Genomic DNA, 57,064 nt, shown 5'->3' with positions numbered 1-57,064 from the left:
TCCCATGGTACTCGTCGACACTGGCAGGTCCCCAGCAAGCCCTGGCGCCGTTGTCCTCACGAAAACCTTGTGAGGTGAGCGCTATTTCCAACAATGGTGGTTGGGTGGTAGGCAATTGTGCCAATGCCAATAATCTGTTTTTCGCCGTGTTGTGGAATGCAGCGACACCAGGTATCACGCCGATCACCCTGGCTCCGCTACCGCCCAGATGGTTGTTGCTGATTCAAGTGCGCCCTGCCGATACGCAAACAGCACCCATTGCACAGAACCGCAATGGAGCCGTCCTAGCGGTGAGCCTGAGTGCGGATTTTGACGCAACTGTGGTGGTTTATAGCGCAGGCAGCACAACTCCCCAACGCGTATCAGACTGGGGCGACAACTGTTATGGCGTCGACTTGACGGAAACCTTGACCAATGGTTGGCCGCGCATTCTCTTGAATTGCCCAGGACCAAGTGGCAAGCCTGTTGTCACCCTGGCCACTTGGAGTACAGGCAGCAATCAGTACGTGTTAACACCTGCGTCGCTACCAGCGGGTGCACTTGACTGCGAGGGGGTCGACATGAATGACCAGGGTCAATTCGTCGGCACCTGCACGTTTCCAGGAACCGCCGCCGACACCCAACAAACCGCATTCTGGAGTACCGCAAGCAGCACGCCTTTACTGTTGACGATGCCCTTGAACGCGCAAAACCACGCGGTGGCAATCAACAACCTTGGGCATGTATTGGCCTATGGCAATGACCCTACGGGATTTCAGAGACCTCTTTACTGGAACGACCCCACGAACTCCTTCAGCGTGCAGTCCATTCCCCCGCTACCTGGCAGCGATGTGGTTCAAGTGGCTGCCTTTGCCGATAACGACACCGTCGCCCTGAATTGCGTGAACAGCAGCGAATACCCAACCGGCTGCTATTGGACTCCATTGCTGGGAACAGTCCCCATATCGCCCATTTCAGGCGGGCTGGCGAGCTACTTGAACGCTATTTCACCCGCAGGCACCTATGTAGTCGGGTCGGCGACCGGCGCCACCTTCAACTTCACTGCGGTGGGGGCCAAGTTGCCATGAAGCCAAGAAAAAGCGTTATTCAGGTCCTATGGACAACATTCAGGCTCAATACCCGTGAGCTGTGCCTTGCGGCATCGATCTGCTTTGGAGTCAGCGTGGTTACGGGTGTGACTGCAGCACCACTCTATAGCCCGGAAAAAAATAGATTTTTTTTGAATAATAGGTACGTCCATAAGGGCGCTATCAGAGACAGTGATGTAATAGCTGAAAATCTGACGGCACTGCCGCGATTTCTGGGTTCTTTTACTAAATTGCCAGGGAACTCGCTATACACTAACAAACAACATCCATAAGTCCGGCGAATCCAATGAAAAATGCCCCCTCAATTCCAGGAGAACTGCTCCCGCAACCGAAACCACATCATCCCCAACGCCAACAACGGTGACCGCAATGCCTTCCCCCCCGGAAAGGTCATATGCGGCACCTGGCTGAAAATATCCAGGCCCGAACTCACGCCTGCGTGAATCCCCTCAGCCAGCAACCTTGCGCACCAGTGCGTCACGTTCAACCCATGCCCGGAATAGCCCTGGGCATAAAACACATTAGGGTACTGCTTCAACCGCCCCACCTGCGGAAAGCGGTTGGCGGTAATACCGATCTTGCCGCCCCACTGAAACTCAATGGTGGTCTGGGCCAGTTGCGGGAACACCTTGAGCATTTTCGGCTGCATATAAGCGGCGATGTCCACCGGATCGCGGCCGGAGTAATGACAGGCGCCGCCGAATAACAGGCGGCGGTCAGCGGACAATCGGTAGTAATCCAGGCCGACTTTCTGGTCGCACAGCGCCAGGTTCTGCGGGATCAACTGGTTGGCCACATCTTCCGACAACGGCTCGGTGGCGATGATGTAGCTGCCCGCCGGGAGCACCTTGCCGCTCAGGCGCGGTTCCAGTTCCTCCAGATGGGCATTGCAGGCCAGCACCAGGTGGTCGGCGCGTACCGTGCCGCCTGAGCAGCGCACTTGCACCGTGTCGCCGTGGATCAGTTCAAGCACCTCAGTGTGCTCGAAGATCCGCACTCCAAGAGACTCGGCCAACTGCGCTTCACCCAGCACCAGATTCAACGGGTGAAGGTGCCCGGAACCCATATCCACCAGGCCGCCGGCATACACCGAAGAGCCCACCACTTGCTGCATATCTTGCACGCCGACCAGGCGGGTTTCATGGGCATACCCCAGCTCCGCCAGGTGCGCCTGCTCGCCCTTGAACGCGGCGAATTGCGCGGGCGTGTTCGCCAATTCACAAAAGCCCCAGCGCAGGTCGCAGTCAATCCCATGCTCGCGAATGCGCTCGCCCACCAAGGCCACCGACTCGATACCGGCGCGCTCCAGGTAACGCACGCCCTCCTCGCCCACGTATTTGGCAAATCCCGACACGTCATGGCCGATACCGCGAATCAACTGCCCGCCGTTGCGCCCGCTGGCGCCCCAGCCGATGCGCCGGGCTTCCAGCAGGATCACCGAGAGCCCGCGCTGGGCCAGTTCGATGGCGGTATTTACGCCAGTGAACCCGCCGCCGATCACGCACACATCGGCGCTCAAGTCGGTGCCCAATGCGGGGCGCTCCGTCAGGGCGTTGGCCGTGGCCCGGTAGTAGGACCGGGCGTGGTCAGTCGACTGCATCATTTGTTGGTCTTCACTTTGCTCCAGGCGCGGGTCATCAGGCGCATGGTCGCCGGGGTCGGCGTGGTGGAAATATAGAGTTTGTCGAGCACCGCCTGCGGCGGGTATACCTCGGGGTTGTTCACCAACTCAGGGTCCATGAACGCCTTGGCCGCCGGATTGGCGTTGGCATAACCCACCGAGGCGCTGACCTTGGCGATCACTTGCGGGTCGAGCAGGTAGTTGATGAAGGCGTGGGCTTCTTTCGGGTTGCTCGCGTCGGCGGGAATCGCCAGCAGGTCGAACCACAGGTTGGAGCCTTCCTTGGGAATCGAATAGGCGATGTGAACGCCGTTCTTGGCTTCCTTGGCGCGGTTGGCGGCCTGGAACACGTCGCCGGAATACCCGAAAGCCACGCAGATATCACCGTTGGCCAGGTCCGAGATGTACTTGGAGGAATGGAAGTAGGTGATGTACGGCCGCAGCGTCAACAGCTTGGCTTCGGCCTGCTTGTAGTCTTCAGGGTTCTCGCTGCGCGGATCCTTGCCCAGGTAATTCAGGATCGCCGGGAACAGCTCGTCCGCCGAATCGAGGAAGGCCACGCCGCACTGGTTGAGCTTCTTGATGTTCTCCGGTTCGAACAGCACCGCCCATGAGTCGATATGGTCGATGCCCAGCACCTGCTTGACCTTGTCGACGTTGTAGCCGATGCCATTGGTGCCCCACAGGTACGGCACCGAATGCGCGTTACCCGGGTCGTTTTTCTCCAGCAGCGCGAGCAGCTTGGGGTCGAGGTTCTTGAAGTTGGGCAACTGCGCGCGGTCGAGCTTGAGGAACGCACCGGCCTTCACTTGCCGCGCCAGGAAGTGGTTGGACGGCACCACCACGTCATAGCCGGTGCGGCCGGCGAGCAACTTGCCTTCCAGGGTCTCGTTGGAGTCGAACACGTCGTAGATCGGCTTGATCCCAGTCTTGGCCTGGAAGTCGGCCAGGGTGGTCTCGCCGATATAGTCGGTCCAGTTGTAGATACTGACTGTCGGCGCCGCTTGGCTGGCGCTGCTGAACGCGGCCACCAGGGCCAGCGGGAAAAGCTGTTTCACAAGACGCATATCGACACCCCTTTATTGGTTTTTTAGACGCTCAACAGCAGGAACTCACGCTCCCAGGAACTGATCACCCGCTTGAAATTCTCGTGCTCGGCGCGCTTGACCGCGACGTAGCCGCGCACGAACTTGTCGCCCAGGTACTGCTTGACCGTGTCGCAGTCCTCCATGCGTGCCAGCGCATCTTCGAGGGTGAACGGCAGGCGCAGGTTACGACGCTCGTAGGCACGGCCTTCCACTGGTGCGCTGGGTTCGATCTGCTCGACCATGCCCAGGTAGCCACACAGCAGACTAGCCGCAATCGCCAGGTACGGATTGGCATCGGCGCCGGGCAGGCGGTTTTCCACGCGCATGGCGTCGGGGCTGGAGGTGGGCACGCGCAGGCCGACGGTGCGGTTTTCTTCGCCCCACTCGACGTTGACCGGCGCTGAGGTGTCCGGCAGGAAGCGGCGGAACGAGTTCACATTGGGCGCGAACATCGGCAGCAGCTTGGGGATGTACTTCTGCAGGCCGCCGATATGGTGCAGGAACAACTGGCTCTTGTTGCCGTCGGCATCGACGAACACCGGTTTGCCGGTGGCGATCTCCACCACGCTCTGGTGCAGGTGCATGGCGCTGCCTGGCTCGTCGGCCACCGGCTTGGCCATGAAGGTCGCGGCCACGTTGTGCTTGAGCGCGGCCTCGCGCAGGGTGCGTTTGAACACGGTGATCTGGTCGGCCAGGTCGAGGGCATCGCCATGGCGGAAGTTGATTTCCATCTGCGCCGGGCCGTCCTCGTGGATCAGCGTGTCGAGGTCCAGGCCCTGGGCTTCGCACCAGTCGTAGACGTCTTCGAACAGCGGGTCGAACTCGTTGGCGGCGTCGATGGAGAACGACTGCCGCCCGGTCTCGGCGCGGCCGGAGCGGCCCACCGGGGTTTTCAGCGGCAGGTCCGGGTCTTCGCAACGCTGGGTCAGGTAGAACTCCATTTCCGGCGCGACAATCGGCTGCCAGCCCTTGTCGGTGTAGAGCTGCAGGACTTTTTTCAGCACATTGCGCGGTGACAGCTCGATGGGGTTGCCCTGTTTGTCGAAGGTGTCGTGGATCACGATTGCGGTGGGCTCGATGGCCCACGGCACCACATAAGTGGCGTGGGACACCGGGCGACAGACCATGTCGATATCGGCCGGGTCGAGCAGGTCGTAGTAGATCTCGTCGTCGACAAAGTCCCCGGTTACCGTTTGCAGCAACACACTTTCCGGCAGGCGCATGCCTCGCTCATGCAAGAACTTGTTGGTGGGCGCAATCTTGCCGCGGGCGATGCCAGTCAAATCACTGATCACGCATTCGACTTCGGTAATCTTGTGTTCTTTCAGCCAGGCGGACAGCTGATCGAAGGGGGCGTTCATAAGGACCTCGGCATGGGTTGGGTGCATGCGCCGGCTTGTACTCCTGGCGCATTGAGGTCTATCTTGAGGCCGCCGCCCGCCGGCATCTATCCACTTTGCACGCACCACAACGCACCAATAGAGTGCGCCCAGGCTCCCCATGACACAGGCAACCGCTTTGCGCGTACAGGCCTTCACCACCGGTGATGTGGCCGCTCAATGCAGTGCGACACCCGGCTGGGTGCAGCAGTACCAGCAGATGTCCCCGGGGCATTTCGCCGGGCGCATCCGCTACCTCGACCTGCAAGGCGTGGAGGTGTACGAAGAGTGCATGAACACCCGCGTCGAACAGCACTTCAATGCGCCTGCCGGCTCCCTGGCGTTCTGTTTCGACGGCAGCGACAACGCGCTGTACCTGCTCAATGGCGAGAGCCGTAACACCTGGATCACCCCGGAAAACTACCGTGAAGTGGCGGTGGTGTTCGGCCCGCAGTTCGTGCAGCGCCATGGGTTGGAGGTGGCGAAGCTGGAAGGTTTGTTCATGGCGCCACTGACCGGCCAGCAGAACGCGTTGTTCGCCCGTTGGCTGAGTGGCACGCTGACACGCTTGTCCACGATCAGCGACCCCGCCGCGCTTATCCAGCAATTGCTCGACGATTGCCTGTTCATCCTCGACAACGCCTGCGTGTGCCTGGACCGCAGTTCCTTGCAGCGCCGCAGCGAGGAACGCCGGCTGATGGCGCGCATCGGCGAATGGGCGGCGGACGCGCCGGACGAGACCGTCAACCTGCTGGAACTGGCGCAGATTGCCGGCGTGCCATTGCGCCAGTTGCAGCAAGGGTTCAAGACCTACACCGGGATGAGCCCGGCGCAGTGGCTGCGCTTGCGCAGATTGAATGGGGCACGGCGGGAACTGCTGAGTTCAGCCGGGACCACCGTGGCCGAGGTGGCGATGAACTGGTCGTTCTGGCATCTGGGGCGGTTTTCCAATAGCTATCGGGCGTTGTTCAAGGAGTTGCCGAGCGAGACCCTGAAGCGTTCCGTTTGAAATCCAATCCAAATGGTGGGAGGGGGCTTGCCCCCTCCCACATTGGGCTGCATTTCAAGGTTGGGATTTGAGGAAGGCGGCCATCAGTTGGTTGACCCGTTCCGCCGCCTCCAACTGCACCATATGCCCCTGCCCCGGCAGAATCTGCACTTGGGCGTCCAACCCCTCGGCATGACTGACGGGGATGATTGCGTCGTCGCTACCCCAGATCACCAGACTCGGTTGCTGCCCCACCACCTTGCGCAGATCCAGACGTTGGCGCCCTCCCTCGAACAACTGGGCATTGAGTTGCCTCAAAGCCTGCGCCACCCCTTCCAACCGCTTGAACTTGAGCATGTCCTCCAGCATCTGCCGCGTCACCAGCGCCGGGTCGCTGAACAGTTGGGTCAATTGCGGCTTGAGCGCATTGCGGTTGTTGGCTTCGGTAAACCCTTGCAAGTAATCACCGTTGATATCCGGGCCGAGACCGGCGCTGGCGATCAGGGTCAATGAGGCAACACGCGCGGGCGCCTGGTCGGCCACGGTCAGTGCGACCAGCCCGCCCATGGAATGCCCGGCCAGGTGCACGCGGTCGAACTTGAGGTGATCAATCAAAGCCAGCACCGCCTGGCTCAGTTCCTCGACATCGCCGCTGCGCAGTTGCTTGCCCGACTCGCCATGCCCCGGCAGGTCCAGGGCGATCACCCGGCGCTCGACGGCCAATGCCGGTTGGTTGAACAGCCAGTTGTTCAGGTCGCCACCGAATCCATGAATCAGCACCAACGGCGTCCCCGCCTCGCCCAGCTCGAGATAGCGCAACAGGCGCCCGTCTATCTCGACCTTCTGCGCACTCGGTCCCGACGCTTCGGTTTCGGCACTGCTGGAAACAAAACCGGCATTGAAGCGTTCGATCACCGCATCGATCTCTGCTTCGCTGGCCTCGCCTTCCACCACGATTCCCAGCAACGCGCCCACCGGCCGGGTCTCGTCACTCAGTGCAAGCACGCGGCGCAGCACGCCACTGAACGGTGCCTCCACACTGCTGGAGAGTTTGTCAGTCTCCACGTCCAGCACTTCCTCGCCCTTCTCCACCCGGTCGCCGGGTTGCTTGAACCAGATATCGATGCGCCCCTCGGTCATCGACAGTCCCCACTTGGGCATGGTCAAGGTATGGATCATGCGGCGCTCCTCTTGTTGGCGATTCGCAGCACCGCGGCTTCGATCTTTGCGGCGTTGGGGATATACAGGTCTTCCAGCGCATCGGAGAACGGCACCGGCGTGTGCGGCGCGGTGACCATTTCGATTGGCGCGCGCAGGAAAGAAAAGCCCTGCTGGGCGACCAGCGCACTGATATCGGTGGCAATGGAGCAGCGTGGGTTTGACTCGTCGATCACCACCAGGCGCCCGGTCTTTTCCACGCTTTCAAGGATGCTGTCGACGTCCAACGGACTGGTGGTGCGCAGATCCAGCACTTCGCAATCGATGCCTTGGCGCGCCAGGCTGGTGGCGGCTTCCAGGGCGATGTGCAGCATGCGTCCGTACGTCACCAGGGTCACGTCCTTACCCTCGCGGACAAAATTGGCTTCACCAAAGGGCACGGTGTACAGCTCTTCGGGCACCTCGCCTTGCAGGCTGTAGAGCATCTTGTGTTCGAGGAAGATCACCGGGTCGTTGTCGCGGATCGCCTGGATCAACATGCCCTTGGCGTCATAGGGCGTGGCCGGGCACACCACTTTGAGGCCGGGTATGTGGGTCCACATCGACGTGAGCATCTGCGAATGCTGGGCGGCGGCCCGCAGCCCGGCGCCGTACATGGCGCGTACCACCAGCGGCGTGGTGGTCTTGCCGCCGAACATGTAGCGGAACTTGGCGGCCTGGTTGAGCAACTGGTCGAGGCAGCAGCCGATGAAGTCGACGAACATCAATTCGCACACCGGGCGCATGCCACGGGTGGCGGCGCCGACGGCCATGCCCACGTAGCCGACTTCGGACAGCGGCGCATCGAGCACGCGGTCGGGAAACTCCGGATACAGGCCCTTGGTCACGCCGAGCACCCCGCCCCAGGCGTCCTGTTCGCCAGGGGAACCCGTGCCGCCGGACACGTCCTGGCCGATGATGAACACACTCTGGTCGCGGCGCATTTCCTGGGCCAGGGCTTCGTTGATTGCCTGCTGGTAGCTGATTTTGCGAGCCATAAAGTTCTCTCCACGAATGTTGTTGTTATGAGTGGTAGGCGACGTAGACATCGCTGAGCAGGTCGGCGGCCTGGGGCTTGGGGTCGGATTTGGCGCGGCGCACGGCGTCGTCAATAAGCTGTGCGACCTCGCCATCGATGCGCTCGAATTGCGCCGCGTCCAGCCAGCCTTCGGCGCTGCAACGCTGGCGGAACAGCGCCAGGCAGTCGGCGTTTTCCCGCAGGTTTTTCACTTCATCGGGGCCACGATAGGTTTGTGCATCGCCTTCGAAATGGCCGTAGAAGCGGCTCAATTTCACTTCGACCAAGGTTGGCCCGTCGCCCTTGCGCGCACGCTCCACGGCAACACCAAGCGCCGCGTACACGGCGAAGAAATCATTGCCATCGACGATCATCCCCGGCATGCCAAACCCCACGGCACGCTCGGCGATGTCCTTGCACGCCACCGACCAACCAGACCCGGTGGCCTCGGCATAGCCGTTGTTTTCCGCGACGAACAGGCACGGCAGTTTCATGATCGAGGCCAGGTTCATCGCCTCGAACACCGCGCCCTCGTTGGAGCCGCCATCGCCAAAGAACGCCACGGCCACGCCCTGGCTACCCTTGAGTCTGGCCGCCAGCGCCGCACCGGCGGCCAACGGCGCACCCGCGCCGACAATACCGTTGGCGCCGAGCATGCCCTTCTCCTGGTCGGCGATGTGCATGGAGCCGCCTTTACCGCCACACACACCGGTTTTCTTGCCGTAGATCTCGGCCATCATGCCGAACACATCCACGCCCTTGGCGATGCAATGGCCGTGGCCACGGTGGTTGGAGGCGATGCAGTCTTCATCGTTGAGGTGGGCCATGACTCCGGCGGCACTGGCTTCCTGACCGGCGTAGAGGTGCACGAAACCGGGGATCTCGCCGGTGGCGAATTCCACGTGCAGGCGTTCTTCGAAATCACGGATGGTGCGCATCACGGTATAGGCATGCAGCAGTTGATCGGTGGACAGGTGAGTGGACATCTTGTTGTTCTCCAGGTTGTCTCGGCACACAAAAGGCTGATCGTGGTCAGCTACAAGGCCTTCAGCACAGCCTGTGCCAAGGCCGTAAAAAACCTGGCATAACCTTGATCCAGAGCGGTTGTCGCAAGCAGGCCGGCGTCGCAGAATGAGACGCGGCATTGCAACTCGAAGGCGGCGTCTCAGCCGGTTTGAGACGCTGCGTCTCATGCCGGGCAGTTGGTCAGGCCGCGCTTGTCCCACCCGACGCATGCGCGCTTAATGGCGGGCATAACAACAAAGATCGAGAACCGGAGGCCTTATGCTCGCCGCGAACTCCAGGGAGCACGTCGACTGCGTCAGTCGCGTGGTCCGCAATGCTGATCGTCTGCCCCAGGCGCCGGTGCCGTCGCTGATCTTCGATTCATGGCGGCGCTCCATGGAGCAACACCACCTGGACCCCGGCTCCCTGCAGGGGCCACGCATCCTCAGCGAACCCTTGCTCAAGGAGTGCCGCGAACGCGCCGAACTGTTCATGCGCATTGCCGGCGAAGCCGTCGGGCAACTGCATCACCGTGTGCGCCAGGCCGACTACTGCGTGATGCTCACCGATGCCCAGGGCCAGACCATCGACCACCGCGTGGACACCTCGATCCGCAGCGACTGCCGCAAGGCCGGCCTGTACCTCGGCACCTGCTGGTCGGAAGCCGAAGAAGGCACCTGCGGCGTGGCCACCGTGCTCACCAGTCAATCGGCGGTGACGGTGCACAAGCGCGACCACTTCCGTGCAGCCTTCATCGGCCTGACCTGCTCCGCCGCGCCGATCTTCGACCCCCAGGGCAACCTGCTGGGAGTGATGGATGCCTCGGCGCTCAAATCGCCAGATGACCGCCGCAGCCAGCACCTGATACGCCAGTTGGTGGCGCAAAGTGCCGAGGCCATCGAGAACGCCTTCTTCATGCACAGCGCCCGCCAGCACTGGGTGTTGCAAGCGCACAGCACGCCGGGTTATGTGGACAGCCAGCCCGACCTGCTGCTGGCCTGGGACCAGGACGGCCGTCTGCGGGCCTTGAACAGCAAGGCGCGCCAGGCCTTGCGCCGGCGCTTTGGCCAGGTGCCGGCACATATCGGTGAGGTGTTCGACCTGAACGCCTTGCGCGCCGTCACCGACCAGTCCACCCAGCAACTGCAGTGGCTGGGAGAACCGGGTGCGCTGCACGTGCGGGTCAACGCGCCGCGACGCAAACCGGCGCGGGCGCCCATGGTGCCCTTGGTGGATGCCCGTGTGGAGGAACACCTGCGCCTGGCCGTGCGGGTCAAGGACCGTAACCTGCCGGTACTGGTGCAAGGCGAAACCGGCGCCGGCAAGGAAGTCTTCGCCCGCCAGTTGCACGAACGCAGCGCCCGACGCAGTGGGCCGTTCGTGGCGGTGAACTGCGCGGCGATTCCGGAAAACCTGATTGAGAGCGAGCTGTTCGGCTATGTGGCTGGCGCCTTCACCGGCGCCGCCAGCAAAGGCATGCCGGGGTTGCTGGTGCAGGCCGATGGCGGCACCGTGTTCCTCGATGAAATCGGCGACATGCCCCTGGCCTTGCAGACGCGCCTGCTGCGGGTGATGGCCGAAGGTGAAGTGGCGCCGCTGGGCGCGGCGAAAACCCGCACCGTCGATATCCAGGTGATCTGCGCCAGCCACCGCGATTTGTCGGTGTTGGTCAGTGAGGGCAGCTTTCGCGAGGACCTGTACTTTCGCCTCGGCTGCGCGCGCTTCTGCCTGCCGCCGTTGCGCGAACGCACTGACAAACTGGCGCTGATCAACCGCTTGCTGGAACAGGAAGCGCGCAACAGCGGCATCACGGTGGGAATCGGCCAGGCTGCGCTGGAGTTGCTGTTGGGGTACGCGTGGCCGGGCAATGTGCGGCAACTGCGGCATGTGCTGGCGTACGCCTGTGCGGTGTGTGAGGGCGGTACGGTGCAGGTGGCGGATTTGCCGGTGGAGGTGCGTGGGGAACAGGTTGAAGCATTGACGGAAGATCGTGCGAGCCCGGAGCGCCAGGTGGTGCTGGATGCGCTGATTCGGCATCGCTGGAAGCCGATACCGACCGCGCAGGCGCTGGGGATCTCAAGGGCGACCCTGTACCGCCGCGTCAACCAACTGGGCATCGACATGCCGAACAAAACCCGCTGATACAACGGGGTCAACACTGTGGGAGGGGGCTTGCCCCCGATGGCGGTGGACCAGCTAATACTTCCAGTGGCTGACACACTGCTATCGGGGGCAAGCCCCCTCCCACATTGGACTGGGTACATCTGAGATGTCAGCGGTAGACAAGGCCCCCGTCGATCAGCGGCGATTGCCCGGTCATGTAGTCCGCATCCGGCCCGGCCAGGTACGCGACCAGCCCCGCCACATCCTCCGGCGTCTGCGCCCGGCCCAAGGCGATGCCATCCACGTATTTCTTGTAGGTCGCACCGACTTCGGCACCGGTGATCTCGGCCATGCGCTTGTCGATCTCGACCCACATATCGGTGCCCACCACACCCGGACAGTAGGCATTGACGGTAATCCCGGCGCTCGCCAGTTCCTTGGCCGCCGCCTGCGTCAAGGCACGCACGGCAAACTTGGTGGCCGAGTACACTCCCAGAAGCGCAAAACCTTCATGGCCGGCGATGGAGCAGGCGTTGATGATCTTGCCCTTCTGCTTGAGCGCCTTGAATTTCTTGCCGGCGGCCTGGATGCCCCACAACACGCCCTGCACGTTGATGCCCAGGGTGCGCTCGACCTGTTCCGGGCTGACGTCCAACAGCGAATCGATCTGCGCCACCCCGGCGTTGTTGACGATGATGTCGAAACTACCCAGGGTCTGGTGCGCATGCTCCACCGCCGCCGCCACCTGTTCGCGCTTGGACACGTCAGCGACGAACACCGAGGCCTTGCGGCCCAGCGCGACGACTTCGGCGGCCACGGCTTCAAGCTTGGCGCCATTGATGTCCACCAGCGCGATATCGGCACCGTCCTGTGCCAGGCGCAGGGCAATGGCCCGGCCAATGCCCTGCCCGGCGCCGGTCACCAGCGCGACTTTTCCAGCAATACTCATGGCGTTCTCCTGCAATTGATGAGGGAAGCCTTGTCTATCGCAGGTGCCCGGCGGGCTGTCGAGGCGCGGATGGATTGGCGTGTGGTGTGAGACGGGATGTCTCAAGCCGCGAATCATTCTCGCGAACTTGTAAAACTGCGCACTTATGCCTAGCTTATGCGCCCCCCGCCCGCGCTTTAAGGCCCTGCCCCCATGGTTTTGCGTTTTCGTCCCGTCGTCACCTCACGTTTCGCCCTCGGTTTGCTGCTCAGCGGCGGCATCGGTCACAGCCTGGCGGCTGACCTTGAACTGCCGGCAGTGAAGGTCCAGGGCCAGGGCCAGGATGAATCCGGCTACCGCAGCGAAACCGCTTCGGTGGGCGGCTTCGATGAGGCACCGCTGCTCGACACCCCGGCCTCGATCACGGTGATCAACGCCGCACTGATCAAGGACCAGCAAGCGCGCCTGCTCAGTGAAGTGCTGCGCAACGACGCCTCGGTGGGCGACAGCTATGCGCCCATCGGCTACTACGAGAACTTCGTGGTGCGCGGCTTTTCGCTGAATGCGGCGAGCAGCTACAAGATCAACGGGCGCACCATCACCGGCGAGCAGAACGTCGCGCTGGAGAACAAGCAGCAGGTCGAAGTGCTCAAGGGCCTGGCCGGCCTGCAAAGTGGCATCTCCGAGCCCAGCGGCGTGATCAACTACGTGACCAAGCGCCCGGAAGACGTGCGCTCGGTGACCATCTCCACCGACGATCGTGGCAGCGGTTATATCGCCACCGACGTCGGCGGCTGGTTCGGCAGCGAGCAACAATTCGGCCTGCGCGCCAACGTGGCCCACGAAAACCTTGATTCCTACGTGGAGCACGCCAACGGCCAGCGCGATTTTGTATCCCTGGCCTTCGACTGGAACATCAGCCCCGACGCCGTGTTGCAACTGGATGCCGAATACCAGAACAAGCAGCAACGCTCGGTGCCGGGCTACCAGTTGCTGGGCGGCACCGAGGTGCCACACGGTGCCTCGCCGAAGAAACTGCTGGGGCATCAGAGTGGGTCCAGGCAGGTGGGCATTGATTCGCTGAACCTCAACGGCAAGTTTGAATACCGTTTCAACGACCAGTGGAAAGGCAGCGTGAGTGCGGCGCGCAGCAAGGTGGTGATCGACGATTACAGCTCGTTTGCCTGGGGCTGCTATGGCTCGACCAGTTGCACCTCGAGCGTGCCAAACTACTTCAGCCCCGAAGGCAACTACGATGTCTACGACTACCGCAGCCCTGACGACACCCGCCGTGACGACGAAGTGCAGGCGGCCATGACCGGGCTGTTCGACACCGCCGGCCTGGGCCATGAACTGACCTTTGGCACCAGTGCGTTCCGCCGGGTGATCGACAAGCGCAAATCCGTCAATGAATACATCGGCACCACCAACATCGACGTGGACGCCCCTACGTTTACCCCGACTGACAAGCCGTTGAACGACAGCCACCGCAACCTCGACAGCCGTCAGTACGGCCTGTTCGTTACAGACCGCATCCGTCTCAACGAGCAATGGCAAACCATCCTCGGCGGTCGTGAAGTGCGCCTGGATGAAAAGGCCTTCGACAGCGTCACCGGCAACCAGGCCCGTCATACCCAGCAGTACGTGTTCCTGCCCCAGGCCTCGTTGATCTACAAACCTGTCGAGAACATCTCGCTCTATACCAGCTACAGCAAAGGCCTGTCCCTGGGCGGCACCGCGCCGTGGTTCGCCAACAACGCCGACGAAACGCTCGCCCCGACCACCTCACGCCAAATCGAAGCTGGGGTGAAATACGATTGGCGCCGCATCAGCTTCGCCGCCGCTGTATTCCAGACCCGCCAGGCCTACCAGTACGCCAAGCCGGATGGCACCGGTAAATTCGACTACGTGCAACAGGGCGAGCAAAAGAACACCGGGCTGGAATTGTCGGCCAACGGCTGGGCCACCGAACGCCTGCAGATCGCAACCAGCGTGGCGGCGATTCGCGCACGGGTGACCGGCAGCGGCACGCCGGACTACGAAGGCCACCAGGCGATCAACGTGCCCAAGTTGCGCGCCAGTGTGTATGCCGATTATGCGTTGCCGTGGGTGAACGGCCTGGCGGTATTGGGCGGAGTGCAATACAGCGCCAAGAAGTACGCCAACCGCAGCGGCAATGTGGAAGTGGGGGACTACGCGGTGGTGAATGTGGGCAGCCGCTATACCACCCAAGTGGACGGCTATGAGACGGTGTTCCGCCTGAGCGTCGACAACCTGTTCGACAAGCGCTACTGGCGCGACGCGGGCGAGTACATGGGCGATGACTACCTGTTCCAGGGCGCGCCATTGACGGCGCGCCTGAGTGCCTCGGTCAACTTCTGAGGCTTACTTAGGCATCTTGCGAAAACCCACGGCCAGGCGGTTCCAGCTGTTGATGGTGGCGATGGCCACACTCAGGTCGACCTGTTCCTGGGGGCTGAACTCGGCGGCCAGTGCGTTGAAGTCTTCATCCGGTGCGTGGGTATGGCTGATCAGGGTCAGGCTTTCGGCCCAGGCCAGCGCGGCGCGTTCACGCGGGGTGAAGAACGGCGTTTCACGCCAGGCCGACACGGTGTACAGGCGGCGTTCGGTCTCGCCGCCTTTGCGGGCGTCGGCGGTGTGCATGTCGAGGCAGAAGGCACAGCCGTTGATCTGCGAGACGCGCAGGCGTATCAGTTCCAGCAACGGTAGTTCGATGGACAGTTTGCCGACGGCGGCTTCCAGGGCGAGCATGGCTTTCATGGCGTCTGGGGAGGCGGTGTAGAAATCGGTACGGGTTTGCATGGTGATGCTCCAAGGCGGTGGGGATTGATGGCTAGGTTAGTCATCGGGCCTTGGGGGAGGAATAGCCAATTTGGGGTAAGAATGGGTGACCAATTTTTGTGAGTACATATCCGTTATTTAGGTAACGGCCGCTTATGGTTACGCCCTTACGGCGGCTCACTTTTGAAGAGCCGGAATGCCGGCCCAGTCAAAAGTAAGCAAAACGCTCTTGCCCCAACACTCGGCACCTCGCCCAGGCTCGGTGTGCCCGTAATCCGACAGTGATTTGGGGGGCCGCCGCCACGCGCCATCCATGGCGCGGGGCGGCTAAACCGGCATCCCTGCCGGTTTACCCCCCAAATCCCTGCCGAATTCCGGCCAGCGTGTTTGACGGGGCGCCTAAGATCAAAATCAAAAGCAGATCAAAAGCCAGAGCCAGAGCCAGAGCCAGAGCCCGGCGTTTTTCAAGGTAGCGGCGTTTTTCAAGGTAGTTGTCGTGTCTCCCGTCTTGCTAGGCGACCTTCACCACAACTGTCAGCTCCCTTTCAGGATTGAGGTACACCGTCCCGATAGGGTCCCAGTTGCGTGTCTCGCCTGACCACCTTTCAGGCCTTTTTTCTCTCGCTTGCCCATAAATTGCCGCCCTCCGGGCCAAGATTTCCCGGTCTTTTCCCTCGTGGCGCTGGGCGGGTGTCACGAAGCGGATTCGGCTATGACGATGCTCGGTGTTGTACCAGGCCATAAAATTCCTGACCCAGATACGCGCGTCATCCAGGCTGCCAAATCCATCCTGCGGCCACTGCGGGCAGTACTTCAGCGTTCTAAACAGCGACTCCGAGTAAGGATTATCGTTGCTTACCCGGGGTCTTCCTCTCGATGGCGTGATACCCAGGTCGTACATCTTGGTCAGTAACGTCACCGATTTCATCGGTGCGCCATTGTCCGAGTGAAGCACCAGCGGCTGACGCCAGCACTTCTCTCTAGTGACACTTCGTTGCAGTAGGACAGCGGCTTTTTCACCGTTTTCTGCTTCGTAAACTTCCCAGCCCACAGCCTTTCGGCTGTAGATATCTTCGATCAAATAGAGGTAGTAAAACTTCCCACGAACTGGCGACGGCAGGTACGTGATATCCCAAGACCACACCTGATTGGCGGCTGTCGCCGCGTAGGTGGTGGGTGCTTCATGGCGATGCGGGCGTTTGGCGCGGGAACGATGATGCTGCTGATCTGCCGCACGCAGCACTCGGTAAAAGGTTGCCTCCGATGCCATGTAACGTCCCTCGTCAGCGAGCCGTGGCACGATCTGGCTCGGTGGCAGATGTGCGTAGGCCTTGCTGTTGCACAAGGCCAGGATGGCTTGGCGCTCAACATCAGTCAGAGCATTATTCGGCACTGGCCTCACCGTCGTGGTGCGCCCATCTGCCAACAACGCTTCGGGCAGGATCCAGCGTTGTAGCGTGCGTAGCGAAATACCGACTTCTAGACACGCAGGCGCCCTGCGGGCGCCCGCAGTGATGGCTTCGGTGAGCCAGTCGACGAGAAGATGCCGTTCTGGCAACAAGGTCAATTGTCCTCGTCGTCGCTCCCCCAGTAGGCATTGAGCTTTTTTCGCAGCACCAGCAATGCGACTGTTTCAGCCAGCGCTGCATCCTTTCGGCGCAGCTCACGCTCCAGCTCCCGAATCCGGTTCTTATCCTCCTTGGTCTCACCAGCGATTCCTTTTTTCAGCGCTGAGTGATTAGTGCTGTTGGCAATGAAAGCTTTGCGCCAGCCGTCAATTTGCTCAGGGAAAATACCGTTGCGACGGCAATACTCACTCAGCTCCAGCTCCGACAAAGCTGATGATTCGATGACTGCCATGAGCTTGGATTCGGCAGACCAACTTTCAGGCGACTGCTTGTTTTCGGACAACTGAGAACCTCTGGCAGCAGCTTGCTTACGCCAATAATGAAGAGACATGTCGCTACAACCTTCACGGCGCGCGACCTCCGACGCTGACAGGCTCAGGGGCGGAAGCATCATTTTCAACAGCGCAGCTTTGCGTTCTTCTGAATAGAAAGGCATGACCTTACTCTTGCCGCCCCCGGAATACTTTTAAAAAGCGGAGGACACGACAACTACCCTGACACCGGGGGCCACCCTTCAACTGATACATGAAGATCAAACTGTGGGAGGGGGCTTGCCACCGATGGCGGTGTGTCAGCCAACTCATCAGTGACTGACCCACTGCCATCGGGGGCAAGCCCCCTCCCACACTTTGACCGAGTACCGGCCATACAATCCGGTCGGCTCTAAGGCCGCCGCGCTCTTGCTTTTGATCTGGGATCGCCCCGTCAAACACGCTGGCCGAACGCAGGCTTGAATCCGTGGGTAACCCGGCAGGACGCCGGGTTAGCCGAACTGGGCCATGGATGGCCCATTGCGGCGGCCCACGGATTCAAGCCGGAGTGAGGGCACACCGAGCCTAGGCGAGGTGCCGAGTGTTGGGGCAAGAGCGTTTTGCTTACTTTTGACTGGGCCGGCATTCCGGCTCTTCAAAAGTGAGCCGCTGTAAGAGCGGAACCATAAGTAGCCGTTACCGAAGCAACGGATATGTACTCAGTCAAACCACCCGAGCCATATGCTCCCCAATCCTCCCCCTCAACCACCGCTCCGCCGGATCATTGTCATGCACCCCACTCCACACCATCGACAACTCCGCCGCATCAATCGCAAACGGCGGGTCCTGCGCCCGTAGCGACGTCCCCTCCGTCAACGCACACGCCGCATAATCCGGCACCGTCGCAATAATCTGCGTACCGGCGAGCAACGCCCGCAACCCACTGAACTGCGGCACCGCCAACACCACCCGGCGCGTACGACCAATGCGTGCCAGGTCCAGGTCGATGTTGCCGCTCAAGTCCCCCGAAAACGACACCATCGCATGGGGCCGTTCGCAGTAGTCGTCGAGGGTCAGCGGTTCAACACCGTCATCCCCACGCAAGACCTTGCACGGAATATCCCGCAGCTTCTTGCGCTTGGCATTCGCCGGCAATTCCGTGGTGTAGCTCACCCCCACCGAAATCTCGCCGCTGGCCAGCAATGACGACATCAACAGATAGTTGGCCCGACGCACCACCACGACAATGCCCGGCGCCTCTTCGCGCAGTTGACTGAGCAACGGCGGAAACAGACCGAATTCGGCATCGTCTGAAAGGCCAATGCGAAACACCGCACAACTGCTGGAAGGGTCGAAATCCTTCGCGCGGCTGACCGCGCCGGAAATGGTGTCCATGGCCGGTTGCAACTCCTTGAGTATCGCCACGGCGCGTGGCGTGGGCTCCATGCCCCGGCCGTTGCGCAGCAGCAACGGGTCGTCGAACAGATCGCGCAAACGTCCCAATGCCGCACTCACCGCCGGTTGGCCCATGAAGAGTTTTTCGGCGACCCGGGTCAGGTTCTTCTCGAACATCAACGCCTCGAAAATCACCAGCAGGTTCATGTCGACGCGGCGCAGGTCGTTGCGATTCATGGTGATATCCACACGGTTGGCAAGCTCACAGATAAACACGCAAGGCGCCGGCCACATTGCACGCCTGTGCTGTCTTTTCCTGGTCGGCACCTGGCGAAATTAACAACGATTAACTCGTCAGCCGGACGGTCCGGCAACAAGATTGGCCACGTCTACACTGCATCCATCCACCGGGAACGCTCCCATCGACTGCGGATATTTGTCATGGCCCGACTCGATCAATACGCCCCTCGCGTGTCCGCCACCGGTGGCCTGTGCCCACGGCGCGAGCGCATCGCCAAACAGCTGATCCTGGCCAACCTCGGCGAAAGCCTGGCCATTGCCGACCTCGCCCAGGCCTGCGCGCTGTCGCGCAGCCATTTTTCCCGTGCGTTCAAGTGCACCACCGGGCTGTCGCCGCAGGAATGGATCCGCCAACAGCGCATCCAGCGGGCCAAGGAGCTGATCGCCCAGTCATCCTTGAGCCTGACGCAAATCAGCCTGGAATGCGGCTTCTGCGACCAGGCGCACTTCTGTCATATGTTCACCCGCAGCGAAGGCGTCAACCCGATGACCTGGCGAAATCACCACTCTCGCTCTAAACCGCAAGTGATCGCGGCCTAGTGGTCCTGGCCTGCCTGGCCTATGCTGGCCGCTCACCCCGTTCCGAGCATGGCCACCCATGAACGACCTCAGCGACCAGGCCGTGCACTTCGGCCCCTACCGCATCCACCCGCGCCAGCGCCTGGTGCTGGAGGCGGGTCGCCCATTGCGCCTGGGGCGGCGTGCGGTGGATATCCTGCTGATCCTGCTGGAGCAGGCCGGCAATGTGGTGAGCAAGCAGGAGCTGATCGCCCGCGTCTGGCCCAGGAGCGTGGTGGAAGACGGCAACCTGCGAGTGCATATGGCGGCGTTGCGCAAGGCATTGGGCGATGGCCAGGCCGGGCAGCGCTATATCGTGACCGTGGCCCAGCGTGGCTACAGTTTTGTTGCGCCACTGAGCATCGAGCCGATGACCCTGCCAACCGAAGGTGCTGCCCAACGCCCGTGCCACAATCTGCCGCTGCGCCGTACCCGCATGCTCGGCCGCCAGGCCCTGATCGACAGCCTGGTGCAGCAACTGCCCGAGCAACGCTTTATCACCCTGACCGGCGCCGGCGGCATCGGCAAGACCACGGTGGCCCTGCGGGTCGCGGAATTGCTGATCGGGCACTACCGCGACGGCATACGCTTGCTGGACTTGGCGCCACTGAGCGCGCCGTCGATGATCCTGCCCAACCTCGCCGCCCTGCTCGACCTCACCCACGCCGAGCACGAACCCTTGCCCACGTTTGCGCGGCGCTTGCAGGAGCACCAGTTGCTGCTGGTGATCGACAATTGCGAGCACGTGCTCGACGACATTGCCCTGATCAGCGAAACCCTGCTGCGCCACGCGCCCCGCTTGCACATCCTGGCCACCAGCCGCGAGGCCTTGCGCGCCGAGGGCGAATACGTGCAGCGGCTGGAGCCCCTGGCCTGCCCACCCGCCACCGGCAACCGTGCCCAGGCGCTGGGCTACCCGGCCCTGCAATTGTTGATCGAGCGGGCCATGTCCCATCAGGACAGCTTTGAACTGAGCGAGGCCGAGCTGCCGCTGGCGATTGATATCTGCCAGCGCCTGGACGGTATTCCCCTGGCCATCGAACTCGTGGCGGCGCAGATCGAACGCTTCGGCCTGCCCGGACTGCTGGTGCAGATGGAAGACAACTTCCGCCTGCTAACCCGAGGCCGGCGAAGCGCCCTGCCCCGCCATCAGACCCTGCGCGCGACCCTGGACTGGAGCTTTGCGCTGCTGACCGCCTGCGAACAGATCTGCCTGCGTCGCCTGGCGGTATTTCGCGGCGGGTTCAGCCTGGCCAGCGCGGCGGCGGTGATTGCCGGGGAGCAGATTGCACCGCACGAGGTGCTGAATTCGATCACTCAGCTGGTCGCCAAGTCCTTGCTCAATGTGGAAGCCGGCGATGACGAGATGGTCTACCGCCTGCTGGACATCACCCGCACCTATGCCCTGGAAAAACTCAGCGTCGCCCAGGAACTCGACGCTACCCGCCAGCGCCACGCCGAGCGCTGCCTGGCGCTGATGAACCAGGCCCAGGACGATTGGGAGCTGATCGCGACCCAGACCTGGATCGACCGTTATGCGCCACTGCGCGAAGACATCCGCGCCGCCCTCGACTGGGGCCTGGGCGACCAGGGTGCGCACCTGCTGGGCATTCGCCTGACGGTGAGTGCGATGCCGTTGTGGCAGGAGCTGTCGCTGCTGCGCGAACACGGCTTGTACGTGGGCAAGGCCCTGGCACGACTCGGGCAATCGAATGCGCCGAGCCAGCGCTTGAACATGGCCTTGCAACTGGCCCTGGGCAGTTTCTCCTATCACACCCAGGGCGGCACGCCGCAGACCATTGAAGCGTTCAGTTGCGCGCGGCGCCTGGCGGAAGCCGGCAAGGACCTGGCCGGCCAGCTGCGTGCGGTGTCGGGGCATATGGCGGTGAACCTGTGCTGCGGCAACTACCGGGAGGCATTGGCGCAGAGCCTGCACTTCGACCAGCTCGGCCCGCAGGCCGAGCCGTTGCTGGCCCTCAGTGCCCAGCGCCTGCGGGTGTTGGCGCAGCACTTCGCCGGTCACCAAGCCCTCGCGCAGCACAATGCCGAACAAGTGATCCAGCGCATGGCCCAGAGCGGCCATCTCAACCGCTTTACCCATGGCTTTGGCGTGCAGTACGACCAGAGCGTCGCCTCCCTGACCATCCTTGCGCGCATCTTGTGGCTGCGCGGTTATCCGGAGCGCGCATGGCGTACCGCAAGCCAGGCACTGGCGCTGGCCTTGCAGATCAACCATGGCACGTCGATCTGCTACACCCTGGCCCTGGCCGGGGTGGTCATCGCTCGCTATAACGGCGACAGCGGCATGGCCCACGAACATCAGGACCAGCTGCTGCAACAGGCGCAAAAGCACTCGGTGCAGTTGTTTCACACCTGGGCGCGTTGTTATGAGGGCACGCTGCCCATCGCGGATGTGCAGGGGTTGGGCCTGGTCGAGGATATCCTGGTGACCTTCAATGCAATCGAGGTCAGTGACGCGGCCTTCGAGCGCGCCAGCAGTGGCGCGGCCGGCTGGTGCACCCCGGAAATCCTGCGAGTGCGCGCCGAAAGCCTGGCCGATAGCCGTGCGGCAGAAGCCCTGCTGCTGGAAGCCCTGGGCCTGGCGCACCAGCAAGGCGCGCTGGCCTGGGAATTACGCTGTGCAACCTCGTTGGCAAGCCTGTGGCAGACGCAAGGCCGCATACAGGCGGCGCGCGACTTGCTGAGTTCGATCTACGCCCGCTTCACCGAAGGCTTTGCCACCCAGGACCTAGTCCGCGTACGCAGCCTGCTCGACGAGTTGCAGGACAAACGGCCGGCCTGAAAACGGCCCCAGGTAATGCCCATAGCCCTGCTGCAAACGCGCCACCTGCAACGGGTCGCGCAGTTGCGCCAGGGCGTAGCTGCGCACGCAATTGAGCAGGCGGTAACGCGGGTCTCCAGGGCCGGGGTCAACAGTCAGCAGCGACGTGCCAACAAGACGCCCCAGCAGGTAGCACAGGTCGGCGTGTTCCAACTCGGTACCGGCGACCAGTTCACTCAAGGTGGGCAATGTCACGGCCATCTTGAACAACCCCAATTGCAGGAATAGCCAGCGCTCCGGCAGGCTCAGGCGCTGGTAGGTCCAGTCCAGGGCCGCCGTCAGGGATTGGTGGCGTTCCACCGCGGTGCGCCGGCCTCGGGTCAGCACCTGCAAGCCTGCGCGCAACTGCTGCTGCAAACCGCGCACGCCCAGGGCATCGACTTGGGCGGCGGCCAATTCCAGGGCCAGCGGGATACCGTCCAGACGCCGACAGATGTCCCGCAGCGGCGCCAGGTCATGCAGGCGCAGCGCGAACCCTTGCTGGCTGGCACGCACCCGCGCAACAAATAACTGCACCGCCGGGTAAGCCATCGCCTGTTCGACACTGCCCTGGGCAGTCGGCCCTGGGATCGCCAGCCTGGGCACGCGTTGCACCCATTCACCGGGGACTTGCAGGCTTTCGCGGCTGGTCACCAGCACACTGACCTGAGGCGCGGTGTCGTGCAGCACACGCACCAGATGCCGGCAGGCGCCGAGCAGCAGGTCAGCACCGTCGAGCACCAGCAACAGCTGGCGCGAGACCAATTGACGGCACAGTTCGCTGGCGTGGCTGCAGGGCTCCAGGTGCAGCGCCGCAGCCAAGTGGCGCAACATGGTCAGCGGCGCCTCGACGGTAGCCAGGTCAACCCACCACACGCCGTCCCGGTAGCGCGGCAACACGCGCTCGGCCAACGCCAGGGCCAAGGTACTCTTGCCGACACCGGCGCATCCTGTAAGCGTCATCAGGTGTTGCCCGGACAGACGCCGAACCAGCACGCCCAACACCTCGTCACGGCCGATCACTGCACTGAGCCGCATCGCCAGGTTGTGCCGTGGCAGCGCGGCCGGCATCGCACCGTGTACGCGGGCCGCGAAACAGTAACCACGCAGAGGGTCATTCAGAATGAACTGTTGCCCATCGAGCACACGGCGCAGTGCAGCGATATGCACCCTCAGGTTGTTTTCTTCCACCACGCTGTTCGGCCAGACCCGCTCGATCAGGCTGGCTTTACTGATGAACTGCCCAGGCGCTTCGAGCAGCACCGTGAGGATATCCAGTGCACGCCCGCCCACAGGCACCGGCCAACCCGACTTGCTGACCAGCCGCTGCTGCCGGTGAAAGACATAGGCGCCGAAGCGAACCGTGCCATCAGCGTCAATCGCCTGAGGATTGTTCATATGTGCAATAGCGCTGAAACACCCGGCCTTGGGCGTTTGCGCATCCTTTTCCGTGGGCTTGACGCTATCTTGCCAGCTACCCGTGACAGGACAATGCTGGCACAGGGAGCGACACGGACATTCGGGTGCGCGAGACGGACATTCTGTCGTTAACTGAACTGCTGTCGGTATTGGGTCGGGTTGAGGCCCAGTTTTTCACTGAACAGAAAGCGCATGTGCCGCACGCTGCCGAAGCCTGCGTGAAAAGCCACGGTCTTGAGCGGCAGGTCGGTGGTCTCCAGCAACTGCCGGGCGCGGTCGATGCGCGCGCCTTGCAGGAAGACCATGGGCGTCATCTGCACTTCCTTGGCGAACAGCCGCGCAAAATGGCGGGCGCTCATGCCGGCCAACTCAGCCATGGACTCGATGGTGAACGGTTGGTCCAGATGCGCCAGCACATGGTTCTGCACCCGGGTAATCGTGGTCTCCTGCGGTGCCACCGCCGCCGTCATCGGGCTGAACTGGGCCTGGCCGCCCTGGCGTTTCATCACCACCAGCAACACCTTGGCCACGTCCACGGCGACTTGCTTGCCATGGTCCTGGGCCACCACCGACAGCGCCAGGTCGATGCCGGCGGTGACGCCGCCCGAGGTGATCAAGCGTCCGTCCTGCAGGTAGATGCGATCCGTTTCGACCCTCGCCTTGGGGAACGCCTTGATCAGTCGCTCGGTGTAGTGCCAGTGCGTGGTCACGCGGTGACCGTCCAGCAGCCCGGCATGCCCCAGCACAAAGGCCCCGGTGCAGATCGAACCGAAGCGCCGCGCCCGTGGGGCCGCGGCCCTCAGCCACGGCAGCAGTGCCGGGTGACATTCGTTATAGGCACCGGGGCCACCGGGCACCAGCAGCAGATCGTAGGCGTCCTGGGCCTGGTCCAGCAGCAGGTCCGTCTGCACCGCTACCCCATTGGAGGCGCGCAACGGACCGGGCTCGGTGCCAAGGGTGAGGATCTGGTAATGCGCCGCCGCCGGCAGGTAGCGGTTGGCAATGGAAAACACCTCGAGCGGCCCGGCCATATCGAGCAGCAGGAAGTCCGGAAACAGCGCCATGGCCACGGTTTTCATAGCAGGTAAGGTCCATCGGGAAGGAATACGGCGGGCATTATGACACGCTCGAAACTGTCAACCTGAACGAGACAGTTATTCAGTTTTCATCTTCTTAATGAATAACCCAGTAACCATTAACCTTCTTCTCAACGCCGGAGCCCTGCATACCGCAGCCCGCTCCCACTTGAGGACAAGACCATGCTGACCCTTCGCAAAGCTTCCGAACGCGGCGCCGCCAATCACGGTTGGTTGAAGTCGTTCCACACCTTCTCGTTCGCCAACTACTGGAACCCGCAGGAACAGGGGTTTTCCGACCTGCTGGTGATCAACGATGACCGTGTTGCCGCCGGCAAAGGCTTCGGCCAGCACCCGCACCGCGACATGGAGATCTTCTCTTATGTGCTCGAAGGCGCCCTGGAACACAAGGACACCCTGGGCACCGGCTCGGTGATACGCCCCGGCGATGTGCAACTGATGAGCGCCGGCAGCGGCGTGGCCCACAGCGAGTTCAACCACAGCCAGACCCGTGGCGTGCACTTTCTGCAAATCTGGATCGTGCCTGCCGTGGCCGGTGCCGAACCGCGCTACCAGCAGGAACACTTCAGCGAGGCCCAGAAACGTGGGCGCCTGCAGTTGATCATCTCGCCGGACGGTGCCGATGGCTCCCTCAGCGTGCGCCAGGACGCACGGGTGTATGCCGGGCTGTTCAACGGCGATGAAACCGCGACTCTGGACCTGCCGCCCGATCGCCATGTGTACCTCCATGTGGCCCGGGGCAGTGTTGAAATCAACGGCCAGCGCTTGCAGGAAGGCGACGGCGCCCGGGTGCGGGATGAGCGGCAGATCCGCCTGAGCCAGGGCGAGGACGCCGAGGTGCTGGTGTTCGACCTGCGCCCGCAGGAACTGCCGCAGATGCCATAACCGGCCCTGCGATGGCTCGCCCACACGAGCCATCGCTGGCGTCGATAGTCACCATCAGCCCAATGAAGTTCTCTTAAAAAATGCAACGCGTAACATCAAACCCATACCCGGCAACACTTAAATCAAAACACTCGGAGCACACAATCATGAAACGCCAAATCTTGCTTAGCCTCGCTTTCTCGGTACTCGCTGCCAATGCTTTTGCCCACCCGGTTGTGGCTGAAGGCGGTTCGGATCGCCTGATCGAAAGCCGCGTCGCCGAGGGTGGTGCAGACCGCCTGCAAGACAACCGTGTTGCCGAAGGTGGTTCGGACCGCCTGCTGGAACGCCGTGTCGCTGAAGGTGGTGCTGACCGTCTGCAAGGTAACCGCGTAGCCGAAGGTGGCGCCGACCGTTTGCAGGAACGTGGCCTTGCCGAAGGCGGTGCTGACCGCTTGCAGGAACGTGGCCTGGCCGAAGGCGGTGCTGACCGCTTGCAGGAACGTGGCCTGGCCGAAGGCGGTGCTGATCGCCTGCAAGGCAACAACGCATAATCCCGCGCTGTTTGCGGGAACCCCAAACCGGCCTGATCAGCCGGTTTTTTTTCGCCTGTAATTCATGCAGGTCACGGTCGATCCACAGCAACGCCTTGCCGATCTGTTGCCGCGCCCCTGAGTCAAGCCGGCCGGACCAGGAACTTCTTGCGATACGCCGCCGGCAACACACCTACCCGTTGCTGGAACAGGCGACGGAATGAATTGCTGTCTTCGTAGCCCACCGCGTAGGTGATGCTTTCCAGGGTCATGCGGGTCGCCTCCAGCATTTGCTTGGCCCGTTCCAGACGCAGGGTCTGCAGGTAGGCAATGGGCGTGAAGCCGGTAGCCTCCTTGAAGCGCCGCTTGAAATTGCGCACGCCAAAACCGAATTGCCGAGCCACCTCGTCAATCACCAAGGGTTCGGCAAAGTGTTGTTCCAGCCAGTGCTGTACCCGCAGGACCTCACCGTCGCCATGGCTTTTGGGCAGTGACCACATGGCATACACCGATTGTTCGCTGCGCACGTTATCGATCAGCAGGTATCGGCCACAGGTATGGGCCAGTTCCGGCGAGCCGAACCGGCGGATCAGGTGCAGCATCAAGTCCATCGCTGCAGTCGCCCCGCCGCTGGTGATCACACGGTTCTCTTCGCAGAGGAGCTGCGCGTCCTCCAGGCTCACGTCGGTGTAGCGGCGCCGGAACAACTCGGCAAACGCCCAGTGGGTCGTGGCGCGCAGGCCCTGGAGTACGCCGGATTCAGCCAATAGAAAAGCTGCGGTGCACATCGAAGCCAATACCGCACCACGTGCGTGCTGTTTGCGCAGCCAGGGCGCGTACGCAGGAAAGGTCGGTAGGGCCTCCTTCAGCGTGAACAGAAAGCCCGGGATCAACACCAGGTCAGTCCGCACGATCTGCGCCAGCGCGTGATCAACCTGCAGGCGTTGACCACCCCAGGCCACCACGGCGTGACCGTCCAGGGAAGCCACTGCGACTTCGAAAGGCGGTGAGTCGGCAAACAGGTTGGCGGCGCTGAGCATCTCCAGGGCCGTGGTGGCGCTGGCGGCGGAGCAGCGATCAGCCAGAAGCAAGGTGATATGCATGATAAAAACCCGATTGCGTTTTTCGCATGTAATAAGTCATTTGTGCATCTACCTTAGCGGATTCCACGCCCCTACAGTGCTGCCTTTGAACAACTGTCAGGTGCTTTGGATGAATCTGTGGTTTCGCTTGCTCTTCATGCTGTCCCGGCGCCCCTGGCGCAAACTTGTGCATGGCCTGGACACCACGGTGGTGCGCATGCGCGTGTGGCCGCTGGACCTGGACATCAACCGACACGTCACCAATGGCCGGTACTTTTCCCTGGCGGACGTTGCCCGGATGGATTTCGTATTGCGCACCGGGGCCTTTCGCGTGGCATTGCGCAACAAGGCGCTGCCGATCGTCGGCGATACCTGGGGCAAATTCCGTCGCGAGCTGAAGCTGTTCGAAGTGTTTGAGGTACACACACGCATGCTCGGCTGGGACCACAAGTGGAGCCTGATGGAGCACCGCTTCGTGAGCAACGGCCGGGTGGTCGGCGTGGTGGTGATGCGCGGGCTGTTCCGTTCAGCCAAGGGCACCCTGCCCCCGGGCGACTTTGTGAAGGAACTGGGCCTGGATGAGACCTCGCCACCGATGCCGCAATGGCTCAGCGACTGGGCGAAAAACTGCGATGACATGAGTGTGCAATTGCGGGGGGAGGAGCAGGTTTGAGGTGCAGGCGTGTGTGAGTTGCAGACGTGCCCGGCCTTTGCAGGTGTCGCATCCAACCGCCAGCAAGGGCGCTCAGTAAATGCAGTTTACTGATATATAAACCATTTCATAATTCAACATTTTAATAATTAGGTTAGAACCAATCGGCATTTTACAGACCCCGCCCCTGCCCCTACTTTGGACGCGAATAACCGACCCCCTGCCCGGTGGAGGTGGTAATCACACCCAAGACAAGGACAGACCATGAGCATCGAATTCATCGGCTACATTGGCGGCCATCACGCTTCCGAGATCCATCCGCGCAGCGGCCCTACCCTGCAACCCGACTACGTCGAGAGCGTTGCCCGCGCCCACGAAGACGCCGGTTTCGACCGCGCCCTGGTGGCCTTCCACTCCAACAGCCCGGACAGCACGCTGATCGCCTCCCACGCCGCCAGCGTGACCACCAGACTGCAATTTCTCATCGCCCACCGCCCCGGTTTCGCCCAGCCCACCCTGGCCGCGCGCCAATTCACCACCCTCGATGTGTTCAACGGCGGGCGTACAGCGGTGCACATCATCACCGGCGGCGACGACCGTGAACTGCGCGCCGATGGCAGCCATATCGGCAAGGACGAACGCTACGCCCGCACCGACGAATACCTGAGCGTGGTGCGCCAGGAATGGACCAGCGAGCAGCCCTTCGACTTCAAGGGCACCTACTATCAGGTCGAAGGTGCGTACTCCACGGTGAAGTCGCCACAGCAGCCGCATATCCCGCTGTATTTCGGCGGCTCGTCCAAAGCGGCGATTGAAGTGGCGGGCAAGCATGCCGACGTGTATGCGCTGTGGGGCGAAACCTACGAGCAGGTGCGCGAGATCGTCACCCAGGTACGCGCCGAAGCAGCCAGGCATGGGCGCACGATTCGCTTCAGCTTGTCGTTGCGGCCGATCCTCGCCGAGACCGAAGAGCTGGCGTGGGCACGGGCCGAGCGCATCCTGCAGCAGGCGACCGAGCTGGCCGAGAAAAACGGCTTTGTGCGGCGTGAACCGCCCAACGAAGGCTCGCGCCGCCTGCTCGCCGCGGCGGCTCAAGGTGCCCGGCTGGATAAACGCTTGTGGACCGGGATTGCCGGGTTGCTCGGTGCACAGGGCAATTCCACCTCGCTGGTGGGCACCGCTGAGCAGGTCGCGGAAGCCTTGGTGGATTACTACGACCTGGGGATCACCACGTTCCTGATTCGTGGGTTCGACCCGCTCAATGATGCGATCGATTACGGCAAGCGCCTGATCCCCCTCACCCGCCAATTGATCGCAGAACGCGAACAGGCACAACAAGTAGCCTGAGAAAAACGCAAAACCAATGTGGGAGGGGCTTGCCCTCTCCCACATCAAGATCAGTTTTTGTAGTCGGTATCGCTACGCTCCAACTGACGGACCAGCGCATTCCAATGCCGCGCCACGCCCGGACCTTCGCCGCTGGCGTGCGCCTTGGCCTGTTGCTCGACTTTCTCCACCACTTCCTGCGGCGGGAAGATCAACTCCGCATTCCCCGCTGTCTGGGCTGCAATCTGGATATTGCAGGCCCGCTCCAGTTGCTGCAGTTGCTGAAACGCATGCTCTACGCTGACGCCCGCGGTCAACAACCCATGATTGCGCAGGATCATCACACTTTTGTCGCCCAGGTCGGCGACCAACCGCTCGCGCTCGTCAAGGTCGAGGGCAATCCCTTCATAACCGTGATAGGCCACGCGCCCGGAAAAACCGATGGAGTGCTGGGAGATCGGCAGCAAGCCGTCTTTTTGCGCCGACACCGCGATGCCGTCGCGGGTATGGGTATGCAGCACCGCTTGCAGGTCGTGACGCGCGCCGTGGATGGCGCTGTGGATCACGTAGCCGGCGTAGTTGATGCCCAGGCCCGTCGGGTCATCCACGATAGTGCCGTCGAGGTCGACTTTGACCAGGTTGGACGCACTGATTTCATCGAACAGCAAGCCGAAGGCGTTGATCAGGAAATGCTCCTCCGGCCCCGGCACGCGGGCGGAGAAGTGGGTATAGATATGGTCGGTCCATTTGTACAAGGCCGCCAGGCGATAGGCGGCGGCCAGCTTGACGCGCACGTCCCATTCTTGCGGAGTAACGCGTTGGCGGACGGTGTTGCTGGAAACGCTGGAAATCGGGGTGACGCTACTCATGGCAAAACTTCCTGGATGGCCTTAAGGACTTCCAGGCAAGCCTAGGGGATGCAAAAAAATAATAAAAAGCACATTTTAATCTAAGCTAATTATTATTTTTTTTCATATCAGGCAGCATCCTTGATCCTGTGCAACGAGGCAGCCACCAGCTTGCCAAACGCATCCACCGGCCCTTGCAGGTTGCCCAGGAAGTGCGGGTAGATCAGCCACAGGTCCATCACCGGCTTGAAGTCCTTGAGCGGCATCACCGCCAGGTGCTCGCGATGGGCGCTGCGCTCCAGCAGTGGGCGCGGCACCAGCCCCAGGCCCAGGCCGTCCGCCACCAGGCCCAATTGCAGCTCGGTGCCGAAGGTTTCCAGGTTGACCCGCAGCGCAAGGCCCTGATCGGACAAGGTCCGCTGCAAGCCCGCACGGAAGCCGCAGCCGTCCGGGTTGAGAATCCAGCCGTTCTGGTACACATCCGCCAGCTTGCAAGGTTTCTTCGGCAACTGGGCCTTGGTGCACACCACCACCAGTTCCATCTTGCCAATGGACTCACCGACGATGTTGTCCGGGAAGATCTTGCCCGCCGGGAACAACGCCGCCGCCGCATCCAGTTCACCGCGTTCGATCTTGCCCACCAGTTGGCTGCCCCACCCCGTGGCGACCTGGGCGCGCAGGTCGGGGTATTCGGTGCGCAGGTGCTTGAGCACATCCAGCAACACCACATCGCCGATGGTCTGCGGCACACCCAGGCGCAACAGGCCAGTGGGCGGTGCGTCAGTGGCCACCAGTTCGCGCAGGGCATCCATCTCGCGCAGGATCAACCGGCACTGCTCGTAGACGCGGGTGCCGATCAGCGTGGGCTTGAGGGGTTTGGTGTTGCGGTCGAACAACTCCACCCCCAACGCCTGCTCGAAGTTCTGCACGCGACGGGTAATGGCCGGCTGGGTCAGTTGCAACGACTCGGCGGCGTGGCTGATGGACTGGCAACGAATTACTTCGACAAAGGCATCGATATCGTCAATTTTCATTTGGGCCGCACATAGAGAACAGTCATTAAGATGTGTGCGAAGCATAGTTGCAGGAAAGCTGCCTGGATAGCCCGCGCTGTGATCGATAACGTCTAGCGCTATTCAGACCAGTTCTAAATTACCTTCAGCTATAAGCTAATCATTAAAAAATAGCATATTAACTATAAACATTATGCTTATATAAACCCATCACCACCGACCGCACGATGGAACTGTCATGACCCAGGCCCGACACCCCGAGAGACTCAGAGCCTTCATAGGCGCCCTGGCGGAATTGATCGACGGTAATCCACGCGAAGGCGACCTGCTGCACCGTGGCGGCAAGCTGCTGGCGCAACTGGTCAGCCATGACGACTGGCTTCCCGACGAATTCGCCCAACCCGATCCCGAGCGCTACCAGCAGTTCCTGCTGCATGCCGATTCACGCCAGCGTTTCAGCATCGTCAGCTTTGTGTGGGGGCCGGGGCAAAGCACACCGATCCACGACCACCGGGTATGGGGCCTGATTGGCATGCTGCGCGGCTCAGAGTTTTCCCAAGGGTTTGAACGCGCCCTTGACGGTTGCCTGGTGGCCGAGGGCAAGCCGATCCAGCTGGTGCCGGGCCAGGTTGAAGCGGTGTCGCCCAAGGTCGGCGACATCCACCAGGTGAGCAACGCCCACAGCGACCAGGTGTCCATCAGCATCCATGTGTACGGCGCCAATATCGGTGCGGTGCGCCGCGCGGTGTACCAGCCCGATGGCAGCGAGAAACTGTTTATCTCCGGTTATTCCAACGCCTTCCTCCCGAATATCTGGGATTTGTCCAAAGAAAAGAGCCTTGCCCTATGACCACCGTATCCACCCGCAGCTTTGCCCGGATTCGCCAGGCCCTGTTGGACCATGCAGAAGTCGCACTGATCGACGTGCGCGAAGAAGCGCCGTTCGCCGAATCCCATCCGCTGTTTGCCGCGAACATCCCGCTGTCCAAGCTTGAGCTGGAGGTGTATGCGCGCATTCCACGGCGCGATACCCAGGTCACCGTGTACGACAACGGTGAAGGCCTGGCCGCCCGCGCCGCCGAGCGCCTGGTTGCCTTGGGCTACACCCAGGTCAGCCTGCTTGAAGGCGGCCTGGACGGTTGGCGCAAGGCCGGTGGCGAGCTGTTCATCGACGTCAACGTACCGAGCAAGGCGTTCGGCGAACTGGTGGAAAGCGAACGCCATACGCCGTCCCTGGCCGCTGAAGAGGTGCAGGCACTGCTCGACAGCCAGGCCGATGTGGTGGTGCTCGACGCCCGGCGTTTCGACGAATACCAGACCATGAGCATTCCCACTGGCATCAGCGTGCCGGGGGCCGAACTGGTGTTGCGCGCCCGCGAACTGGCGCCGGACCCGGCCACCCGCATCATCGTCAACTGCGCCGGACGTACCCGCAGCATTATCGGCACTCAGTCGCTGATCAATGCCGGCGTAGCCAACCCGGTGTCGGCCCTGCGCAACGGCACCATCGGCTGGACCCTGGCCGGGCAGAAGCTTGCCCATGGCCAAGCACGGCGTTTTGCGCCGACCTCGGAAGAACACCGCCTGGTCGCCGCCGTCGATGCGCGGCGTGTCGCCGACAAGGCCCGCGTGGGCCGTGCCACCCTGAGCGACCTGCACACCTGGCAGCAGCAAACCACACGCACCACCTACCTGTTCGATGTACGCACCCCGGAAGAATTCGAAGCCGGTCACCTGCCAGGCGCACGCTCCACGCCGGGCGGGCAACTGGTGCAGGAAACCGATCACTTCGCCAGCGTGCGCGGTGCCCGGCTGGTACTGGCAGATGACGACGGTGTGCGCGCAAACATGTCCGCGTCCTGGCTGGCCCAGTTGGGCTGGGAAGTGCACGTGTTGGATGACCTGCAAGCGGCGCACTTCAGCGAGCAAGGCGCCTGGGTCGCACCGGTACCGGCGCCGCCCCAGGCCGAACTGATCAGCCCCCATACCCTCGTCGACTGGCTCGCCCACGGCGACACTGTGGTGCTGGATTTCACCGCCAGCGCCAACTACGTGAAGCGCCATATCCCCGGAGCCTGGTGGGTACTGCGTGCACAACTCGCCGAGGCCCTGACCAAGGTGCCCGCCGCCCAGCGTTACGTGCTGACCTGCGGCAGCAGCCAACTGGCGCGCCTGGCGGTGGCTGAAGTCGAAACCCTCACCGGCAAGCAGGTGTTCCTGCTGCAGGACGGCACTACCGGCTGGATCAACGCGCAACTGCCGCTGGAAGCAGGCGAAACCCACCTGGCCTCGCCGCGTATCGACCGCTACCGCCGCCCGTACGAAGGCACCGACAACCCCAGGGAAGCCATGCAGGCCTATCTGGACTGGGAATTCGGCCTGGTCGACCAGTTGGCGCGCGACGGCACCCATGGTTTCCATGTGATCTGACCCACCCCGTACATGTGATGGAATCCGACCCCTTCTCCAGGCGGAGGTATCCCTTGAAAGACACCAAACGCCTGGAGTTTGCCCCATGCTCGACAACCGCCCTTTCAAACGCCTGCTCCTGGGCACCGCCCTCGCCCTTGGCCTGATCGGCAGCGCCGCTGCCGCCGACCTGCAACCGCTGCGGGTGGCCAACCAGAAATCGACAATCAAGGCGCTACTGGAAGCCTCTGGCGAAAGCCAAAACGTGCCCTATGCAATCCAGTGGTCTGAGTTCCCGTCTGCCTCGCCGTTGGGCGAAGCACTCAACGCCGGTGCCGTGGACATCGGCGCCCTCGGTGATGCGCCGTACGTGTTCGCCCTCGGTGCCGGTGCCTCCCTCAAGGTGGTCAGCATCATCCACTCCGAAGGGCGCACCACCACCGCCCTGGTCGTGCCCAAGGACTCGCCGATCAAGACCGTTGCCGACCTCAAGGGCAAGAAGATCGTCACCGGGCGCGGTTCCATCGGCCATTACCTGGCGATCAAGGCCCTGGCCACCGCCGGCCTGACCACCCAGGACGTGCAGTTCATTTTCCTGCTGCCCAGCGAATCACGCCTGGTGCTGGATAACGGCACCGCCGACGCCTGGGCCACCTGGGACCCGTACACCACCGTGGTCACTTCACAAAGCCAGGCCCGCGTGCTGATCAGCGGCAACCAACTGCTGAGCAACCACCTGTACCTCGCCGCCACAAGCCAGGCCATCGCCGACAAGCGCCCGCAGCTCGAAGACTTTGTCGCCCGCGTCGACCGCGCGTATGCCTGGGCCAACACCCACCCCAATGAATACGCTGCCGCCCAGGCCAGGATCACCGGCCTGCCGCTGGACGTGCATGTGACGGTGGCCAAGGACACCCGCCTGAACCCGGTCACTATCGACAATGGGGTGATCAGCGGCCTGCAAGCGACCGCCGACACCTATCAACAGGAAGGCCTGCTGCTCAAGCACATCGACGTGTCGCAGGGCTTCGACAAGAGCTTCAACGCCAAGCGTGTCCCCTTCAACCAAGCCTCGCGCTAAAAGGAGCAGCACATGAGCAAGCCACGTCATTTGAAACTGGGAGCCATGGTCCATGGCGTCGGTCACGGCTGGGGCGAATGGCGCCACCCGCAGGCCCAACCGAATGCCAGCACCAGCTTCGGCTTCTACAAACAACAGACTGAATTGGCCGAAGCCGCCAAGTTCGACTTCGTGTTCATCGCCGACAGCCTGCATATCCACGCCAAATCCAGCCCGCACTACCTCAACCGTTTCGAGCCGTTGACCATTCTGTCGGCCCTCGCCGCAATCACCACCCATATCGGCCTCGTCGCCACGGTGACCGTCAGCTACACCGAGCCCTATCAGGTAGCGCGCCAGTTCGCGTCCCTGGACCATATCAGTGGCGGTCGCGCCGGTTGGAACGTGGTCACCTCATGGCTCAGCGGCACCGCCGACAACTTCAGCAAAGCCGAGCACCCACCCCACGCCGTGCGTTATCGCATCGCCAAGGAGCACGTAAGCACCGTGCAGGGCCTGTGGGATTCATGGGAAGACGACGCCTTTACCTACAACAAACAGTCCGGCGAGTTTTTTGCCCCGGGCAAGCTGCATGCACTCAACCACAAGGGTGATTTCTTCTCGGTCAAAGGCCCGCTGAACATCGCGCGTTCGCGCCAGGGCCAGCCGGTGATTTTCCAGGCCGGCACCTCGGAGGACGGGCGCAACTTCGCGGCGCAGAACGCCGATGCGATCTTTGTGCACGTGGACAGCATCGAGGAGGGCCTGGCGTATACCCAAGACCTGAAACGCCGCGCCAAAGGCTTTGGCCGCGACCCGCAAAACCTGTCGATCCTGCCGGGCATCCGCCCGATTGTCGGCCGCGATGAAGCTGAAGTGGAAAGTCGCTACCAGCAGGCCGTGGAGCTGGTCACCGTGGAAGATGCCATCGTCGCCCTCGGTCGCCCGTTCAACGACCACGATTTCAGCCAATACCCGCTCGACGCGCCGTTCCCGGAACTGGGGGACCTGGGGTCCAACAGCCAGAAAGGCGGCTCCGACCGCATCAAGCAACTGGCCAGGGACGAAGGCCTGACCCTGCGCGAAGTGGCCCTGCGTTTCTCGCGACCCAAGCGCGATTTCGTCGGCACCCCGGAACAGGTCGCCGACGCGATCCAGACCTGGTTCGAGCACGGCGCCAGTGACGGTTTCATCATCAACTCGGTGCTGCCGGATGGCTTGCAGTACTTCACCGAACTGGTGGTGCCGGTGTTGCAACAGCGCGGCCTGTTCCGCAGCGAATACAGCGGCCAGACCCTGCGTGACAACCTCGGCCTGGACGTGCCGGTGAACCGCTACAGCGTCGCCGCCGAGATTGAAGAGCAGCAAGAGGCGCTGGCATGAGCCCATCCTCGCAGCCCTCCTTGCGCTCCGTGGAAGTCGCCCAGTTCGACGCCCTGCTCGAACGTCTCACCACCGAGCTCGCCAGTACCGCGCAAGTCTACGACGAGAGCGGCGCTTTCCCTCACGCCAACTTCAAGTTGCTGCACGAACACGGCCTGCTCGCCCTCACCGTGCCCAAGGCGCTGGGCGGCGGCGGGGCCAGCCTGTCCCAGGCACGCAAGGCGATCAGTGCGATTGCCAAGGGCGAGCCGTCCACCGCACTGATCCTGGTGATGCAGTACCTGCAACACACCCGCCTGCAAGACAGCAAGACCTGGCCCGCGCACCTGCGCAGGCAAGTGGCCGAAGACGCGGTGCGCAACGGCGCATTGATCAACGCCCTGCGCGTCGAGCCCGACCTCGGCACCCCGGCCCGTGGCGGGCTGCCGGCGACCACCGCCGTGCGCACTGCCGAGGGCTGGCGCATCAGCGGACGCAAGATCTACTCCACCGGCAGCCACGGCCTGAGCTGGTTCAGCGTGTGGGGCCGCAGTGACGACGCCGACCCGCTGGTGGGCGCCTGGCTGGTGCCCAAGGACAGCCCCGGCGTGAGTATCATCGACACCTGGGACCACCTGGGCATGCGCGCCACCTGTAGCCATGAAGTGGTGCTCGACAACGTGCTGGTGCCGCTGGACCACGCCGTCAGCGTCAGCCCGTGGAGTGCGCCGTCGCCAGAATTGGACCCCGAGGGTTTCCTGTGGATGTCGGTGCTGCTGTCGTCGGTGTATGACGCCGTGGCCCAGGCCGCCCGGGACTGGCTGGTGAACTGGCTGGAGGAGCGCCAACCGTCCAATCTCGGTGCGGCGCTGTCGACCCTGCCGCGTTTCCAGGAAACCGTCGGCCATATCGACACCCTGCTGTTTGCCAATCGCAGCCTGCTCGACGCTGCTGCCGAAGGCCACACCCCGGCCGCCAACGCCGCGCAATTGAAGTACCTGGTAACCAACAACGCGATCCGTGCCGTGGAGCTGGCCATCGAGGCCTCGGGCAACCCGGGCCTGTCGCGCCATAGCCCGCTGCAACGGCACTACCGCGACGTGCTGTGCAGCCGCGTACATACCCCGCAGAACGACGCGGTATTACAAGGTGTCGGCAAGGCCGCCTTCGCCCAACGCCACAAGGAGCGCACATGAGCCAGGTGATTATCGCCAGCCAGCTGGACGAAGATTACAACGAGGTGCTCCGCCAGCGCCTGGCCGGGTTTGCACCTGATCAGCATCGCACGCGGTGGCTTGCTGGATCAGGAAGCATTGCTGGAGGCGCTGGACAATGGGCAGGTTGGCTTGGCGTCGCTGGATGTGACCGAGCCGGAGCCGCTGCCGGACGGGCATGCGTTGTACACCCGTCCGCGGGTTAGGCTGTCGCCGCATACCTCGGCAATTTCCACCCAGAGCAAGGAGGAAATTGCCGATACGTTCCTGGCGAACCTGCAGCGGTATGTTGCCAGTGTTGAGCTGTACAACCGTGCCAATTGATCGCCGGCTACTGGATGCGGTAGTGGAAGGTATTGCGCACCGCCGGAACCGGCACCGCCTTGCCATCGACGATCCTGGGCTGGTAGCGGAAGGTATTCGCCGCCGCCAGTGAAGGCCGCATGAACAGCGGGTGGCAGCCGTCCAGCACCCTGGGGTTTTCCACGCGGCCCTGGGTGTTGACGGTGTATTCCACCGAACAATCGCCTTCGATGTGCTTGTCCAGGGCGCGCTCGGGGTAGTCCGGCGCCTCCTTGCTCAAGGGCTGGTACTGGCGGCTGTCGAACGCCGGCGCCGCAGCGGGTGTTGCAGCTCTTGCTGTTTCAGCGACCTGGCGCTGCTGGTCAGCACGCTGTTGTGCCTGCTCACGGTTGCGCTGTTCAGTGGCCAACCGTTGCTGTTGCTGCTCCCGCTGCTTTTCCTCGACGCGCTTGCGCGCCAAGGCGGCCTGTTCGAGTTTGCGCGCCTGGATCTGCGGATCGACCGTGGGCTTCACCGGTACGGGAACCGCGACCGGTTCCGGGGGCGTGACAGCCACCGGTTCAGGTGCGGGAGCCGGCGCAGGTGCAGCCGGCAGCATCACCAACTGGGTATGCATCACCCTGGGGGCTTCCACCGGCGGTTTTTCCGTCGACCAGCCAAGCATCAGCGCAGCCAGCACGCCCACATGCAGCGCCACCGCCAGGCTGGCCGCCAAGCTGTTTCGCCAGAACCCGGAAGGCCCCCGGGAAGGCATCGTCAGCGTCGGACTGTGCATGATCATCGCCGTCATTGCGGGGCCTCGGTCACCAGCCCCAGGTTGCTCACCCCGCCCTTCTGCAACACCGCCATGGCCGCGACCACACGGCCATAACCGGCGTTATCGTCGGCGCGGATGTACACCTGGGTGTCGCTGCGCGCCGCCACCACCTGCATGACCTTGGCGCCCATTTCGTCGAGGGTCACGGCGCTGTCGGTCTGGTGTTGGGTGTCGAGTTCACCGCCGAGGTTCCAGTAGTAGCCACCATCGGCCTTCACCGACAGCGTGAGGATCTGCTGGCGGGTGTCGGTGGCCAGTGCCTCGGCGGCGACCTTGGGCAACTCGATCTTCACGCCCTGAGTGAGCATCGGCGCGGTAACCATGAAGATCACCAGCAGCACCAGCATCACGTCGATATAGGGCACCACGTTCATCTCGGCCTTGGGCCCGTGCTTGCGTTGCGGCCTTGCTAACATGAGATCGCTCCTGTTCAGGCGGCCACGGCCAGGTGGCTCGACGTGCCGCGCAGCGTGCGGTGCAGGCGTACTTGCAGCTCATTGCCGAAGGCGTAGTAACGGGTGAGCAAGGTCTGGCCGCGTGCCGCGAAGCGGTTGTAGGCGATCACCGCCGGAATGGCCGCGAACAGGCCGATGGCCGTGGCGATCAGCGCTTCGGCGATGCCCGGCGCCACGGTGGACAAGGTGGCCTGTTGCACCTGGGACAGGCCGATGAACGAATTCATGATGCCCCATACGGTGCCGAACAGGCCGATGTAGGGGCTGACCGAACCCACCGTTGCGAGGAATTGCAGGCCCTTTTCCAACTCGATTTCCTGCTCGGTGATCGCCACCTGCAAGGCGCGCTCTACACCTTCCAGCACCGCTGGATCATGGCTGTGCAGGTGCTGGTACTCCTGGACCCCGGCAATGAAGATCGGCGCAATACCGCCCTCGCCTGCCTGCACGGTGTCGCGGTACAGGGGTTGCAAGTCGGGCGCGGCACGAAAGCGCTGCACAAAGCCATTCAACTGGCGCTCCAGGCGCCGCAGCACACTGGCGCGCTGGATGATCAGGTACCAACTGAGTAAGGAGGCCAGCAGCAAGGTGACCATCACCGCCTTGACCAACAGGCTGGCGTCGCTGATCAAGCCCCAGATCGTCATATGTTCCATCGTCGCGTGCATGGTGAAGCTCCTATTCGATAAAAAAGTGATGACCGGGTGATGACGGCTCAGGGCAATTTCAGCGCGCGGGTCACCTCGGCCCACGGCACGAACTTGAAGTTCTGGGTCTGCTCGGGCATGCGCTTGCGCCCGTCCTGCACCACCAGCATGCCTTGGCTCCACGGCCCGCCAAGGTTGAGGGCGGTGACTTCCAGGCCATCGGTTTCCGAAGCCCCGTCGATCCCGGCCGCCGCATTCAGGCCGACGCGGAAGGCACCGTGGCTGGCGAACGGCGGCTCGGCATCCAGCACCAGGTAGCTGTCATTGCCCTGGCTGGAGATCACCAGGTAGTCACGCTGGTTGCTCTGGTACAACGCCAGGCCCTCGACATCCGCGTGCAACTGCGGGCCGACCTTGATCACGCTGGTAAGCGTGGCCGGCTGGTCGGCGCGGGCATCCACTGCCCACACACCGACGTCTTCTTCACCGATAAACAGGCGCTGGCGCTGGTCATCGGCCACGCAACCCTCGGGCTGGCTGTCGACCTTGAACTGGCGCACCAACTCGCCCTGCACCCGCCCATCCGGCGCGCTGAGGCGGTATTGCAGGAAGGAGCCGTCCTTGCCGTTGGCGATCGCGTAGAGCTCGCCACTGGCGGGCTGGAACAGGCAGATGCCGTAGATCTCCTTGAGCGGTGTCGGCACTTCACCGGCTTCGCGCAGTTCGCCGCTCTGGCGGTCAATGCTGAACAGGCTCAGGCTGTTGTGATCGCGATTGCTCGCCACGGCCAGGTCGACAGTCTGCGCGCCGAGCTTGAAGTTGGGGCGTACGTCGACGTTGTTGAGACGGCCCACCGCCAGTTCCTGCAACAGCTTGCCGTCAAGGTCGTAGGCCAGCAGGCCCTGCTTCTTGTTGGTGCCGAGCACGCGGCTTTTTTCCGGTTGCGCGGGGTGAATCCAGATCGCCGGGTCGTCCGCCGCATCGCCCTGGCGACCGACCGGGTCGGTCTGGCGCACCGCAGCGACTTCCGGCACCACCGGTTCGGTCGTCACGGGTTTGGCTTTCCAGTTGAGCGTGCCCTGGTAAAGCCTGCCGGTGTCGTCGTCGCGCACCAGCAGTTGCTGGCCGTTGACGCTGAGTTGTTCCGGTTCCTTGAGGCCTGGCAGCGTCAGGCTCGATTGCTCGACCCAACGCGTGCCGGTGTGCTGGAACAGGTGCACCTGGGCCGTCTTCGGATCGAGGGCGACCATCCCGCCCGGCACGAGCGCCATGGCGCCCGCTTCACGCTTGGGGTTGTCGAACAGCGCTACCGGCGTGCGCTCGACCTCGGCTTCCGGGTGCGCCGGGTAGGCCCACCAGCCGACGTTTGCTTCATTCACCACCAGCTGTTGGGTTGTGTCATCCACCTGGCAGAACTGCGCCGACGGCGGCAACGGCAAACCGCGTACACGCTGGGGGTCGCCGAGCAGCGTCGAGCCGTTGCCCACCAGCCACTGCTCACCCTTGCCCTCTTCGCCCACCAGGAACACAAACAGGTTGGCGGCGCCGTCACGGAACAGGCACAGGCCGTTTACCGGGTAGTCACGGGTGGGCAGGTACAGCGGTTTGCCAAAGGTTTTGGCGGACGCGTCGAGGTTGATCAGCATGGCTTGCTGGCGGTCGTTGTCGAGGCTGGCGAGCAGTACCTGGGAGCCGGCAGCGCGGGTGTCGAGGCTGCTGAAGTTGCCGTTGAAGCGGGCGAGTTCGGTGCCTTTGGCGTCGAGCAGTTGCAGGCCGTTGCGGGTACTGGCGGTAAGGCGTTCGGTGCTGCTCAGCACGGCAATGGCCTCGGCATTGAGGCTGGGTGCCCAAAGGGTCAGGACCAGGTCCGTGGCCATTGCCGGTGCACAGAGGGTCAAGGCCATTAGCAGGTACAGCTTGGAAATCTTCATGTACGGGTCAATCCGTCAAAAACAATGGAATCGAGGTGTGGGTTAGAAGTGGGTGAAGGTCAGGCCCAGCTTGTAGGTCGGGCCGTACTCTTCATATTGGCCGTTGTAGCTGCGGTGGCCGGTGTAGACGAAGTACGACTCATCGGTGAGGTTCTGCGCTTCGAAGCTGACTTGCAGGTTCTTGGTCAGCGAGTAGCGCGCGCTGAAGTCGACAAACGTCTGCGCGTCCACATGCAGGTCGTGGGCCTTGTCGTTGATCGAGGCCAATTCGTAGAGGTAGGCCGATTTGTAGTTGGCCGACAGGCGCAAGCTGAGCGTGTCGTCTTCCCAACCGAGCATCAGGTTGCCGACGGTGTCGGACTGGTTGGGCAGGCTGATGTTGCGCTTGCGGTTCGTGCCACTGGCACTGTCGAAACCTTCGATGTCGGCGCTGGAGCGGCTGAACGTGCTATTGGCACCGATCAGCAGGCCGTTCCACGGCGCGGGCAGCCAGTCGAATTTCTGTGAGTAGGCCAGTTCCAGGCCGTAGAGCTTGGCGCTGTCGCCGTTGGCGTAGGTGTGGGCCTCGGCGAAGTTGGTCCAGGCGCCGGTGCCGGCCAGGTCAGTGTTGTAGACGAAATTCTTGATGTCCTTGTAGAACACGAACGCCGAGACGGTGCCGGCGCGGCCCATGAAGTGTTCGATGCCCAGGTCCAGGTTGCTCGACTCCAGGGGCTTGAGGTCCGGGTTGCCGAAGGTGGCTTCGTCATCGTCGATCACGAAGCCCGGCGCCAACTGGCCAAAGGTCGGGCGCACCACGGACTTGGTCCAGGCCGCGCGCACCTGGGTGTTCTTGTCGATCTGGTAGCGCGCATGCAGGCCCGGCAGCCAATGGTGATAGCGACGCTGGGTGTCGGTCGGGGTGAACACGCCATCGGTGGCGCCGGTGCCCTTGGCTTCGAACTCAGTGCCTTCGTAACGCAGCCCGGCGATGAAGCGCCAGTCGTCAATATCGACAGTGTTCATCAGGTAGCCAGCGTTGATGTCCTCGCGAATGGTGAAGTCGTTGACCCGCGATTCGGTCTCGTCATAGAAGTCCGCCGGGTTGAGGCTGCCGATCAGCTGCTTGATCGCGCTGGGGCTGATGCCGGGGCCGTAATTGCCCAGGCGGTAGTCGACGTTGCCCTTCTGGAACTGGGTGAGGTTGAGCTGGTCGGCAGTGAAGCCGAGGGTGTCGAAGTCTTTGTAGACCCAGGCTTCCAGATCGTTGTCCTTGTTGCGGCGGCTGACCTTGCCGCCGAATTTGACCTGGGACGCATAGCCGCTCAGGTCGTAGTCGCGGGCCAGGTCCAGGCGCAGGTTTTTCTCGGTGTCCTGGGTGTTCTGTTTTTCCCAGTCGACTTTGTCGAGGCTGAAGTTACGCGCGTCGTAGAAGCCGCTGCCGATGATCGGGCGTGGCTTGCCCTTGTCATGGAAACCGCTGTTGGCAAAGTCGCCGCCGTCGAAGGTGGCACCGGCGATGTGTGCCGGGCTGTCTTCGCTGGATTGGCTGTAGCCGGCCTGGCCGCTCAGGGTCCACAGGCCGAGCATGCGTTCGCCGCCGAACACGTAGGACTGGATTTGCTGGGTCTCTTCGCGGTTCTTCAGCTTGCGCTTGCCCTCGGCATCGCCCAGCTGGCCGGGGGCCTGCGGGTCGGCGAATTCGAGACTGGTGGAGTTGCGGGTTTCGGTGTCTTTGTAGCGGCTGTAGAGGGTGCGCAGGTAGTAGCTGCTGAGGTCGTCGGGCTTGTAGTCGAAGTTCAGGCCGCCACCGGCACGTTCGCGGCTGATGTCGTAGTCACGCTGTTCGAACTCGTTGAGTCGAGCACCGTCGGTGAAGTCCCAGGCGCCACCGGTCTCGACGTTGTCCGAGCCGAAGTCGCGCTTCTGCCAGCTCAGTGCAGCGGCCACGCCGAAATTGTCGATGCCGTCGCCAAGACTGAAACGGTTGCTGGCCGCGCCGGAGAATTTGGGGCTGGTCTGATGGGTGTTCTTGTCGTAACTGGCTTCGGTGCTGCCGGTGTAGAACAGGCCCTTGTGGTCGAACGCCGACAGGCTTTGCACATCCACCGTGCCGCCGAGGGAGTTGGCGTCCATGTCCGGGGTGAGGGTCTTGATCACCGACAGCGACTGCACCAGCTCCGCGGGCAGCACATCGAGGGCCACCGCGCGGCGAGCGCTCTCCGGGGCGGGTACCAGGGTGCCGTTGATGGTCACGCTGTTGAGGTCCGGGCCCAGGCCACGCACGCTGACGAAGCGCCCTTCGCCCTGGTCGCGCTCCACGCTGATGCCCGGCAGGCGCTGCGCCGCTTCGGCGACGTTTTCATCCGGCAACTGGGCCACGCCGTCGGCATGTACCACGCTCTTGATGCTGTCCGAATTGCGTTGCTCCTTGAGCGCCTGGTCGATGGCCGCTGCCTGGCCGACCACTTCGACGTGCTCGGCGTTGGCCACTTCGGCCGCGTTGAGTCGCTCGCTGGCAATCGCCAGGGCCAAGGCAGTAAGCGTGAAGCTGACGAGCCCGGTGCGCTTGTACATGCAATCCTCCCCAAGAGTCCGTTGGCGCCAGGCAAGAGGCCCGGCAACTGGGAGGGCACGCTAGGGGTGGGGGATGACCGTTCTGTGACAGCGAGTGGCGGGGAGCCCCGTAAACCGGGGGCTTGAGCAGGATCTTGAGTTGGAATGAGCTGAAATGACCTGTGAAGATCAACTGTGGGAGGGGGCTTGCTGTGGTGAGCGGGCTTGCCCCGCGCTGGTCTGCGAAGCAGACCCACCGGATCATCAGTGAACCTGTCGGGGGACAAGCCCCCTCACCACAGCAAGCCCCCTCCCACATTCTTTGACCTTTGTTGTCGGTGAGATGAGCTGATTCGACCCTCCCCCACCGTCACGCAACCGTCACATGCATCTGCTGTGCTGGCGCCCATCGCTTATTTGCCCAAGGACTCGCGGCCATGTTTTCCGTGCTCAAACCCCACCGCTGGAAACTCTCCCTGCTGCTGATCGCCGCAAACCTGGGGCTGATCCTGCACCTGGCCTGCGGCGAGTTGAAAAGCGTCAGCGAATGGGTGTGGCTGGATATCTTCGGCGAAGGCGGTTCCGCCCTGCTCGCCCTGGTCTGGCTGGGGCTGGTGCTGAAAAGCCGACCGGCCGGGCGCGTGACCAACTACCTGGCGCTGGGCCTGTCATGCATCTTCTTCTCGTGGTGGATCGACAGCCTCGACGAATTCATCCGCCTGCCCGACAGCATTACCTGGGACCACTGGCTGGAGTCCGGGCCGATGCCGGTGGGCATGATCCTGCTGACCATTGGTATCTACCACTGGCACCGCGAACAACTGGCGATCAGCGCACAGATGGAGAAACGCGAGCGACTGTTCCGCGAGCATCGGCTGTTCGACAAACTCACGCCGCTGGCCGGCGCCGACTACCTCAAGCGCCAGCTGGCCGAGAGCCTGCAAGACAGCCAGGCCCAGCAGCAACCGCTGTCGCTGCTGGCGCTGGACCTGGACAACTTCGCGGCCATCAACCAGGCCTACGGGCATGCCGAAGGCGATGCGGTGCTGCAGGCCCTCAGCCATTTGCTGTTGCTCAACCTGCGCCGCCAGGATCTGCTGTGCCGCCTGGCCGGCGACCGTTTTGTGGTACTGCTGCCCAACACCGGTGAGCGCCAGGCCAAGGAACTGGCGCTGGAGTTGCAGCAGGCAGTGCGCGGCCTTGCACACAAGACCCGACTGCACGGTGAGCGCCTGCAACTGGCGGCGACCACCGCCGTGGTCATGGCCCTGGACGAGCCGCCCCAGGACTTGCTCAAGCGCCTCAACCTGGCCCTGGCCAGGGCCAAGCAACCTCTGGCGAAAAGCGCCTGAGATGGCCGTGAAAACCAGCTGGTATGAAGCCGACAGCCGCTTCATACCAGGGCACTACCAACCCGCCACGCTGATCGACCTGGCCTTGTCCCGGGACATCGACAGCCATCGCCTGCTGCGCGGCACGGGACTGTTTCACGAGGACATCCTGGCCGGCACGGCGCGGTTGAGCCCGCAGCAGTTTTTCGGGTTGATCGGCAACAGTCGCAAATTGCTTGACGCCGACGACAGCAGTTTTCTGTTCGGCCAGCGGCTCTTGCCCGGCTACTACGGCGCGGCCAGCCATGCCCTGGGGCATGCGCAGAACCTGCACCAGGCCCTGGAGATCCTGATCCAGCAACAGGTGCTGCTCAGCCCACTGGCCACCCTGCAACTGGAGTTGGATGCGCACCACGCCTACCTGTACTGGCGAGACAGTTGCGGCGCCGGCGAGCATTGGCGGTTTTTACTGGAAGCCAGCATGACCTCGCTGGTCGCCATGAGCCAATGGCTCAGCGGCGAGCGCCTGCCGTGGGCGTGCAGTTTCAGTCATGCCGAGCCGCGTTACGTCGAGCAGTATTGGGTGCATCTGGACGAAGAGACGCGCTTCGAACGGCCGCTGGACATGCTGAGCATCCCCCGCGAATACCTCACCCGCGCCTGGCCAGGTGCCTCGGCCACCGCCGGCCAGGTGGCACGCCAGCAAGCCCGTGTGCAGATCGAACAACTGGGTTTCTCCAGCAGTTTTCTCGACTGCCTCTACGACTATCTGCACGAACAGGTACGCCAACCGCCCAGCCTGGAACAGGCCGCGCAGGCCTTCGCCATGAGCCCGGCGACCCTCAAGCGCAAGTTGCACAAGCATGACACCGGCTTTCAGCAGCAGGTGGACCGCGTGCGCAAGCAGGTGGCGTTGCACCTGTATCAGGTCAAGGGCTATAGCAATGATGAAGTGGCGGCGTACCTGAACTTCAACGATGCGGCGAACTTTCGCCGTTCGTTCAAGCGCTGGACCGGCAGTACGCCCAACCTGATCCGCCAGCTCTTCAACAGCCGCTAGCCAGGCGTTCGCGCAGGAACTCCACCAGCGCCTGCACCGGTCGCGAGCTTTGCCGGTGCTGCGGGTACACTGCCGACAGCGTCAGGTCTTCGGGGGCGAATTCATCCAGCACCGTGACCAGGCGGCCGTCCTTCAATGCCTCGCCGACGATAAAGGTCGGCAGGTAGGTTACGCCCAGACCGGCGATGGCGGTATCGCGCAGCAAGTCGCCGTTGTTCACCCGCATGCGCCCGCTCACGCTCAGCGCCTGCAACTTGCCCTTGAAGCGCCACTGCACCTGGCGGCCGTGGCCGTAGGGCAGGCAATCGTGGTCGGCAAGGTCATCGGGTTTTTGCGGTGTACCACGCAAGGCCAGGTAGTCGGGGCTGGCGCAGTACACCCGGGGAATGCTGGCGATACGCCGGGCGATCAGGGTGGAATCTTCCAGGGTACCGATGCGCAAAACCAGGTCGTAGCCTTCACCGATCAGGTCCACGGGACGGTCGCTCAAGTCGACCTCCACCGCCACCTGGGGATGGCGCTGCAGGAAAAGCGGTAACAGGCAGCCCAGATGGGCCATGGCAAACGACAACGGTGCGCTGAGGCGAATGGTGCCGCGTGGTTCGCTGTTCTGGCCAGCGATGCCCTGCTCCACTTGCTCGACTTCACTGAGCAGGCGCAAGGCGGATTCGTAGTAACTCTGGCCGAGTGGCGTGACATCCAGCCGGCGGGTGGAGCGGTTGAGCAGGCGTACGCCGAGGCGGTCTTCCAGCTGGATCAGGCGGCGGCTGACGAACTGCTTGGACAGGCCCAGCTGTTCGGCGGCGGCGGTGAAGCTGCCGGATTCCATGACCTGGCAGAACAGGCGCATGTCTTCGAAGGGGTTCATTGTCGCTTCTCGGTGGACATTTCTCGGATTTATAGCCTGTTAGTGGTTACACCACAAAACAAATTGTGGGAGGGGGCTTGCCCCCGATAGCAGTGTGTCAGTCAAAGGAATTGAGACTGACACACTGCTATCGGGGGCAAGCCCCCTCCCACATTGATGACCGACAGGGTTATTTGGCAGTGAACGCCGAGTAGCTGTTCATCAGGTTGCGGTAGTTGGGGATGCGTGGCGACAGCAGGTTGGCCAGGCCTTCCATGTCGTTGCGCCAGTCGCGCTGCAGTTCGCAGGCCACGGCGAACCAGTTCACCAGTTGGGCGCCGGCGGCAGTCATGCGCGCCCAGGCGGCTTGTTGTACGGTTTCGTTGAAGGTGCCGGAGGCGTCGGTGACCACGAACACTTCAAAGCCTTCTTCCAGCGCGCACAGGGTCGGGAACGCGACGCACACATCTGTCACCACACCGGCAATGATGATCTGCTTGCGGCCGGTGGCCTTGACCGCCTTGACGAAGTCTTCGTTGTCCCAGGCGTTGATCTGGCCAGGACGGGCGATATACGGCGCGTCCGGGAACAGTTCCTTGAGTTCCGGAACCAGCGGGCCGTTGGGGCCGCTTTCGAAACTGGTGGTGAGGATGGTTGGCAACTTGAAGAACTTCGCCACATCGGCCAGGGCCAACACGTTGTTCTTGAATTCGTTGGGGGAGAAATCCTGCACCAGGGAAATCAGGCCAGTCTGGTGGTCGACCAACAGTACAACGGCGTCATCTTTGTTCAAACGAGGGCTAGCCATGGTTCAACTCCTTACGGGGGTATGGGTAATCAAAATGCAAAACACGAGCAGCCGAACGCACCCCAGAAACCCTGGAAGTCGCTGACCGGCACGCTGGAATGGCGGGCTTTTTCGTGGCTGTGGGCATGCACGCCGCACGGGCCGCTGCACTGGTGCACCTGCGCCTGCAACGGCGAGCCTGGGCGCCAGTGCCCTGGCACCTTGACCACCGGCGACCAGTCCGGCAGCACCGGCACGCGCGGGGGGGCGAAATCTTCGAAGTCGCCGGCGCCGTAGACCACCTTGCCGCCGACCACGGTGAGGACCGACTCGATCCACTTGATGGCTTCTTCATCGACACTAAAGAAGTCCGCCGACAGCGCCGCCACGTCCGCCAACTGCCCGACCTTGATCTGGCCCTTCTTGCCCTGCTCGGACGAGAACCAGGCGCTGCCGTGGGTGAACAGTTCCAGCGCGGTCAGGCGTGGCAAGCCTTCGGCATGCAGTTCCAGGCCACCGACGGTGCGGCCGCTGACCATCCAGTACAGCGAGGTCCACGGGTTGTAGCTCGACACCCGCGTTGCATCGGTGCCCGCGCCGACCGGCACGCCTTCGGCGAGCATGCGCTTGATCGGCGGCGTGGCTTCGGCGGCCTTGGCGCCGTAGCGCTCGACAAAATATTCGCCCTGGAACGCCATGCGGTCCTGGATCGCAATACCGCCACCGAGGGCACGCACACGCTCGATGTTCTGCGGGGTGATGGTTTCGGCGTGGTCGAAAAACCACGGCAGGCCGTTGAACGGGATGTCGCGATTGACCTTCTCGAACACGTCGAGCATGCGCGAGATGGACTCGTTATAGGTGGCGTGCAAACGGAACGGCCAGCGCTGTTCAACCAGGTGGCGCACCACCGGTTCCAGCTCCTGCTCCATGGTCAACGGCAGGTCGGGACGCGGTTCAAGGAAGTCTTCGAAGTCGGCGGCCGAGAACACCAGCATCTCGCCGGCGCCGTTGTGACGCAGGTAATCGTCGCCCTGGTGCAGGGTGACGCTGCCGGTCCAGTTCTTGAAGTCGCTGAGTTCTTCCTTGGGCTTCTGGGTGAACAGGTTGTAGGCGATGCGCACCGTCAACTGTTGGTCCTTGGCCAGTTGCTCGATCACCGCATAGTCATCGGGGTAGTTCTGGAAACCGCCGCCGGCGTCGATGGCACTGGTGAGGCCCAGGCGGTTGAGTTCACGCATGAACTGGCGGGTCGAGTTGACCTGGTACTCCAACGGCAGTTTCGGGCCTTTGGCCAGGGTCGAATACAGAATCATCGCGTTCGGCCGCGCCACCAGCATGCCGGTGGGGTTGCCGTTGCTGTCCCGCACAATCTCGCCGCCCGGCGGGTTAGGCGTGTCCTTGGTGTAGCCGGCCACACGCAGCGCTGCGCGGTTGAGCAAAGCGCGGTCGTACAGGTGCAGCACGAACACCGGGGTGTCCGGCGCGGCCTGGTTGAGTTCGTCCAGGGTCGGCATGCGTTTTTCGGCGAACTGGAATTCGTTCCAACCCCCTACCACGCGTACCCATTGCGGAGTCGGGGTGCGGTCGGCCTGGTCCTTGAGCATGCGCAGGGCATCGGCCAGGGACGGCACGCCCTCCCAGCGCAGTTCGAGGTTGTAGTTCAAGCCGCCCCGGATCAGGTGCAGGTGCGAGTCGTTGAGGCCGGGGATGACGGTGCGGCCCTTGAGGTCGATGACCTGGGTGCCACTGCCGCGCAGGGCCATGGCTTCACCGTCGGTACCCACGGCGACAAACCGCCCCTCGCGGATGGCGACAGCCGTGGCGCGCGGGTTTTCACGGTCCACGGTGTGGAACTGGCCATTGAACAGAATCAGATCGGCGTTCATAGGGTTTCCTTTACAGAGGCTTCAAGCCAGGGAGCGAACAGGCGGGTGGCCGCCGGCATCAGCAGGTAGACCACCAGCACGACAATGGTCACAGTCACCAGGAACGTGGCGACCACGTAGTTGGAGAGAAACGGGTGCAGGCGCAGCACCGGGCCCCACACGATCGGCACCAGCAGGGTCAGCGGCAGGATCACGCACAGGGTGACCACCGCCTGCTTCCAGCGCGGCGGCTTGGCGGCGTTCGGGGTTTCGGGGTTGAACCAGAATTCGTTGACCGCGCCGATTTCGGTGTTGTCACCGTCGGCGAGCATGGGCGCGGCTTCGGCGATCAGGGTTTTGCGTTCGGGGGAGTCGAGCCAGGTTTCCAGGTCTTCGGTGGAGCGGTAGCGCAATACACAGGTGAACAGCGCCAGGTTGCCTTGTTTTCCGCGTACCACGTCGACACCGAGGTGGCCGGGGCGGTCGCCGGCGATGCGGACGATGCGGCGCAGCCAGGCTTCGTAGTCGGCCTCCAGGCCGGGTTTGATGAGGTGTTTGACCACCAGGGTGACGACTTCGTCGGGGCCTGGTTTTGTGGTTGGGTCCATGGGTGTCCCTCTGCCTTGAAGATTCAGCGATGAGGGAGTTTGAGGGGGGATGGGGTGGGGAAAATTGGATGTACGTGCTGTTTGGGGGGGGTTGGGTTGGATTGGGGACATATCCGTTATTTAGGTAACGGCTACTTAGGGTTCCGCTCTTACAGCGGCTCACTTTTGAAAAGCCGGAATGCCGGCCCAGTCAAAAGTAAGCAAAACGCTCTTGCCCCAACACTCGGCACCTCGCCTAGGCTCGGTGTGCCCGTAATCCGACAGTGATTTGGGGGGCCGCCGCCACGCGCCATCCATGGCGCGGGGCGGCTAAACCGGCATCCCTACCGGTTTACCCCCCAAATCCCTGCCGAATTCCGGCCAGCGTGTTTGACGGGGCGCCTAAGATCAAAATCAAAAGCAGATCAAGAGCCAGAGCCAGAGCCAGAGCCAGAGCCAGAGCAAACCACCGGCGTTTTTCAAGGTAGTTGTCGTGTCTCCCGTCTTGCTAGGCGACCTTCACGACAACTGTCAGCTCCCTTTCAGGATTGAGGTACACCGTCCCGATAGGGTCCCAGTTGCGTGTCTCGCCTGACCACCTTTCAGGCCTTTTTTCTCTCGCTTGCCCATAGATTGCCGCCCTCCGGGCCAAGATTTCCCGGTCTTTTCCCTCGTGGCGCTGGGCGGGTGTCACGAAGCGGATTCGGCTATGACGATGCTCGGTGTTGTACCAGGCCATAAAATTCCTGACCCAGATACGCGCGTCATCCAGGCTGCCAAATCCATCCTGCGGCCACTGCGGGCAGTACTTCAGCGTTCTAAACAGCGACTCCGAGTAAGGATTATCGTTGCTTACCCGGGGTCTTCCTCTCGATGGCGTGATACCCAGGTCGTACATCTTGGTCAGTAACGTCACCGATTTCATCGGTGCGCCATTGTCCGAGTGAAGCACCAGCGGCTGACGCCAGCACTTCTCTCTAGTGACACTTCGTTGCAGTAGGACAGCGGCTTTTTCACCGTTTTCTGCTTCGTAAACTTCCCAGCCCACAGCCTTTCGGCTGTAGATATCTTCGATCAAATAGAGGTAGTAAAACTTCCCACGAACTGGCGACGGCAGGTACGTGATATCCCAAGACCACACCTGATTGGCGGCTGTCGCCGCGTAGGTGGTGGGTGCTTCATGGCGATGCGGGCGTTTGGCGCGGGAACGATGATGCTGCTGATCTGCCGCACGCAGCACTCGGTAAAAGGTTGCCTCCGATGCCATGTAACGTCCCTCGTCAGCGAGCCGTGGCACGATCTGGCTCGGTGGCAGATGTGCGTAGGCCTTGCTGTTGCACAAGGCCAGGATGGCTTGGCGCTCAACATCAGTCAGAGCATTATTCGGCACTGGCCTCACCGTCGTGGTGCGCCCATCTGCCAACAACGCTTCGGGCAGGATCCAGCGTTGTAGCGTGCGTAGCGAAATACCGACTTCTAGACACGCAGGCGCCCTGCGGGCGCCCGCAGTGATGGCTTCGGTGAGCCAGTCGACGAGAAGATGCCGTTCTGGCAACAAGGTCAATTGTCCTCGTCGTCGCTCCCCCAGTAGGCATTGAGCTTTTTTCGCAGCACCAGCAATGCGACTGTTTCAGCCAGCGCTGCATCCTTTCGGCGCAGCTCACGCTCCAGCTCCCGAATCCGGTTCTTATCCTCCTTGGTCTCACCAGCGATTCCTTTTTTCAGCGCTGAGTGATTAGTGCTGTTGGCAATGAAAGCTTTGCGCCAGCCGTCAATTTGCTCAGGGAAAATACCGTTGCGACGGCAATACTCACTCAGCTCCAGCTCCGACAAAGCTGATGATTCGATGACTGCCATGAGCTTGGATTCGGCAGACCAACTTTCAGGCGACTGCTTGTTTTCGGACAACTGAGAACCTCTGGCAGCAGCTTGCTTACGCCAATAATGAAGAGACATGTCGCTACAACCTTCACGGCGCGCGACCTCCGACGCTGACAGGCTCAGGGGCGGAAGCATCATTTTCAACAGCGCAGCTTTGCGTTCTTCTGAATAGAAAGGCATGACCTTACTCTTGCCGCCCCCGGAATACTTTTAAAAAGCGGAGGACACGACAACTACCCTGACACCGGGGGCCACCCTTCAACTGATACATGAAGATCAAACTGTGGGAGGGGGCTTGCCCCCGATGGCGGTGTGTCAGCCAACTCATCAGTGACGACCCACTGCCATCGGGGGCAAGCCCCCTCCCACACTTTGACCGAGTACCGGCCATACAATCCGGTCGGCTCTAAGGCCGCCGCGCTCTTGCTTTTGATCTGGGGCGCCCCGTCAAACACGCTGGCCGAACGCAGGCTTGAATCCGTGGGTAACCCGGCAGGACGCCGGGTTAGCCGTCCTGGGCCAGGGATGGCCCATGACGGCGGCCCACGGATTCAAGCCGGAGTGAGGGCACACCGAGCCTAGGCGAGGTGCCGAGTGTTGGGGCGAGGACCTTTTGCTTACTTTTGGCTGGGCCGGCATTCCGGTCCTTCCAAAAGTGAGCCGCCGTAAGGGCGGAACCCTAAGTAGCGGGGGTGTCAGTAATTTTGTGTTCGGGCATAACATGAGTAAGAGGTGCATGTATGCCAACCAAAAAGAAACCCGCGTTGCGAGAGCTGCCGAAAATCCCGAAAGAGCTTCTCGAGCAATTCACCGATGGTCCGATGACCGCTGAAGCCATCGAGGACGCGTCTGCGGCGTTCAAGAAGGCTTTGATCGAGCGAGCGCTGAGTGCTGAGCTCGGTCATCACCTGGGCTATCCGCCGGGCGCACAGCGCCCAGAGGATGAAACCAACCAGCGCAATGGCAAGAGCGGCAAGACGGTTCTCACCGGCGATGGCCCGCTCCGACTGGATATTCCACGTGATCGGGACGGCAGTTTTTCCCCTATCCTGATTCCCAAGCACGAGCGCCGCTACACCGGGTTCGATGACAAGATCATTGCCATGTATGCCCGTGGAATGACGGTCAGAGAGATCCGGGCGTTTCTTTCCGAGCAGTACGGTACTGATGTTTCTCCGGACTTCATCAGCTCTGTGACCGACGAGGTCATGGCAGAGATCGGTGCATGGCAACAGCGGCCTTTGGAGCCGATGTATCCGGTTATTTTCTTCGATGCTCTACGGGTCAAAATCCGCGAAGAGGGGCTGGTTCGCAACAAGGCGATCTACTTGGCCCTGGGTGTTTTGCCTGACGGAACACGCGATATTCTCGGCATCTGGATAGAAAATACCGAGGGCGCCAAGTTCTGGATGAAGGTTTTCAACGACCTCAAGACACGCGGCGTCGAAGACGTGTTGATTGCTGTGACCGATGGCCTCAAAGGCATGCCAGAAGCGCTCAACGCCGTGTTTCCAGACACGACACTGCAAACATGCATTGTTCATCTGATCCGCAACAGCCTTGATTACGCGGCTTGGGACAAGCGTCGCGAACTGGCCAAGGCGCTTAAGCCGATCTATCAGGCGGTGACCGCCGAAGCGGCCGAGCAGGCGCTGGATGCGTTTGAAAGTGGGCCATGGGGCAAGCAATATCCGACGGTAGTGGCTGCCTGGCGTCGCGCTTGGGATCGTGTGGTCCCATTTTTCGTGTTCCCGCCGGCGATCCGAAAAGTGATCTACACGACCAACGCCATCGAGAGCATCAACGCTCAGTTGCGCAAGATCATCAAGACGCGCGGCCACTTCCCGACCGACGATGCGGCGACAAAACTGATCTGGCTTGGACTGCGCAATATCACCGCCAACTGGGGCTCAGCGGCCCATGATTGGAAAAGTGCGATGAATCAATTTGCGATTCTTTACGGAGATCGATTTATCAGGCCTACCTGGTAAAAGCAGGGCCTGCCTGACGGCAGGCCGTTACCGGCCCGCACACAAAATATCTGACAGTCCCTAAGTAGCCGTTACCGAAGAAACGGATATGTACACACCACCCAATCACCCCGGCACCGGAATCACCCGCAACCCCCTCACCGACTTATAGGAAAAACTCGAATAAATCTCCTTGACGCAAGGCAACGTCTGCAACACCTCCCGCGCAAACTCCCCAAACGACTCCAGATCCCTCGCCACCACTTCCAACAAAAAATCATACCGCCCCGACACGTTATGACACGCCACAATCTCGGGAATCTCCAACAGCCGCTGCTCGAATGCCCGGGCAATGTCCTGGGTGTGACTCTCCATCATGATGCTGACAAACGCCGTCACCCCATACCCCAGCGCCTTGGGCGAGAGAATCGCCTGGTACCCACTGATCACCCCGCTCTCCTCCAGGTTGCGCACCCGGCGCCAACACGGGGAGGTCGTCAGGGAAACGCGGTCGGCCAATTCAGCCACGGTGAGCCGAGCATTACCTTGCAACGCGTTTAAAAGCGCTTTATCGGTGCGATCCAGACTGACAGGCATAACGTGCCTCTATTCGTTATTTTTATGAGGTTTTCATCCCAGGACGCGGGAATTAGCAGCAAATATCGCAAAATTCATCTGTGGTTATGAGCATAGCATTGTAGGAAATAAGGAGCGTGCGACATGAACAATAAACACAATGCATTCGGCTTTTCCACCCGCGCCATCCACCACGGCTACGACCCCAAGGACCACCACGGCGCGCTCGTCCCGCCGATTTACCTGTCTGCCACCTTTGCCTTCCCCACCGCCGAATACGGCGCCGCCTGTTTTGCAGGGGAAGCCAGCGGCCACTTCTATACGCGCATTTCCAACCCGACCCTGGCACTGCTGGAGTCACGCATGGCGACCCTGGAAAACGGTGAGGCGGCGGTGGCGTTCAGTTCCGGCATGGGGGCGATTGCCGCAACGTTCTGGACCCTGCTGCGCCCCGGCGACGAGGTGATCGTCAGCCAGACGCTGTACGGTTGCACCTTCGCCCTGCTGCACCACGGCATCGGCGAGTTCGGCATCAAGGTGCGGCATGTCGACCTCACTGACCTGGCGGCCCTGCAAGCCGCACTCAGCCCCGCGACCCGCATGATCTACTGCGAAACCCCGGCCAACCCCAACCTGCAACTGGTGGATATCGCCGCCGTCGCCGCCCTCGCCCACCAGCAACCCGACATCACCGTAGTGGTCGACAACACCTACTGCACGCCCTACCTGCAACGCCCCCTGGAACTCGGCGCCGATGTGGTGGTGCATTCGGCGACCAAATACCTGAGCGGCCACGGCGATATCACTGCGGGCATTGCCGTGAGCAGCCAGGCGCTGGCCCAGCGCATTCGCCTGCAAGGCCTCAAGGACCTGACCGGCGCCGTCATGTCGCCCCAGGATGCCTCGCTGTTGATGCGCGGCCTCAAGACCCTGGCCCTGCGCATGGACCGCCATTGCAGCAACGCCCAGGCGGTGGCCGAGGCCTTGCAGGCACACCCCGCCGTGGAGCGCGTGACTTACCCGGGGCTGCGTTCTTTTCCACAATACGAACTGGCGACACGGCAGATGAAAATGCCCGGCGGCATGATCGCCTTCGAACTCAAGGGCGGAATCGAAACCGGCCGGCGCTTCATGAATGCCCTCAAGCTGTTTACCCGTGCCGTCAGCCTGGGCGACGCCGAGTCACTGGCCCAGCACCCGGCAAGCATGACCCACTCCACCTACACCCCGGAGCAACGCGCCCGGCACGGTATCAGCGAAGGGCTGGTGCGGTTGTCGGTGGGCCTTGAGGACGTCGCCGACCTGCTGGCCGATGTGCAGCAGGCACTGGCCAAATGCACGCGCACGCCGCAACACAAGTCCAAACTCGTGAGTGTCTAATCCATTTTTTTTAGATTGGATCCCCTTCCCGCCGCCAGGCTGTACTAGCATAGGTTCCGGCGGGAAGGATTATCACCGCAGGTTATTCGCATTGGCATGCCTCTTAATACCCGTCGCTATAAGGCCGAATACCTGCACGCCTCATGGACGAATTGATGAACTCACAGCTGTTTCCCCATATTGGCAAGGTCATCGCCAGCACCGGCAGCCGCCATTTTCCGCGCATGCTGCATGACCTGATCCTCACCCAACTGGCCGTGGACGCCACCCATATCAGGCAATTGCAGCTGAGTGCCGAAGGGCAGGTCCGGCGCAAGATCAGCCCGGTCTACACCGACTCGGTAGAAGCCTTGGGCGAAGAGCAACCTGCGGCACAATTGCACCTCACCCGCCGCCGCGACGACGTGCGCTATGTGTTGTCGGTGTATCGCTCACACCAGTCCGAAAATTTCTCGCCGCAGGAGCGCAGCATGCTGCAGGACTTCTCCACCCTGCTGTTGCCCATGGTCGAAAAACACATCGCCGCGATCCAGCCGTGCCGCCAGGACAGCGAGCCGGTGACCCCGGAAAACCAGGGCCTCGAAACCCTGCGCCGGCGCATCGAGGAACGCCTGGTGCAATCGGGGCTGACCCTCTCCAACCGTGAGCTCGAAGTGTGCGTCGGCCTGCTGGCCGGGCGCACGGCGCCGGAGTTGGCGGAGCAATTGGCGTTGAAGGTCAACACCATCGAGAGTTACCTGAAACGCGCGGCGATCAAGTTGGGGATCAGCGGGCGGCATTCGTTGTTGCGGTGGATGTATGCCACCGAGGACACGGCTGGTTTTTAAGACGACACCGGTCTGAATGTGGGAGGGGGCTTGCCCCCGATGGCGGTGGGTCAGCAATATAAATTGTGGCTGATACACAGCAATCGGGGGCAAGCCCCCTCCCACATTGGGTTCTCATTGGCAAGCAGGCCTCAATCCCTTGCCAAGGCCTCGATCGGGTCCAGCCGCGCCGCATTCCGCGCCGGCACAAAGCCGAACACGATGCCGATCAAT

At 62.3% G+C, this 57,064-nt stretch carries 47 protein-coding genes and 1 pseudogene (2 of these 48 running past the window's edge); 21 read left to right on the top strand and 27 right to left on the bottom strand.

Going from position 1 to position 57,064, the window contains the following annotated elements:
- Nucleotides 1-1,067 carry the 3' portion of a hypothetical protein gene (locus M2497_RS13870; RefSeq protein WP_248487992.1) on the top strand. The gene continues 202 nt to the left of window position 1, outside the view, so only the last 1,067 of its 1,269 coding nucleotides appear in the window; its start codon lies beyond the left edge, outside the window; it ends in the stop codon at nt 1,065-1,067.
- A gap of 322 nt (nt 1,068-1,389) precedes the next feature.
- Here the strand turns inward: M2497_RS13870 and M2497_RS13865 are convergent, their stop codons facing one another.
- The 3 genes from M2497_RS13865 to M2497_RS13855 are packed head-to-tail and all read right to left on the bottom strand — an operon-like array spanning nt 1,390 to nt 5,158.
- Nucleotides 1,390-2,691, bottom strand: coding sequence for an FAD-binding oxidoreductase (locus tag M2497_RS13865; RefSeq protein WP_248487991.1), 1,302 nt, complete (start codon nt 2,689-2,691; stop codon nt 1,390-1,392).
- Nucleotides 2,688-3,776 carry a polyamine ABC transporter substrate-binding protein gene (locus tag M2497_RS13860; RefSeq protein WP_248487990.1) on the bottom strand — a complete coding sequence of 363 codons (1,089 nt, stop codon included), beginning with the start codon at nt 3,774-3,776 and terminating at the stop codon, nt 2,688-2,690. The genes M2497_RS13865 and M2497_RS13860 overlap by 4 nt, the downstream gene beginning before the upstream one ends.
- Nucleotides 3,777-3,799: 23 nt before the next feature.
- Nucleotides 3,800-5,158, bottom strand: coding sequence for a glutamine synthetase family protein (locus M2497_RS13855; RefSeq protein ID WP_248487989.1), 1,359 nt, complete (start codon nt 5,156-5,158; stop codon nt 3,800-3,802).
- 139 nt (nt 5,159-5,297) lie between these two features.
- Between M2497_RS13855 and M2497_RS13850 the strand changes: the two genes are divergently transcribed.
- Nucleotides 5,298-6,185 carry a helix-turn-helix domain-containing protein gene (locus M2497_RS13850; protein WP_248487988.1) on the top strand — a complete coding sequence of 296 codons (888 nt, stop codon included), beginning with the start codon at nt 5,298-5,300 and terminating at the stop codon, nt 6,183-6,185.
- A 54-nt stretch (nt 6,186-6,239) separates the two neighbouring features.
- On the opposite strand, the gene M2497_RS13845 is transcribed toward M2497_RS13850, so the two are convergent.
- From M2497_RS13845 to M2497_RS13835, 3 genes are read right to left on the bottom strand one after another with little or no spacing between them, the layout of a single operon-like run.
- Nucleotides 6,240-7,343 carry an acetoin dehydrogenase dihydrolipoyllysine-residue acetyltransferase subunit gene (locus tag M2497_RS13845; RefSeq protein ID WP_248487987.1) on the bottom strand — a complete coding sequence of 368 codons (1,104 nt, stop codon included), beginning with the start codon at nt 7,341-7,343 and terminating at the stop codon, nt 6,240-6,242.
- Complete coding sequence (locus M2497_RS13840) at nt 7,340-8,359, bottom strand: alpha-ketoacid dehydrogenase subunit beta (RefSeq protein WP_248487986.1); 1,020 nt, start codon at nt 8,357-8,359, stop codon at nt 7,340-7,342. Before M2497_RS13840 ends, M2497_RS13845 begins: the two co-directional genes overlap by 4 nt.
- Nucleotides 8,360-8,384: 25 nt before the next feature.
- The gene (locus M2497_RS13835) at nt 8,385-9,365 is read right to left on the bottom strand and encodes a thiamine pyrophosphate-dependent dehydrogenase E1 component subunit alpha (protein WP_248487985.1); all 981 of its coding nucleotides are present in this window, start codon (nt 9,363-9,365) and stop codon (nt 8,385-8,387) included.
- A 298-nt stretch (nt 9,366-9,663) separates the two neighbouring features.
- On the opposite strand from M2497_RS13835, the gene M2497_RS13830 reads away from it, so the two are divergent.
- The gene (locus M2497_RS13830) at nt 9,664-11,526 is read left to right on the top strand and encodes a sigma-54-dependent Fis family transcriptional regulator (RefSeq protein ID WP_248487984.1); all 1,863 of its coding nucleotides are present in this window, start codon (nt 9,664-9,666) and stop codon (nt 11,524-11,526) included.
- 130 nt (nt 11,527-11,656) lie between these two features.
- On the opposite strand, the gene M2497_RS13825 is transcribed toward M2497_RS13830, so the two are convergent.
- Nucleotides 11,657-12,436: an acetoin reductase gene (locus M2497_RS13825; protein ID WP_248487983.1), complete on the bottom strand. Its 780-nt coding sequence runs from the start codon at nt 12,434-12,436 to the stop codon at nt 11,657-11,659.
- A gap of 192 nt (nt 12,437-12,628) precedes the next feature.
- On the opposite strand from M2497_RS13825, the gene M2497_RS13820 reads away from it, so the two are divergent.
- Nucleotides 12,629-14,797: a TonB-dependent siderophore receptor gene (locus tag M2497_RS13820; RefSeq protein WP_248487982.1), complete on the top strand. Its 2,169-nt coding sequence runs from the start codon at nt 12,629-12,631 to the stop codon at nt 14,795-14,797.
- A gap of 3 nt (nt 14,798-14,800) precedes the next feature.
- Here M2497_RS13820 and M2497_RS13815 read toward each other — a convergent pair whose 3' ends face one another.
- From M2497_RS13815 to M2497_RS13805, 3 genes are all read right to left on the bottom strand, one after another.
- Nucleotides 14,801-15,238, bottom strand: coding sequence for a carboxymuconolactone decarboxylase family protein (locus tag M2497_RS13815; protein ID WP_248487981.1), 438 nt, complete (start codon nt 15,236-15,238; stop codon nt 14,801-14,803).
- A gap of 490 nt (nt 15,239-15,728) precedes the next feature.
- A protein-coding gene (locus M2497_RS13810) for an IS3 family transposase (protein WP_248487955.1) occupies nt 15,729-17,281 on the bottom strand; the annotation gives its coding sequence in 2 pieces (ribosomal slippage) (nt 15,729-16,819 and nt 16,819-17,281; 1,554 coding nt in all).
- Nucleotides 17,282-17,819: 538 nt separating this feature from the next.
- Nucleotides 17,820-18,728, bottom strand: coding sequence for a LysR family transcriptional regulator (locus M2497_RS13805; protein WP_248487980.1), 909 nt, complete (start codon nt 18,726-18,728; stop codon nt 17,820-17,822).
- Nucleotides 18,729-18,932: 204 nt separating this feature from the next.
- Here M2497_RS13805 and M2497_RS13800 point away from each other — a divergent pair, with 204 nt between their 5' ends.
- Both M2497_RS13800 and M2497_RS13795 read left to right on the top strand, forming a co-directional pair.
- Nucleotides 18,933-19,331 (top strand): AraC family transcriptional regulator, encoded by a 399-nt coding sequence (locus tag M2497_RS13800; protein ID WP_248487979.1) that lies wholly within the window; start codon nt 18,933-18,935, stop codon nt 19,329-19,331.
- 58 nt (nt 19,332-19,389) lie between these two features.
- Nucleotides 19,390-22,152 (top strand): winged helix-turn-helix domain-containing protein, encoded by a 2,763-nt coding sequence (locus tag M2497_RS13795; RefSeq protein ID WP_248487978.1) that lies wholly within the window; start codon nt 19,390-19,392, stop codon nt 22,150-22,152.
- On the opposite strand, the gene M2497_RS13790 is transcribed toward M2497_RS13795, so the two are convergent.
- Complete coding sequence (locus tag M2497_RS13790; protein WP_248487977.1) at nt 22,099-23,568, bottom strand: winged helix-turn-helix domain-containing protein; 1,470 nt, start codon at nt 23,566-23,568, stop codon at nt 22,099-22,101. The genes M2497_RS13795 and M2497_RS13790 overlap by 54 nt on opposite strands.
- Before the next feature lie 149 nt (nt 23,569-23,717).
- A complete protein-coding gene (locus M2497_RS13785) occupies nt 23,718-24,668 on the bottom strand; it encodes a GlxA family transcriptional regulator (RefSeq protein ID WP_248487976.1) in 951 nt (316 codons plus the stop codon).
- A 180-nt stretch (nt 24,669-24,848) separates the two neighbouring features.
- Here M2497_RS13785 and M2497_RS13780 point away from each other — a divergent pair, with 180 nt between their 5' ends.
- Nucleotides 24,849-25,571, top strand: a complete 723-nt coding sequence (locus M2497_RS13780) for a pirin family protein (protein WP_248487975.1) — start codon at nt 24,849-24,851, stop codon at nt 25,569-25,571.
- A 146-nt stretch (nt 25,572-25,717) separates the two neighbouring features.
- Complete coding sequence (locus M2497_RS13775) at nt 25,718-26,104, top strand: hypothetical protein (protein WP_248487974.1); 387 nt, start codon at nt 25,718-25,720, stop codon at nt 26,102-26,104.
- 122 nt (nt 26,105-26,226) lie between these two features.
- Here M2497_RS13775 and M2497_RS13770 read toward each other — a convergent pair whose 3' ends face one another.
- The gene (locus M2497_RS13770; protein WP_248487973.1) at nt 26,227-27,186 is read right to left on the bottom strand and encodes a GlxA family transcriptional regulator; all 960 of its coding nucleotides are present in this window, start codon (nt 27,184-27,186) and stop codon (nt 26,227-26,229) included.
- Nucleotides 27,187-27,295: 109 nt separating this feature from the next.
- Here M2497_RS13770 and M2497_RS13765 point away from each other — a divergent pair, with 109 nt between their 5' ends.
- Both M2497_RS13765 and M2497_RS13760 read left to right on the top strand, forming a co-directional pair.
- Nucleotides 27,296-27,838 carry a thioesterase family protein gene (locus tag M2497_RS13765; protein WP_248487972.1) on the top strand — a complete coding sequence of 181 codons (543 nt, stop codon included), beginning with the start codon at nt 27,296-27,298 and terminating at the stop codon, nt 27,836-27,838.
- Nucleotides 27,839-28,081: 243 nt separating this feature from the next.
- Complete coding sequence (locus M2497_RS13760) at nt 28,082-29,164, top strand: LLM class flavin-dependent oxidoreductase (RefSeq protein WP_248487971.1); 1,083 nt, start codon at nt 28,082-28,084, stop codon at nt 29,162-29,164.
- 50 nt (nt 29,165-29,214) lie between these two features.
- Here M2497_RS13760 and M2497_RS13755 read toward each other — a convergent pair whose 3' ends face one another.
- Together M2497_RS13755 and M2497_RS13750 are read right to left on the bottom strand one after the other, a co-directional pair.
- Nucleotides 29,215-30,012 (bottom strand): class II aldolase/adducin family protein, encoded by a 798-nt coding sequence (locus M2497_RS13755; protein ID WP_248487970.1) that lies wholly within the window; start codon nt 30,010-30,012, stop codon nt 29,215-29,217.
- Between the two features lie 107 nt (nt 30,013-30,119).
- Nucleotides 30,120-31,025 carry a LysR family transcriptional regulator gene (locus M2497_RS13750; protein ID WP_248487969.1) on the bottom strand — a complete coding sequence of 302 codons (906 nt, stop codon included), beginning with the start codon at nt 31,023-31,025 and terminating at the stop codon, nt 30,120-30,122.
- Between the two features lie 217 nt (nt 31,026-31,242).
- On the opposite strand from M2497_RS13750, the gene M2497_RS13745 reads away from it, so the two are divergent.
- The 6 genes and pseudogenes from M2497_RS13745 to M2497_RS13720 all read left to right on the top strand — a co-directional run.
- Nucleotides 31,243-31,854: a cysteine dioxygenase gene (locus M2497_RS13745; RefSeq protein ID WP_248487968.1), complete on the top strand. Its 612-nt coding sequence runs from the start codon at nt 31,243-31,245 to the stop codon at nt 31,852-31,854.
- Nucleotides 31,851-33,434 carry a rhodanese-related sulfurtransferase gene (locus tag M2497_RS13740; RefSeq protein ID WP_248487967.1) on the top strand — a complete coding sequence of 528 codons (1,584 nt, stop codon included), beginning with the start codon at nt 31,851-31,853 and terminating at the stop codon, nt 33,432-33,434. Before M2497_RS13745 ends, M2497_RS13740 begins: the two co-directional genes overlap by 4 nt.
- Before the next feature lie 85 nt (nt 33,435-33,519).
- Complete coding sequence (locus M2497_RS13735; protein WP_248487966.1) at nt 33,520-34,494, top strand: ABC transporter substrate-binding protein; 975 nt, start codon at nt 33,520-33,522, stop codon at nt 34,492-34,494.
- 12 nt (nt 34,495-34,506) lie between these two features.
- On the top strand, nt 34,507-35,856 hold the full coding sequence (locus tag M2497_RS13730; RefSeq protein WP_248487965.1) for an LLM class flavin-dependent oxidoreductase: 1,350 nt from the start codon (nt 34,507-34,509) through the stop codon (nt 35,854-35,856).
- Entirely contained in the window at nt 35,853-37,031 is a 1,179-nt protein-coding gene (locus tag M2497_RS13725; protein ID WP_248487964.1) for an acyl-CoA dehydrogenase family protein, read from the top strand. Before M2497_RS13730 ends, M2497_RS13725 begins: the two co-directional genes overlap by 4 nt.
- Nucleotides 37,032-37,082: 51 nt before the next feature.
- Nucleotides 37,083-37,373: pseudogene (locus tag M2497_RS13720) on the top strand (NAD(P)-dependent oxidoreductase); the annotation flags it as partial.
- A gap of 7 nt (nt 37,374-37,380) precedes the next feature.
- On the opposite strand, the gene M2497_RS13715 reads toward M2497_RS13720, so the two are convergent.
- The 5 genes from M2497_RS13715 to M2497_RS13695 are packed head-to-tail and all read right to left on the bottom strand — an operon-like array spanning nt 37,381 to nt 43,758.
- Nucleotides 37,381-38,142: an energy transducer TonB gene (locus M2497_RS13715; protein ID WP_248487963.1), complete on the bottom strand. Its 762-nt coding sequence runs from the start codon at nt 38,140-38,142 to the stop codon at nt 37,381-37,383.
- Nucleotides 38,139-38,585, bottom strand: a complete 447-nt coding sequence (gene tolR, locus M2497_RS13710; protein ID WP_102593218.1) for a protein TolR — start codon at nt 38,583-38,585, stop codon at nt 38,139-38,141. The genes M2497_RS13715 and tolR overlap by 4 nt, the downstream gene beginning before the upstream one ends.
- Before the next feature lie 14 nt (nt 38,586-38,599).
- Nucleotides 38,600-39,292 (bottom strand): protein TolQ, encoded by a 693-nt coding sequence (tolQ, locus tag M2497_RS13705; RefSeq protein ID WP_248487962.1) that lies wholly within the window; start codon nt 39,290-39,292, stop codon nt 38,600-38,602.
- A gap of 47 nt (nt 39,293-39,339) precedes the next feature.
- The gene (locus M2497_RS13700; RefSeq protein ID WP_248487961.1) at nt 39,340-41,202 is read right to left on the bottom strand and encodes a phytase; all 1,863 of its coding nucleotides are present in this window, start codon (nt 41,200-41,202) and stop codon (nt 39,340-39,342) included.
- 42 nt (nt 41,203-41,244) lie between these two features.
- The gene (locus tag M2497_RS13695) at nt 41,245-43,758 is read right to left on the bottom strand and encodes a TonB-dependent receptor (protein WP_248487960.1); all 2,514 of its coding nucleotides are present in this window, start codon (nt 43,756-43,758) and stop codon (nt 41,245-41,247) included.
- Nucleotides 43,759-44,174: 416 nt separating this feature from the next.
- On the opposite strand from M2497_RS13695, the gene M2497_RS13690 reads away from it, so the two are divergent.
- Together M2497_RS13690 and M2497_RS13685 are read left to right on the top strand one after the other, a co-directional pair.
- The gene (locus M2497_RS13690) at nt 44,175-45,089 is read left to right on the top strand and encodes a GGDEF domain-containing protein (protein ID WP_248487959.1); all 915 of its coding nucleotides are present in this window, start codon (nt 44,175-44,177) and stop codon (nt 45,087-45,089) included.
- 1 nt (nt 45,090) lies between these two features.
- Nucleotides 45,091-46,128, top strand: a complete 1,038-nt coding sequence (locus M2497_RS13685; RefSeq protein WP_248487958.1) for an AraC family transcriptional regulator — start codon at nt 45,091-45,093, stop codon at nt 46,126-46,128.
- Here M2497_RS13685 and M2497_RS13680 read toward each other — a convergent pair.
- The 5 genes from M2497_RS13680 to M2497_RS13660 form a co-directional block, all read right to left on the bottom strand.
- Nucleotides 46,115-46,996, bottom strand: a complete 882-nt coding sequence (locus tag M2497_RS13680; RefSeq protein ID WP_058425557.1) for a LysR family transcriptional regulator — start codon at nt 46,994-46,996, stop codon at nt 46,115-46,117. The two genes, M2497_RS13685 and M2497_RS13680, sit on opposite strands and share 14 nt — an antisense overlap.
- Before the next feature lie 169 nt (nt 46,997-47,165).
- A complete protein-coding gene (gene ycaC / locus M2497_RS13675) occupies nt 47,166-47,783 on the bottom strand; it encodes an isochorismate family cysteine hydrolase YcaC (protein ID WP_060755310.1) in 618 nt (205 codons plus the stop codon).
- Between the two features lie 29 nt (nt 47,784-47,812).
- Nucleotides 47,813-49,651, bottom strand: a complete 1,839-nt coding sequence (locus M2497_RS13670) for an amidohydrolase (RefSeq protein ID WP_248487957.1) — start codon at nt 49,649-49,651, stop codon at nt 47,813-47,815.
- A complete protein-coding gene (locus M2497_RS13665) occupies nt 49,648-50,238 on the bottom strand; it encodes an antibiotic biosynthesis monooxygenase (protein ID WP_248487956.1) in 591 nt (196 codons plus the stop codon). The genes M2497_RS13670 and M2497_RS13665 overlap by 4 nt, the downstream gene beginning before the upstream one ends.
- Before the next feature lie 487 nt (nt 50,239-50,725).
- Nucleotides 50,726-52,278 (bottom strand): IS3 family transposase gene (locus M2497_RS13660; protein ID WP_248487955.1). Its coding sequence is split into 2 segments (ribosomal slippage): nt 50,726-51,816 and nt 51,816-52,278, totalling 1,554 coding nucleotides; the frame shifts between segments, so codons are not numbered across the junction.
- Nucleotides 52,279-52,838: 560 nt separating this feature from the next.
- Here M2497_RS13660 and M2497_RS13655 point away from each other — a divergent pair.
- Complete coding sequence (locus tag M2497_RS13655; RefSeq protein WP_248481889.1) at nt 52,839-54,089, top strand: IS256 family transposase; 1,251 nt, start codon at nt 52,839-52,841, stop codon at nt 54,087-54,089.
- 105 nt (nt 54,090-54,194) lie between these two features.
- Here the strand turns inward: M2497_RS13655 and M2497_RS13650 are convergent, their stop codons facing one another.
- Nucleotides 54,195-54,665: an Lrp/AsnC family transcriptional regulator gene (locus M2497_RS13650; protein WP_248487954.1), complete on the bottom strand. Its 471-nt coding sequence runs from the start codon at nt 54,663-54,665 to the stop codon at nt 54,195-54,197.
- 123 nt (nt 54,666-54,788) lie between these two features.
- Here M2497_RS13650 and M2497_RS13645 point away from each other — a divergent pair, with 123 nt between their 5' ends.
- Nucleotides 54,789-56,024 (top strand): methionine gamma-lyase, encoded by a 1,236-nt coding sequence (locus M2497_RS13645; RefSeq protein ID WP_248487953.1) that lies wholly within the window; start codon nt 54,789-54,791, stop codon nt 56,022-56,024.
- A gap of 155 nt (nt 56,025-56,179) precedes the next feature.
- The gene (locus M2497_RS13640) at nt 56,180-56,851 is read left to right on the top strand and encodes a helix-turn-helix transcriptional regulator (protein ID WP_248487952.1); all 672 of its coding nucleotides are present in this window, start codon (nt 56,180-56,182) and stop codon (nt 56,849-56,851) included.
- A 131-nt stretch (nt 56,852-56,982) separates the two neighbouring features.
- Here the strand turns inward: M2497_RS13640 and M2497_RS13635 are convergent, their stop codons facing one another.
- Nucleotides 56,983-57,064, bottom strand: the 3' end of a protein-coding gene (locus M2497_RS13635; RefSeq protein ID WP_248487951.1) for a MacB family efflux pump subunit. The gene runs 1,877 nt beyond the window's last position; only the last 82 of its 1,959 coding nucleotides appear in the window; the start codon falls outside the window, past its right edge; the stop codon is at nt 56,983-56,985.

Source organism: Pseudomonas sp. CYM-20-01 (assembly GCF_023169845.1).
Classification (GTDB): domain Bacteria; phylum Pseudomonadota; class Gammaproteobacteria; order Pseudomonadales; family Pseudomonadaceae; genus Aquipseudomonas; species Aquipseudomonas azotoformans.
The sequence above is the reverse complement of the archived record's forward strand: the minus strand, read 5'-3'. Positions and strand labels throughout refer to the sequence as shown.

What these genes read in the sequence shown, in the direction of transcription:
- M2497_RS13865 (WP_248487991.1), bottom strand. Translation starts at nt 2,691, where the DNA reads ATGATGCAGTCGACTGACCACGCCCGGTCCTACTACCGGGCCACGGCC.
- M2497_RS13860 (WP_248487990.1), bottom strand. Translation starts at nt 3,776, where the DNA reads ATGCGTCTTGTGAAACAGCTTTTCCCGCTGGCCCTGGTGGCCGCGTTC.
- M2497_RS13855 (WP_248487989.1), bottom strand. Translation starts at nt 5,158, where the DNA reads ATGAACGCCCCCTTCGATCAGCTGTCCGCCTGGCTGAAAGAACACAAG.
- M2497_RS13850 (WP_248487988.1), top strand. Translation starts at nt 5,298, where the DNA reads ATGACACAGGCAACCGCTTTGCGCGTACAGGCCTTCACCACCGGTGAT.
- M2497_RS13845 (WP_248487987.1), bottom strand. Translation starts at nt 7,343, where the DNA reads ATGATCCATACCTTGACCATGCCCAAGTGGGGACTGTCGATGACCGAG.
- M2497_RS13840 (WP_248487986.1), bottom strand. Translation starts at nt 8,359, where the DNA reads ATGGCTCGCAAAATCAGCTACCAGCAGGCAATCAACGAAGCCCTGGCC.
- M2497_RS13835 (WP_248487985.1), bottom strand. Translation starts at nt 9,365, where the DNA reads ATGTCCACTCACCTGTCCACCGATCAACTGCTGCATGCCTATACCGTG.
- M2497_RS13830 (WP_248487984.1), top strand. Translation starts at nt 9,664, where the DNA reads ATGCTCGCCGCGAACTCCAGGGAGCACGTCGACTGCGTCAGTCGCGTG.
- M2497_RS13825 (WP_248487983.1), bottom strand. Translation starts at nt 12,436, where the DNA reads ATGAGTATTGCTGGAAAAGTCGCGCTGGTGACCGGCGCCGGGCAGGGC.
- M2497_RS13820 (WP_248487982.1), top strand. Translation starts at nt 12,629, where the DNA reads ATGGTTTTGCGTTTTCGTCCCGTCGTCACCTCACGTTTCGCCCTCGGT.
- M2497_RS13815 (WP_248487981.1), bottom strand. Translation starts at nt 15,238, where the DNA reads ATGCAAACCCGTACCGATTTCTACACCGCCTCCCCAGACGCCATGAAA.
- M2497_RS13805 (WP_248487980.1), bottom strand. Translation starts at nt 18,728, where the DNA reads ATGAATCGCAACGACCTGCGCCGCGTCGACATGAACCTGCTGGTGATT.
- M2497_RS13800 (WP_248487979.1), top strand. Translation starts at nt 18,933, where the DNA reads ATGGCCCGACTCGATCAATACGCCCCTCGCGTGTCCGCCACCGGTGGC.
- M2497_RS13795 (WP_248487978.1), top strand. Translation starts at nt 19,390, where the DNA reads ATGAACGACCTCAGCGACCAGGCCGTGCACTTCGGCCCCTACCGCATC.
- M2497_RS13790 (WP_248487977.1), bottom strand. Translation starts at nt 23,568, where the DNA reads ATGAACAATCCTCAGGCGATTGACGCTGATGGCACGGTTCGCTTCGGC.
- M2497_RS13785 (WP_248487976.1), bottom strand. Translation starts at nt 24,668, where the DNA reads ATGAAAACCGTGGCCATGGCGCTGTTTCCGGACTTCCTGCTGCTCGAT.
- M2497_RS13780 (WP_248487975.1), top strand. Translation starts at nt 24,849, where the DNA reads ATGCTGACCCTTCGCAAAGCTTCCGAACGCGGCGCCGCCAATCACGGT.
- M2497_RS13775 (WP_248487974.1), top strand. Translation starts at nt 25,718, where the DNA reads ATGAAACGCCAAATCTTGCTTAGCCTCGCTTTCTCGGTACTCGCTGCC.
- M2497_RS13770 (WP_248487973.1), bottom strand. Translation starts at nt 27,186, where the DNA reads ATGCATATCACCTTGCTTCTGGCTGATCGCTGCTCCGCCGCCAGCGCC.
- M2497_RS13765 (WP_248487972.1), top strand. Translation starts at nt 27,296, where the DNA reads ATGAATCTGTGGTTTCGCTTGCTCTTCATGCTGTCCCGGCGCCCCTGG.
- M2497_RS13760 (WP_248487971.1), top strand. Translation starts at nt 28,082, where the DNA reads ATGAGCATCGAATTCATCGGCTACATTGGCGGCCATCACGCTTCCGAG.
- M2497_RS13755 (WP_248487970.1), bottom strand. Translation starts at nt 30,012, where the DNA reads ATGAGTAGCGTCACCCCGATTTCCAGCGTTTCCAGCAACACCGTCCGC.
- M2497_RS13750 (WP_248487969.1), bottom strand. Translation starts at nt 31,025, where the DNA reads ATGAAAATTGACGATATCGATGCCTTTGTCGAAGTAATTCGTTGCCAG.
- M2497_RS13745 (WP_248487968.1), top strand. Translation starts at nt 31,243, where the DNA reads ATGACCCAGGCCCGACACCCCGAGAGACTCAGAGCCTTCATAGGCGCC.
- M2497_RS13740 (WP_248487967.1), top strand. Translation starts at nt 31,851, where the DNA reads ATGACCACCGTATCCACCCGCAGCTTTGCCCGGATTCGCCAGGCCCTG.
- M2497_RS13735 (WP_248487966.1), top strand. Translation starts at nt 33,520, where the DNA reads ATGCTCGACAACCGCCCTTTCAAACGCCTGCTCCTGGGCACCGCCCTC.
- M2497_RS13730 (WP_248487965.1), top strand. Translation starts at nt 34,507, where the DNA reads ATGAGCAAGCCACGTCATTTGAAACTGGGAGCCATGGTCCATGGCGTC.
- M2497_RS13725 (WP_248487964.1), top strand. Translation starts at nt 35,853, where the DNA reads ATGAGCCCATCCTCGCAGCCCTCCTTGCGCTCCGTGGAAGTCGCCCAG.
- M2497_RS13715 (WP_248487963.1), bottom strand. Translation starts at nt 38,142, where the DNA reads ATGACGGCGATGATCATGCACAGTCCGACGCTGACGATGCCTTCCCGG.
- tolR (WP_102593218.1), bottom strand. Translation starts at nt 38,585, where the DNA reads ATGTTAGCAAGGCCGCAACGCAAGCACGGGCCCAAGGCCGAGATGAAC.
- tolQ (WP_248487962.1), bottom strand. Translation starts at nt 39,292, where the DNA reads ATGCACGCGACGATGGAACATATGACGATCTGGGGCTTGATCAGCGAC.
- M2497_RS13700 (WP_248487961.1), bottom strand. Translation starts at nt 41,202, where the DNA reads ATGAAGATTTCCAAGCTGTACCTGCTAATGGCCTTGACCCTCTGTGCA.
- M2497_RS13695 (WP_248487960.1), bottom strand. Translation starts at nt 43,758, where the DNA reads ATGTACAAGCGCACCGGGCTCGTCAGCTTCACGCTTACTGCCTTGGCC.
- M2497_RS13690 (WP_248487959.1), top strand. Translation starts at nt 44,175, where the DNA reads ATGTTTTCCGTGCTCAAACCCCACCGCTGGAAACTCTCCCTGCTGCTG.
- M2497_RS13685 (WP_248487958.1), top strand. Translation starts at nt 45,091, where the DNA reads ATGGCCGTGAAAACCAGCTGGTATGAAGCCGACAGCCGCTTCATACCA.
- M2497_RS13680 (WP_058425557.1), bottom strand. Translation starts at nt 46,996, where the DNA reads ATGAACCCCTTCGAAGACATGCGCCTGTTCTGCCAGGTCATGGAATCC.
- ycaC (WP_060755310.1), bottom strand. Translation starts at nt 47,783, where the DNA reads ATGGCTAGCCCTCGTTTGAACAAAGATGACGCCGTTGTACTGTTGGTC.
- M2497_RS13670 (WP_248487957.1), bottom strand. Translation starts at nt 49,651, where the DNA reads ATGAACGCCGATCTGATTCTGTTCAATGGCCAGTTCCACACCGTGGAC.
- M2497_RS13665 (WP_248487956.1), bottom strand. Translation starts at nt 50,238, where the DNA reads ATGGACCCAACCACAAAACCAGGCCCCGACGAAGTCGTCACCCTGGTG.
- M2497_RS13655 (WP_248481889.1), top strand. Translation starts at nt 52,839, where the DNA reads ATGCCAACCAAAAAGAAACCCGCGTTGCGAGAGCTGCCGAAAATCCCG.
- M2497_RS13650 (WP_248487954.1), bottom strand. Translation starts at nt 54,665, where the DNA reads ATGCCTGTCAGTCTGGATCGCACCGATAAAGCGCTTTTAAACGCGTTG.
- M2497_RS13645 (WP_248487953.1), top strand. Translation starts at nt 54,789, where the DNA reads ATGAACAATAAACACAATGCATTCGGCTTTTCCACCCGCGCCATCCAC.
- M2497_RS13640 (WP_248487952.1), top strand. Translation starts at nt 56,180, where the DNA reads ATGAACTCACAGCTGTTTCCCCATATTGGCAAGGTCATCGCCAGCACC.